The following is a 41219-nucleotide window of genomic DNA, read 5'->3' as shown; positions in this document are numbered from 1 at the left end:
TTCGCCGGCACGGGCGGCTTCCACCGCGGCGTTCAGTGCCAGGATGTTGGTCTGGAACGCGATGCCGTCGATGACGCTGATGATCTCGGCGATTTTCTTCGACGAGGCTTCGATGGCCGACATGGTGGTAACCACCTGGCCGACCACCTCGCCGCCCTGCGAGGCGACGCCATGGGCGCCGATGGCGAGCTGGTTGGCCTGGCGGGCGTGTTCGGCGTTCTGGCGCACGGTGGAGGTCAGTTCCTCCATCGAGGCGGCGGTTTCCTCCAGGTTGGCGGCCTGCTGCTCGGTACGGCGCGACAGGTCGCTGTTGCCCGAGGCGATCTCGCCGGCGGCAAGCGTGATGCTCGAAGCGCTGGCCTGGATCTGGCTCACGATCTGGGTCAGCTGCGTAACCGTGGTATTGGCATCGTCACGCATGCGCGCGAACACGCCGTTGAACTGGCCGTCCATGCGCGCGGTCAGATCGCCGGCTGCGATCGATTGCAGCAGCTGCGAGAGCTGGCCGAGGTTGCCGTCGGCCACCTGCATCATGCTGTTGAGCTGCTCGATCATCACGCGGAAATCGTGATCGAAGCGCTGCGCGTCACCGCGCTGGCTGAAGTCGCCCGCAGCGGCGGCCGAGGCCAGGTGCTGGATCTGCGTATTGATGGCCAGCAGGCTGGCCTTGGCGGCGTCCATCGATTCGTGCAGGATCGCGCGGCTGCCTGGCAGGCGGCGGGCGTCCGGAGCAAGGTTGCCGATGGCGTACTGGTTGAGCACTTCAATGGCATCGACGATCGCATCGAGGTGTTCGAAGATCACCGTGTTGATGCCGCTGGCCAGCTGGCCGTAGACGCCCGGGAAGTCTTCCGGAATACGGTGGCTGATGTCCGGGCCGGCATGCATCTGTGCCATCAGCTGCGTCTGCTCGCTGAAACGGCGCAGCATTGCGGTCATTTCGGCCGTGGCCGTAAGCATCCTGCCGGCTTCGTCCCTGCTGGTGGCCTGGGTGCTGACGCTGAGATCGCCGCGGGCGACCGCCTGGATGGCATGCACGGCCTTGCCCAGCGGGCCGGTGACCGCGCGCGAGATGACGATGGCCAGCGCGGCGGCCACCAGCGACAGCAGGATGATGCAGCCGATGATGGCGATCATGCTGTTGCGATGGGTGGCGTTGGCGTCGGCGATCTTGCCGTCCATCTGCCCGGCGATATGGGCGCCCAGTGCCTTCATCGCAGCGAACAGGTCGCGGCGCGCCGGGCGTGACTGCTCGTCGGAGATCTGCCGCGCCAGGACGCCGTCACCGGCGGTCACGGCGTCGCGCATCGCCTTGTTGGCGGCGAAATAGCGATCCAGTTGCGCGCTGGCTGCGCGATACAGTTCACGCTCCTTGTCCAGCGCCGGCAGCGCCGCGTACGCCGCCAGTTCGTCATGTACGGCCTTGGCGGTGTCGTCCATGCGCTTGTTGTAGTCGGCCACCTTTTCCGGCTGGTCGAGCATGCTCAGCTGGGCCAGTTCGTAGGTGCGGAACTCCCCGAGCTGCGAGCGCGCCTCGCCCAGGTGCTGGACCGAGGGGATATCGTTGCCAGCCATGTCGCGTAGCTGCGCGTTGGCTTCGCTCAGTCGCAGCAGGGCGAACGCGCCGAGGATCAGGGTCATCAACGTGGTGAGGGTGAACCCCACAGCCAGCTTGCGGGCGATGGGCAGATCTTGGAACCACTTCATGCAGGGTGCTCCAGGTGGGCAGAGTGCCGGCGTCTGTGCGCCGGTTTGGGGGTGGTTGCAGAGCGAACGGTGGTTCCCGGTGGGGTTCGGTGACGGCCGTCAATGCGAAATAGCGGCGCAGTCTCGATGGACTTTATGGACGCAGATCACATTCGGATGCGTAGGGAGGGCAGCGCGGAAGCGTTGCAGCGACGCGGTTTTCGATTGGATGAAGTGGTTGCGACAGCAACTATCGTGCCGACGGAGTTCACGATGTGGTTTCGGGGTGCCGTCCCGCAGTCATATTCCGTTCCTGCGGAAGGGAATCTGACCCCCCTGGCAGGGCGAACACAAACGAAAACCGCCGCCCCGAGGGGCGGCGGTCCATGGTTCGCATGCAGCGTGGATCAGGCCGCCTGCGGCATCCGCAGCGAGCGCACCAACCCACCGATGTCGACGATCAGCGCGACCCGGCCGTCGCCGAGGATGGTGGCGCCGGATACTCCGCCGATGCGGCGGTAGTTGTTCTCGATGTTCTTCACCACGACCTGCTGCTGGCCGACCAGTTCGTCCACCTCCAGCGCGATCTTCTGGCCATCACCTTCGACCACCACCACCAGCGATTCGCTGCCGGGTGCGCGGTTGCCGTAGCCGTAGTACTCGCTCAGCGAGAGGATCGGCAGGTACTCGCCACGCACGCGCAGCACGCGGCCCTCGCCGGCCATGCTGCGGATGTCCTCGGCCTGCGGCTGCAGGGCCTCCAGCACGTACGCCAGGGGCAGGATCAGGGTTTCGCCGGCCACTGCTACGGTCATGCCATCGAGGATGGCCAGGGTCAGCGGCAGGCGGATCAGCGTGCGGGTGCCGGTACCGAGGCTGCTTTCGATCTGCACCTCGCCGCCCAGTGCCTGGATGTTGCGGCGGACCACGTCCATGCCGACACCACGCCCGGACAGGTCGGTGACCGCATCGGCCGTGGAGAAGCCTGGCTGGAAGATCAGGTCCCAGACCTGCGAATCGGTCGGGTTGTCCGGCACGGCCAGGCCGCGTTCGTGAGCCTTGGCCAGGATCTTGGCGCGGTCCAGGCCACGGCCATCGTCGCTGACTTCGATGACGATATGGCCGCCTTGATGCGAGGCTGCCAGCGTGATCGTGCCGGTCTCGTCCTTGCCCGCACCGCGGCGGACGTCGGGCATTTCCAAGCCGTGGTCGATCGAGTTGCGTACCAGATGCACCAGCGGATCGGCGATCTTCTCGATCAGGCCCTTGTCCAGTTCGGTGCCTTCGCCGACGGTGCGCAGGCGCACCTGCTTGCCGAGGCGGCTGGACAGGTCCCGGACCAGGCGCGGGAAGCGGCGGAACACCGCATCGACGGGCAGCATGCGCACGCCGATCACCGCTTCCTGCAGGTCGCGTGTGTTGCGTTCAAGCTGGTCCAGGCCGGCGAACAGGCTCTCGGCGTGGACCGGGTCCAGCGCGTGCGAGACCTGCTTGAGCATGGCCTGGGTGATGACCAGTTCGCCGACCAGGTTGATCAGCGCATCGACCTTGTCGACGCTGACGCGGATCGAGGTTTCCGCCTCCTGGCTGGCACCACCGCTGGCGGCAGGCGCGGCAGGTGCCGACGGCGCCGCTGCCACCGGAGCGGGGGCCGCTGCGGCCGGGGCCTGGGTGGCCAGGCTTGGCGGCGCGGCCGGACGGATGTCCAGTTCGCAGTCGTCCAACACCCAGGCGAAGGTGTCTTCGATCTTGCTGCGCGGCACCTTGCCGACCAGGCCCAGATCCCACGCCAGGTGGGCCTCCAGCGGGTCGAGCTGGGCGAAGCCGGGCAGGCGTTCCATGCGCGCGGCGACCTGCAGCGAACCGAGGTGTTCCAGTTCGCGGATGATGCGCAGCGGATCGTTGCCACTCATGAACAGCGACGGCGCTGGAGTGAAACCAATCTGCCAGGCTTCGGGGGTATCGTCCACCTTGGCCGCTGCCACGACCGGAGCGCTCGATGCGGCCTGGCCGGAGAGAACGGCTTCCAGGCGCGCCTTCACTGCGGCGACAGCGGCGGGGTCGGCAGCCTGGCCGTGTTCGGCTTCGCGCAGCAGGGCGCGAAGCACGTCCACCGAAGACAGCATGGCGTCGACGGCATGGCCTTCCAGCGCCCGCTTGCCGGCACGCAGCTCATCGAGCAGCGTTTCCAGCACGTGGGTCAGGCCGGCGATGGCATCGAAGCCGAAGGTGCCGGCGCCGCCCTTGATCGAATGGGCGGCGCGGAACACCGAATTGATGATCTCCGCGTCCTGCTGCCCCGATTCCAGGGCCAGCAGGCCAGCCTCCATCGCGTCGAGGCCTTCGCGGCTCTCCTCGAAGAAGGTGGCGTGGAAGCGTTGCAGGTCCATGCTCATGGCAGTGGCGGTCCGGAAGCGAAGAAGGGGAGCGGTGCGGGGCGATCAGCCCAGCACTTTCTGCACGGTGGCGACCAGCTGTTCCGGATTGAACGGCTTGACTAGCCAGCCGGTGGCACCGGCGGCCTTGCCTTCGGACTTCTTGTCGGCAGCCGATTCGGTGGTCAGCATCAGCAGCGGGGTGAACTTGTAGTCCGGCAGCTGGCGCAGTTCGCGGATCAGCGCGATGCCGTCCATGTTCGGCATGTTGACGTCGGTGACCACCGCATTGAAGCGCTGGCCCTTGGCGCGACCGAGCGCGACCGCGCCGTCTTCGGCTTCTTCGACGGCAAAACCGGCCGAGGTGAGGGCGAAGGAAACCATCTGGCGCATCGACGCCGAATCGTCCACCACCAAGATACGTGCGCTCATGCAGCGTTCTCCACAGATTTCAGGTTGTCATGGGTTGCGTCCAGGCCCAGGGCCTGGGTGACGCCCAGCAGGCGCGCGGCGTCACGGAAGGTTGCGGTGCAACCGTGGAAGCCGGTGCCCAGGCCTGCCTCGCGGCGGGCCTGCACGAATGCACACAGCACCTGCACGGCGGCCGTGTGGATGCGGGCGACCTGGCTTGCATCCAGGGTCAGCTCGCCTGCCTGCGCCACCAGCGGGGCGAGGCGGTTCTTGAGCTCGGTGCTGCTCTCGATGCCGAGATCCCCACCCAGTTCGACAGTGCTCATCGTTGCTCCGGACAAACGGTTCCGTGATCCATAACGGCACCCCGGCAGGGTTCTTTAGGGGAATCGACGCGGTGCGCCGATGCGGTGTTGTTCGGGGACGGGAGATGCCAATGCTGCGCATCGGCACCTGCAGTCCCCGACAGGCACCGCGTCGGCGCAAAGCGCCGACTCAACTCAACAGCCGTGTGGCGTCGAGCAGGATCATCGGACGCTGGCTGACCCGGGCGACGCCACGGAACAGGTCGTTGGAAATCTGGCAGATGCGCGCGGTATCAGGCGGCTCGATCTGCGAGTCGGTAAGGTTGGCGACATCTTCCACCGCCGACACGCGCAGGCCGATGGTTTCGCCGTCTTCCTCCAGCACCACGATGCGGGTCTGCGAATCGTCTTCGGCAGCGGCCGCACCCAGGTGCAGGCCGAGATCCATCACCGGTACCACCTGGCCCCGAAGGTTCATGATGCCGAGCATCGCTGGTGCGGTGCCGCGCAATGGCAGCAGGGGAACTGGCAGCACCACTTCCTGCACCTTCAGCAGTTCCAGCGCATAAGCCTGGGTGCCGCAACGCAGGCGCAGCCAGCGCGAGGTGCGCTCGCCGGCGCGGCGGTTCTGCGGATGCGGGCTGCTGGCGGGCTGGAGAGCCTGTGCCTGCAGTTCCTGCCAGGTGCCGGGACGGTTGGTGGCCGGGGCATCCACGGCAACGCGGGGCGGCGGCGCGACGGCAGCGGGCGCAGCCGGGGCAGGCGCGGGTGCAGGGCGCGGCGCCGGGGGCGCTACCACGGCCGGGGGCGGCGTGGGGACATCCGCGCCGCCGGCAGCGGCCTCGAACGCAGCCTGCAGGCCGGGGCTGTCAGTGTGGGCGAGGTGATGGCTGTCGGCCGCGTCGGTCTCGTAGATCACTTCGTCGGGCAGGTCGTCCCAGGTGGGCTCCGGGCCGGCCTTGGCCGGGGCCGTCTCGTGGATCACCTCGTCAGGCAGATCATCCCAGGTCGGTTCCCGCTCGGGAGCGGCGACCGGCATTGCGGCGGCCTCGAAGGCGGCCTCCAGTGCTGCGTCGTCCTCTGCCGGTGCAACGGCAACAGTCTCCGTTTCGTAGATCACCTCGGCAGGCAGATCGTCCCAGGTGGGTTCGCGCCCGGCCGTTGCGGCGGCCTCGAAGGCGGCTTCGAGCGCGGCGTTGTCCGCGGCAGGCGCCGCGGCGACGGTGTCGGTTTCGTAGATCACCTCGGCCGGCAGGTCATCCCAGGTCGGCTCATGTTCCGGTTGCGATATGCTGGCCGGGGCCGGGGCGACGCTGTCCGGCGTTGGAAGCACGACGGCCGCCGGAGCGATCGCTTCGCCCAGCAGTTCGTCCAGATAGTCGTCCAGTACGCCGGTGCTGTTCATGCGGCCTGCTCCAGGGCGCGGGCATCCTCACCGAGGATCCAGTTCAGTGCGCGGCGATAGGCGGCCAGGCCGCGGCCCGGGTACTCCTCACCAACGCTGGGCAGGGTCAGGCCTGCGGCATTGCTGATGCGGGTGTCGATCGGAATGGCGTCTTCCCACACGCGGGTGCCATGACGATCCTGCATGGTGCGCAGCGACTCGTTGCCGGCGCGGGTGCGGCGGTCGAACAGGGTCGGCAGGATCGAGATCGGCAGCGGGCGGCGGCGAGAGCGCTCGACCATCTCGCCGGTGCGGACCATGCCGTCCAGACCATGCAGGGCCAGCGGCTCGGCCTGGGTGGGGATGATCAGGCGGTCGGCAGCGGCCAGCGCGTTGATCATCAACAGGCCAAGGGTGGGGGCACAGTCCAGCAGGATGTAGTCGTGCTGGCCCTGGTGGCGCGCCAGTGCGTTCTGCAGGGCCAGGCCGAGGCCGGGCTGGTTGGCGCTGCGGCGCTCCAGCGTGGCCAGCGCCGACTGCGCGCAGACATAGTCCAGGCCTTGGATGCTGCTGGCATGGCACAGGCTGGAAAGATCGGCCGGCGGAGCGCCGAACAGTTCCAGCACGCCGGCCGGCGGCGGATCCACCGGTACGCCGAAGGCGCGGCTGAGCGAGGCGTGCGGATCGAGATCGATCAGCAGCACGCGATGGCCCAGCGCGGCCAGGCCGCGGCCGAGGGCGAGGGTGGTGGTGGTCTTGCCGACTCCGCCCTTCTGGTTGGCGATTGCCCAGATGCGCATCGGTTTACTCCTTCATTGCCGGGGGAGCGGCGGCGCCGACGCGGCTGCCAGCCGGCACCGGCGGCAACTTCACCGGTGCGATGGGGGAGGTGGGGGCGCTGGCCGGAGTTGCGGCGGCCTGTTCGGTGGTGCTGTCGTCGACGGCGCCGGTGGCCGCATTGAGGCGCTGGCCGAGCGGATCCACCGAATGCGAGGTGTCGGCCAGGATGATGACCATCACCCGGCGGTTGCGGTTGCGCCCCTGCGCGCTGTCGTTCTCTTCGCGCGGACGGAACTGGCCATAGCCGACCATCGCCAGCCGCGACGGCTGCACGCCCTGGTCGGCGAACAGGTGCACCACGCTGGCGGCGCGTCCGGCCGACAGTTCCCAGTTCGAAGGGAAGGTGGCGGTGGCGATCGGCACGTTGTCGGTATGGCCTTCCACGCGCACGCTGTTGGGCACGTCACGCAGCACCTCGGCCAGGCTGGCCAGCGTCTGCCGTGCATGCACGTCCAGCGCGGCCGAGCCGGTGGGGAACAGGATGTCGCTGTTGATCTCCACTTCAATCCACAACTCGGTGCGGCGCACGCTGATCATGCCGCGGTCGATCAGCGGCGCCAATGCAGCGGTGAGGCGGTCGGCGATGCTGTTGAGCTGGCGCTCGGCACGGGCGATCTGTTCCTGGTTGTGCACGGAGACCGGCATGCGCATCTGCGAGGCCATCGACGGCAGCAGGGTCGGGTCGTGCGACGGCGCCGGCGCGGAGGGGCCGATCTTGGTGCCGGACTTGATCACCGAAGGGCTGTCCCAGCCGCCACCCTGCACCTGCTTGTTCCCCACCTGCACCGGGTTGATGGTGCGCGGTGCGCCACCGAAGGCATCGGTGAGCGCGTCGGCCATGATCCGGTACTTGCCCTCGTTGACCGAGGAGATCGCGTACATGACCACGAAGAAGGCGAGCAGCAGCGTCATCAGGTCGGCATAGGGGATCGCCCATGCTTCATGGTTGGCGTGCTCTTCGTGGTGCTTGCGGCGGGCCATGTCAGTGCAGGAAGCCGGAAAGGTTGGTTTCGATGTTGCGCGGGTTCTCGCCCTGGGCGATCGAAATCAGGCCTTCAATGACCATTTCGCGGTCGCGGGTGTTGTGCGAGATCACACTCTTGAGCTTGGCAGCCACCGGCAGGAACAGCAGATTGGCCGAGGCGATGCCGTAGATGGTGGCGGTGAACGCGGCGGCGATGCCGTGGCCGAGTTTGCTCGGGTCGGCCAGGTTCTTCATCACCGCGATCAGGCCGAGCACGGCACCGATGATGCCGAGTGTCGGTGCGTAGATGCCCATCGCTTCGAAGACCTTGGCGCCGGCCTGGTCCTGGTGTTCCTGGCTGCCCAGTTCGATTTCCAGCATGTGCCGCATCGATTCGGGCTCGACGCCGTCCACCAGCAGCTGCAGGCCCTTGCGCAGGAACGGGTCCTGCTGCGCTTCCACCTGCGATTCCAGGCCCAGCAGGCCCTGGCGGCGGGCGATGTTGCTCCACTCGACGATCTGCTGGATCAGTTCGCGGCGATCACTGTGTGGCGGGCGCACGACCCAGCGCACGATCTTGAACGCATGCTTGAACACCGCCGGTGAGGTATGCAGCAGGATCGCGGCGACGGTGCCGACGATGACGATCACGAACGCCGCAGGCGACCACAACGACGCCAGGCCGGCGCCCTTGAGGATGCTGCCACCGACCAGCGAGGCCAGGGCGAGAAAGAGTCCAATGAGGCTGAGTCTATCCATGGTTCCGGTATCGGCGTGTATGAATGGGACTTGAGACACCGGTAGATCGCGTACAGACGGTAGTCACAGTTTTTCGGGTTGCCGGGCATGGCCCTGGCGGGGTTCAACGCAGCCCGTCCACGTCCAGGATCAGGGCCATGCGACCATCGCCGATCAAGGTTGCACCGGCATAACCGCGCAGGCCTCGCAGGGCCTTCGGCAGTGGCTTGATGACCACTTCCTCACGCCCGCGCACCTGGTCCACGACCAGCCCGAAGCGGGCTTCGCCGGCCTGCAGCACCACGATGGTCAGCAGGGTTGACGCGGCCGGTGTCACATCCAGCCACTGGCGCAGGTCGACCAGCGGCAGGGTGTGCGAGCGGCGATCAAGCACGGCGCGGCCATCGAACCAGCCCAGCGAGGTGCGCGGCGCGTGCAGCACTTCCATCACGCGTGCCAGGGGTAGTGCGTAGACGTCCTCGCCGGCCTGCACCAGCAGGGTCGGCAGGATCGCCAGGGTGAGCGGCACGCGGATCAGGAAGCGGCTGCCACGACCCAGTTCCGACTGGATCTGGATCTGGCCGCTCAGTTCGCGGATGCGCGACTGCACCACGTCCATGCCGACGCCACGGCCGGAGATATCGGTGACCTGCTGCTTGGTCGAGAAGCCCGGCAGGAACACCAGGTGCAGGCACTCCTCGCTGCTCAGGCGGGCAGCGGCTTCTGGATCGATCAGGCCTTTCTCACGCGCCTTCGCGCGCAGCTTCTCCGGGTCGATGCCGGCGCCATCGTCCTGCACCTCGATGCTGACGTAGTCGCCTTCCTGCTGCGCCGACAGGCGTACATGGCCCATCCGCGGCTTGCCTTGTGCTTCGCGCAGGTCGGGCATTTCCACGCCATGGTCGATGGCGTTGCGGACCAGGTGCACCAGCGGGTCGGCCAGGGCCTCGACCAGGTTGCGGTCGAGCTCGGTCTCGGCACCGATCAGCTCCAGGTCCACTTCCTTCTTCAGCGAGCGGGCAACGTCGCGGGCGACCTTGGGGAACCGCGAGAACACCTTGCCCACCGGCTGCATGCGGGTGCGCATCACCGCCGATTGCAGGCGCGCGGTGGCGATATCCAGCGTCGACACGGCGCGGTCCAGCTCTTCATCGCGCAGGCGTGCACGCAGGGTCTTGAGCCGATTGCGCGACAGCACCAGTTCGCCGATCAGGTTGACGATCGCGTCCAGGCGTTTGGTATCAACGCGCACCGTGTGTTCGGCCTCGGCCAGCGGCTTGGCCGCCGGCTTGGCCACGGGTGCCGGTGCAGCGACCGGGCGCGGCGCGGGCGCCGGCGCCGGTGCCAGGACTGCAGCAGGCTTGGCACCCGGTGCGGCGCCACCGTGCAACTGGTCGAGCAGGGCTTCGAACTCGTCCTCGCTGATCAGGCCGTCGTCGGCTTTTTTTGCCGGCGCGATCGCAGTCGGAGCATTGCCACCGTGCAGCTGGTCGAGCAGCGCCTCGAATTCGTCGTCGGTGATCAGGTCGCTGCCCCCCGCGGCGGGTGCTGCTGCGGCGGCGGGCGCAGCCACGGCACCCCCGTGCACGTCGAACTGGGCGATCAGGTCCGGCGGCGCATAGCCCGGCTCGGTGCCGGACGACACGGCGTCCAGCATCGACTGCAGGTAATCCAGTGATTGCTGGGCCGCGTCGAAGTGGTGGGCCTGCAGCACGGCCTGGCCGGCGCGCGCCGCGCCCAGCGCCTCCTCAGCGGCGTGGCACAGCTCGACCATGGCAGTGACGCCGAGGAAGCCGGCGCCGCCCTTGAGCGTGTGGTAGCCGCGGAACACCGCATTGAGCTGGTCGCTGTCCTGCGGTGCCTGCTCCAGCGACACCAGCTGTTCGCCGAGGCGGTCCAGGATCTCCTGCGCCTCGATGATGAAATCGGCAGTGATGTCGTCGGATACCGCGCTCATGCTTACAGCCCCAGATCCGACAACAGGTCGTCGGCGTCGTTCTGCGAGACCGCGTGGCGGTCCAGTCCCTTCAGTGCCGGCCCGGCCAGTGCCGGGTCGGTGCGATGCTGTTCCGGCGGCAGGCCGAGTGCGCCGAAGCCTTCGTGGACGCGGCGGACAATGCCGACCACGCGGCGGATGATCTGCCCGGTCAGGTCCTGGTAGCTCTGGGTCAGGGCCATCTCGGTCAGGTTGTGGCGGATGCGCTCGAGCTGCGCGTCCTGGCCTGGCTGCAGGCCTTCGGCACGCAGCTGTTCGGTCAGGCTGCGGCATTCCTCGGCCAGGTCCAGGGTACGGTGGGTGGCCTGTTCGGTCATCGCCACCACGTGGTCCAGGCGCGCGCAGGCGTCATCCAGCTCACCGGCCTCGCTGGGCACGGTCGGTAGTTCACCCAGCGCCTGTCCCAGCTCGCGGGCCAGCCGCGACAGGCCGCTCATCATCGGCTGCGTGCGCAGCGCGACCAGTCCGTCGATGCGTTGCCGCCAGGCAGCTTCGTCACCGGACTCCAGTGCGTCCAGGGCTTCCTGCAGGCGCAGGGCGAGGGCGTTCTTGTCGACCGTGGTATCCATCAGGCGCTGGCCGCCAGGCGTTCAAAGATCTTGCCGAGCTTTTCTTCCAGCGTCTGCGCGGTGAAGGGCTTGATGATGTAGCCGTTCACGCCGTTCTGGGCGGCTTCGATGATCTGTTCGCGCTTGGCTTCGGCAGTGACCATCAGCACTGGCAGGGTCTTCAGCTTGGCATCGGCGCGGATCGCCTTGAGCAGCTCGATGCCGGTCATCACCGGCATGTTCCAGTCGGTGACGACGAAATCGAACGACTGGCTCTGCAGCAGCGACAGCGCGGCATGCCCGTCCTCGGCTTCGGCGGTATTGGTGAAGCCAAGATCGCCCAGCAGGTTCTTGACGATGCGACGCATGGTCGAGAAGTCGTCGACGATCAGGATGCGCATGTTCTTGTTCAAAGCAGAGTTCCTTTGTTGTTCATTCCGGGTGGCCGGGGGCAGCCGCCTCGGGCATGTTCACTCTTCCAGGCCGGCGTCGGCCGCCTCGAAAATCTTCAATCGTCCACGCAGGCGCAGCACGGCCTGGCCGTGTATCTGGCAGACCCGCGACTCGCTCACGCCGAGCACCGCGCCGATCTCCTTCAGGTTCAGTTCCTGCTCGTAATAGAGCGAGAGCACCAGCTGTTCGCGCTCGGGCAGGTGGCCGATGGCCTTGCCCAGCTCGCGGCCGAACTCGCCGCGCTCCAGCACCTGCTGCGGCGTCGGGCCGCCCTGGGCGACGGTATCCAGCTCGCCCTGGTCCTCGATGCGTGACTCCAGGCTCAGCACCTGGCCACGCGCGGCGTCTTCCATCAGCCGCAGGTATTCGGGCAGCGGCATCTCCATCGCGGCGGCCACTTCGGTGGCGCTGGCGGCACGGCCGGTGCTCTGTTCCAGGCGGCGGATGGTGGCAGCGGCGTCGCGTGCGCGGCGATGCACCGAGCGCGGCACCCAGTCGCCACGGCGGATCTCGTCGATCATCGAACCGCGGATGCGGATCGAGGCGTAGGTCTCGAACGAGGCGCCCTGGTCGGCGTCGTAGCTGCGCGACGCTTCGATCAGCCCCATCATGCCGGCCTGGATCAGGTCGTCCACCTCCACGCTCGCCGGCAGGCGTGCGGCCAGGTGGTGGGCGATGCGCCGCACCAGGTCCGAGTGCTGGGAGATGACCTCGTTGGCCGCCGAGCGCTGGACCTCCCGGTACTGGGCTGCGCCTTTCATGCGGCCACCCCGCGCTGCTTGAGAATGCGCTCGAGGAAGAACTCGACGCCGCCACGCGGTTCGGTCGGCGCCTGCCAGCGTGCGGTGCGGCGCGCGATCTCGGTGATCGCCAGCGCGGCCGGGCTGGACGGGTAGGCCTTCACCACCGGTTGCTGGCGCTGCACCGACAGGCGCAGCCAGTCGTCCTGCGGCACGCAGCCCAGGTAGTTCAGCGAGACATCGGCGAGGAACTTCTCGCACACGCGGGTCAGCTTTTCGTACAGCACGCGGCCCTCGTTGGGGTCGCGCACCATGTTGGCCACCACCTGGATGCGGTCCACGCCGCGCTCGCGCGACAGCACCTTGATCAGTGCGTAGGCGTCGGTGATCGAGGCCGGTTCGTCACAGACCACCACCACGGTGTCCTGCGCGGCCTGGCAGAAGGTCAGCACGCCGTCGGTGATGCCGGCGGCGGTATCGACCACCATGATGTCCAGCTCGCGTTCCAGTTCGGAGAACACGTTGACCAGGCCGACATGCTCGGCCGGGGCCAGCTCGGCCATGTGCCGGCGGCCGGAAGCGGCCGGGACCACCAGCACGCCGTTCGGGCCTTCGACGATGACGTCGTCCAGCGAGCAGCGGCCGGCCACCAGGTCGGCCAGCGTAAAGGTGGGGTTCAAGCCCAGGATCACGTCGATGTTGGCCAGGCCCAGGTCGGCGTCCAGCAGCAGCGTGCGCTTGCCCATGCCCGCCAGCGCCACAGCCAGGTTGGCCGAGACGTTGGTCTTGCCCACGCCGCCCTTGCCGCCGGTCACCGCGATGGTGCGCACAGGGCCGAGCGGCTCGCTGCGGGTGGCCGACAGCGGGAAGGTCTTGGTCAGCTTGGCGTACTCACGCGACGGCATGGTTCAACTCCGGGTTGCAGGGCATATCGGCCGCTCGGCGCAAATCTTCAAGGCGAAGTACGAGATTGGCTGCACTGGCCCGGTGCAGGTCCTCCGGGACGTCCTGGCCATCGGTCACCCAGGTGATCGGCAGGGCATGGTCCACGGCCACAGACAGGGCGTTGCCGAAGCGGCCGGTCTCGTCCAGCTTGCTCAGCACCAGACCCTGCAGGTTGGCGGCGCCGAAGCGGCGGACCACCTCGTCCATGTCGCCGAAGCTGGTATTGGCCGGCAGCACCAGCAGGGTGCGCACCTGGCGGGCGGCACGCAGCCACTGCAGCTGGGCGGCCAGCGCGCGGTCGCGCGGGCCCAGCCCGGCGGTGTCGATCAGCACCAGCTTGTAGTCCTTCAGGCGTTCCAGCAGCTGGTCCAGGTCGGTGCCGCTGTTGGCCTCGTGCACCGCGATGCCGAGCTGGCGGCCGTAGCCGTACAGCTGCTCGCGGGCGCCGATGCGGGCGGTATCGGTGGTGACCAGGGCGACGTCACGCGGCGCGTGCTTCTCGGCGAATCGCGAGGCCAGCTTGGCGATGGTGGTGGTCTTGCCGGCGCCGGTCGGGCCGACCAGGGCGATCACGCCGCCTTCTTCCAGCGGGTCGACCGGGGCGATCGGCAGCTTGCGCGAGATCAGCCCCAGCATCAGGCCGCGGCCACGATGGGCTTCGGTCTCCAGCGGGATCTGCATGGCCACGTCGCGGGCCAGGCCGGCATCGAAGCCATATTCGTCCATCAGGTCCAACGCGGTGGCGCGCACCGGGCAGCCGCGCAGGCGCTCGTCGGTGAAGCGGTTCATCTCGCGCTCGATCACCTGGCGCATGCCGGCCACTTCCTGGCGCAACTGTCGGATCTCGGCGTCGTCCTGGGCGACCACCGTCAGCACCGGAGCCGGAGCCAGGGTGGGGGCCGGCGCGGTTTCGACAATGGCATCGGCCAACGCCGGTTCGCTGGCGGCGCTGGCCGGCTGCGCGTCGGCGACGGCAGCGGTCGGCAGCGGCGGCGGCTGCACGGCCGGCGCCACGCTTTCGTGATGCGCCTCGTGCGGCGGATCGATCGGGAAGCGGGCGCGGTTGGCCGGCACGGCGGCGGCCGGTGCAACGATGGCCTCGGCGAACGGCGCGAAGATCTGTTCCGGCAGCGCCGGTTCGTTGACGGCGGCACGCGCGAGGGTGGCCGCAAAGCCGGTGCTGCCGCGGGTCGGCACGATCTCGTCGGCGCTGTCCAGGGTGCGGCCGGTGGCGCCGACCGCGGCGCGGGCGAGGGCGGCCACCGCCGAGGTGGTGGCGGCGACCGGCTCCGGTGCCGGGGTGGCGCTGCGACGGCGGGTGACGGCGGCGATCACCGCATCGGCGGCGGTGCGCGGTTTGGGCGCCGGCGGCGGCGCCACGTCGCGGCGCGAGGCTTCCAGCGCACGCTGCACGGCGCTTTCATCGTAGTTGGCGGCGGCGACGATCTCGATGCCTTCCTCGATCCGGCGGTTGGACAGGATCACGGCATCAGGACCATGTTCCTTGCGCACCAGGTTCATGGCCGAACGCATGTCGGCGGCGACGAATCGTTTGATTTTCATGCTGTGGTCACGAGGCGAAGACGGCGGAGTGGCGGCCGGGGAACTCGGGTGGTCGGTGGTCTGCACGGTGCGGGTTCCCCTTGGTATCTGTCTGTTGCGTTGGTTCGAAGGTGGTGTCTGTTTTCTGGCGCGTCGGCGGGCGGCGTCAGCTGATCGTTCCGACCAGCTTCAGGCGCTTGTCCTCCGGTACCTCGCTGTAGGCCAGGACCGACAGCGACGGAACGCTGTGGCGGACCAGGCGTGCCAGCGCGGCGCGCACCGGGCCAGGTACCAGCACGACCGCGGGCTCGTTGCGGGCTTCCTGCTTGCTGACACATTCGGCCAGACTCTGGTGCAGTCGCTCAGCGAGTCCGGGTTCCAGCGCGGCGCCGTTGCCCTGCGTGGACTCCTGCAAGACACGTTCCAATTGCGGGTTGAGGGTGAACACCGGCAGCTCCGCCGACATTCCGGCGATCTCCTGCACGATGAAGCGGCCCAGGGCGGTGCGCACGGCGGCGGTCAGCACGGCCGGGTCCTGGCTGCTGGGCGCATGTTCGACCAGTGCCTCGGCGATCTTGCGCAGCTGGCGGATCGGAATGCGCTCGACCAGCAGGTTCTGCAGCACGCGCACCACCGCCGACAGCGGCAGCGCCTTCGGCGTCAGATCTTCGACGAGCTTGGGCGCGCTCTTGGCCAGGTTGGCCAGCAGGTGTTGCACTTCCTCATGGCCGAGCAACTCAGGTGCGTGCTCGCGGATCAGGTGCGAAAGGTGGGTGGCGACCACGGTGGCCGGGTCGACCACCGTGTAGCCCAGCGTTTCGGCCTGGGCACGCTGGTGCGGTTGGATCCAGGTGGCATCGAGGCCGAACGCGGGGTCCTTGCCGGCGATGCCTTCCAGCGTGCCAAGCGCGCTGCCCGGGTCCAGCGCGAGCTCGCGGTCGGGGTGGATCTCGGCGGTGGCCACCGGCACGCCGTGCACCAGCACGCGGTAGCCGTTGGCGGGCAGTTCCAGGTTGTCGCGGATGTGTACCGATGGAATCAGGAAGCCGACATCCTGGGTCAGCTTGCGGCGCACGCCCTTGATGCGCGCCATCAGTTCGCCGCCCTGGTTGCTGTCCACCAGCGGAATCAGCCGGTAGCCGACCTCCAGGCCCAGCGGATCGACCGGGCGCAGTTCGTCCCAGCTCAGTTCGGCGGTGGGCGCCGGCGCGGCCGGGCGGCCGAGGGCGCTGAGCGCCGCCGGGTCCTTGCCCGTTGCGGCGGCATCGGCGGCCGGGGCCTGGGTCTTGCGGTACAGCTTCCAGGCAATGAAGCCGAGGATCGACGCCAGCGTCAGGAAAGCGACGTTGGGCATGCCCGGCACCAGGCCCACCAGGCCGATGATGCCGGCGGTGATCGCCAGCGCCCGGTACTGGCCGAACACCTGGCCGGTCATGGCCTGGGCCATGTCCTGCGAGCGCGAGGCGCGGGTGACCAGCATCGCCACCGCACTGGAGACCAGCAGCGCCGGCAGCTGGGCCACCAGGCCGTCACCGATCGACAACAGGGTGTAGGTGGCAGCGGCTTCACCGAAGGGCATGCCATGCTGCAGCACACCCACGGCCAGGCCGCCGAGCATGTTGATGAACAGGATCAGGATGCCGGCGATGGCGTCGCCGCGGATGAACTTGCTGGCACCGTCCATCGCACCGTAGAAGTCGGCTTCCTCGCGGACTTCTTCGCGGCGCAGCTTGGCTTCTTCACGCGTCAGCAAACCAGCGTTGAGGTCGGCGTCGATCGCCATCTGCTTGCCGGGCATCGCGTCCAGGATGAAGCGCGCGGTCACTTCCGAGACGCGGCCGGCGCCCTTGGTGATCACCACGAAGTTGATGATGGTGAGGATCGCGAACACCACGATGCCGACCGCGTAGTTGCCGCCGATCACGAATTCGCCGAAGGCGGCGATCACCTTGCCGGCCGCATCGTGGCCGTTCTGGCCGTTGAGCAGGATGACGCGGGTGGAGGCTACGTTCAGCGCCAGCCGCAGCATGGTGGTGATCAGCAGCACGATCGGGAAGATGGTGAAGTCCAGCGGGCGCTTCACGTAGACCACCGCCAGCAGCACCATCAGCGAGATGGCGATGTTGAAGGTGAACAGCGCATCAAGCACCGGTGCGGCCAGCGGGACCACAACCATGGCCAGCAGGGCCAGCACGATCAGCGGCGCGCCAAGGCCCTGGCGGATCATTTCCAGAGCGCGGCGGGTGTTGAAACCGGTGGAGGGCTGGGCGCTCACGGGCGGCCTCCCTTGCCGAATTCATCCACCTGGATGTGCGGGGCGTCCGGCATCGGGCCAGTGCGCCAGGCGCGCAGCTGGTAGACGTAGGACAGGACCTGGGCGACGGCCGAATACAGTCTCACGGGGATTTCCTTTCCGAGTTGGCCTTCCCGATACAAGGCGCGTGCCAAAGGCGGGGCAGAGACGATCGCCACCTTGTTGCCGTCGGCCACTTCACGGATGCGCAGGGCGGTCTCGTCCACGCCCAGCGCGACCACGGTCGGGGCGTTCATGGCACCACCTTCGTACTTCAGGGCCACCGCGTAGTGGGTGGGGTTGACCACCACCACGTCGGCGGTGGGTACCGCCTCCATCATCCGGCGGTTGGCCATCTGCTGCTGCAGCTGGCGGATGCGGCCCTTCACCTCGGGGCTGCCCTCGCTTTCCTTCATTTCCCGGCGCAGCTCTTCACGGGTCATCTTCAGCTTGCGCATCCAGTTCCAGCGCTGGTACGGCGCGTCGATGGCGGCCAGCACCAGCATCGCACCGGCGGTGGCCAGCAGCAGGCGCAGGGTGAAGCCGAGGCCGTCGGTGATGGCGGTCTCCAGCGGGTGGTGGATCAGCCCGCGCAGGGTGTCGAAGCCGGTGCAGACCACCATCCCGGCAGCGACACCGACGAAGGCCACGCGCAGCAGCGATTTGGTGAACTCGGCGATGGCCTCCGGGCCATACAGGCGCTTGAGCCCGCTCATCGGGTTCATGCGGTTGATGTCGGGCAGCAACGCCTTCTGCGACCAGCGCAGGCCCCCCATCACCAGAGGTGCGACGAAACTGGCCAGCAGGCAGACCAGCACCAGCGGCGCGATCACTAGCATGAACTGAAGCAGCAGGTCGCCGAAGTGGCCGAACAGTTCCTTCGGGTTCTGCCGCAGGCTCTGTTCCGGGCTGAGCGCCTGCTTCATCCAGGCCGTGGCGCCGCGGCCGATCGAGCCGCTCATCGCCATCACCGCCAGCACGCCGGCGCCGAACACGGCGGCGGTGCCGAGTTCGCGCGAGCGCGGCAGGTTGCCCTGTTCGCGGGCGTCGCGCAGGCGTTTTTCTGTCGGTTGTTCGGTTTTTTCGCCGGCGGATTCGTTCTCGGACATCACAGGCACTGCAGCAGGGGATGCCGGGCTGCGTGCAAGAAGTGTGCCGCTAGCCGTCAGCCGCGAACGGCGACACGGTGTATCTGCTGCAGGGCCTGCTCCTGCTCATTCTGGCGTTCGCAGTGATGTATGCAATGGCGCGCATTCCCATGTAGCGAACGGTGGGAATCGTTCAACTGCTGCTGTACAGGGAGGAGAGCAACTACATGAGGCATGATGGCAAGACACGCAGAAGAGAAGGGCGATGCTGAATGGATTGCAGGATGGGAGGCCGCAGCAATGAGCTTTGACATTGTTGTTTTGAAGCTGGCAGACCTCGGTGAAAAAGACCTGTCCAATGTTGAGGCTGTACTGGATATTGGATGTCCCCAAGCCATAATCGCATCATTGGAACTGGTGTTCCCCGGATGTGTCCAAGGTGCATTCTTGGATGGTGAGCGCTACTCGCTTGAGTCCGCTCTGAATGGAGACCCGGTGAGCTCCATACACCTTACTCTCAGATTCGGGCGAGCATGGTCTGAGGCAGCCAATGCTGAGTTCGTGGCCTTGCTTTCGACACTTTGCCAGCAGCTGCAGTCAGTCGCTTTTGCGGTCTCCGACAACTCGAGGCTCACTCCTCCCTACCCGGTCATGCTGGAGTGATTCGCTCGCGCCGGGCTGACCCGGGCGCGCGGCCGTGTGGGTTCATCAACCCCCACCTTCGGGCGCTTTGAAGCCGCTGGCCAGTTCCACCCGTGGCCGCGGCAGGTCGTGCAGCTGCATGAAGCGGGCGGCGTCCACCGGCCGGCCCAGCAGGTAGCCCTGCAGGTAATCGCAGCCCAGGCGCTCCAGGTAGGCGCGCTGCGCGGCGGTTTCCACGCCTTCGGCCACGATGTCCATGTCCAGCGCGTGGCCCAGCGCTACGATGGCCGAGACGATCACCACGTCTTCGGCGCTGTGTTCCAGGTCGCGCACGAACGCATGGTCGATCTTGATCTCGGTGGCCGGCAGCCGCTTCAGGTACAGCAGGCTGGAATACCCGGTTCCGAAATCATCGATGGAGATGCCCACGCCCAGCGCCGACAAGGCCTGCAGCAGGCGAAGGCTGGTATCGGTATCGCGCATGACCGTGCTTTCGGTGATCTCCAGCACCAGGTGGCGCGGGGCAATGTCATAGCGTTCGATCACTTCACGCACATCCTGCAGCAGGTGCGGCGAACTGAACTGCACCGGCGACAGGTTCACCGACATTGACCAGCCTTCATGCCCGGCGTCGCGCCAGCGCCGCAGTTGCTGGCAGGCCTGGTCCAGTGCCCAGCGACCGATCTCGTTGATCGCGCCGCTGCGTTCGGCCAGGCGGATGAAGCGGTCCGGTGGGATCAGCCCGTGCTCCGGGTGCTTCCAGCGGATCAGTGCTTCGGCACCGGCCACCTTCTGCGTGGCCACGCGGATCTTCGGCTGATAGTGCAGGAACAGCTGCTCGCTGCCGATCGCACGGCGCAGGTCGGCCAGCAGCCGGAACTGCTGCTCGGCACTGTCGTTCATCCAGTCGGCGAACAGCACGAAGGCGTTGCGTCCGGATTCCTTGGCCTGGTACATCGCTGCGTCGGCGAAGGCCATCAGCTGGCGCTCGCTGGCAGCGTGGTCGGGGCAGATTGCCACGCCGATGCTGGCGGTCACCTGCAGTTCGTTGTCGGCCAGCAACGGCCCGCTGCCTACCGCCTGCAGGATGCGGCGGGCCAGGGTCGGAAGGTCCTCGTCGTGCTCGATGCGCACCACCAGAACGAATTCGTCCCCGCCCAGACGGGCCAGCATGTCGTGGGGGCGCAGCAGCTGGCGCGTACGTTCGGCCACCGCCACCAGCAGTGCATCACCGGCCTGATGGCCATAGGCATCGTTGACCTGCTTGAAGCCATCCAGGTCCATGAACATCACCGCGAAACGGCTGCCGCCCTGTTCGGCCTCGGCCAGTGCCTGCACGATCCGACGCTGCAGCAGCAGGCGGTTGGGCAAGCGGGTGAGCGGGTCGTGTAGCGCGGCCTGGGTCAGTTCCTGCTGCGCGTCGGTGAGCGAGGTGCTCAACAGGGAATTGCGCAGGCGCAGCAGCTGCGCCTCCACCCGCTGGTCCAGCCAGGACACCACCAGCACCACGGCCAGGATCGCCACGGTGAGCATCACCACCAGCATGGCCAGCCATTCGCTCTGCAGTCCATCGCCCACCGCCGCACCGCAGATGCTGCCTTCCGGGAACCGCGCGGCGGCCATGCCGGTGTAGTGCATGCCGACAATGGCCAGCCCGAGCAGGCCGGCAGCGGCCAGCCGGTCGCCGACACGGGTGCGCTGCGCACGCAGGCGGAATGCAACGTACAGGGCCGTCCACGAAGCAGCGACCGCCACCATCAGCGAAAACAGCAGCCAGCCCGGGTCGTAGTCGATGCCCGGCTGCATGCGCATTGCGGCCATGCCAACGTAATGCATGCCGGCGATACCGGTACCCATCAAGAGTGCGCCGCCAGCCAGGCGCGGATGCGGCAGGGTGCGCAGCGAGACCAGCCACAGTGCGAACACTGACGAGGCGATGGCCAGGGCCAGGGAGAGCAGGGTGATGGGCAGGTCGTAGCCGAGCGGAATGGGCAGGTCGAAGGCGAGCATGCCGATGAAATGCATCGACCAGATGCCCAGGCCCATGGCGAAGCCACCACCGAGGCGCCACCACCACGCCGCGCCCTTGCCGGGGGCGGTGACCGTGCGCCCGGCCATTGCCAGCGCAGTGTACGAAGCCATCACGGCAACCAGCAGCGAGATCGCCACCAGCCACGGGTTATACGTGCCTACCAGCATTCGTCAGTCTCCCGGACCTGCCTGTCGACGGAAACCACGGTGGGGCATGCATGAGGCAGGCCGACGCAGGGCGGCGGCCACGTGCGGCATCCCCCCGGTTGCCGCGCATTCACTCTAACGCGCGGACCCGGGGGAAGGGCAAGCAGTAAAACGTGAAATTGCGCCCCTGTAGAGCCGAGCCCATGCTCGGCTGCCGCTCCTGCCGAAGACAGCCGAGCATGGGCTCGGCTCTACAGAAACAAAGGCATGGCAAGCAGTAAAACGTGATGATCAGTTCAGTGTGTGACCGCGTCCGCAGCCTGGATGGCGGCGTCGAACAGGCGCTGTACCGGCGGGCCCATTTCCCCGGCCAGCAACGCCAGCAGGAACAGGCCCAGCAGCAGTGAGACCGGCAGGCCCAGCTGGATCGGGTTCAGTGCCGGGGCCGCACGGGCCAGCACGCCGAACGCCAGATTCACTGCCAGCATCGCCACGGTCAGCGGGATCGCCAGGGTCAATGCGCCGCGCAGTACGGTCAGCAGGAAGGTCGGGGCGATGCTGAAGAAGGCGTGCGGGTCGGGCAGCGGCGCGCCGATCGGCAGCGCCCGGTAGCTGTCCACCACCAGTGAGATCAGCGCCAGGTGCCCGTTGGCGGTGAAGAACAGCAGGCCGAACAGCAGATAGAACCACTGGCCGATCACGCCCGAGGTGCCGCCACGCAGTGGGTCACTCATCTGCGCGAAGGCCAGGCCGGTGCCCTGGGCAATCAGTTCGCCGGCCATCGCCCCGGCCTCGAACACCAGCCGTAGCAGGAAGCCGATGGACACGCCGATGGCCAGTTCGCGGGCGATGGTCAGGACCGTGGCGGCATCGAAGCCCGTCCAGTCCGGTACTGGCGGCAGCAGCGGCGCCAGCGCGATGGCCAGGGTCCCGGCCAGCACGACGCGCACCCGCGCGGGAACGGCACGGGTGCCGACCATCGGCATGGCCATGGCCACGGCACCGATGCGCAGCATGGTCCACAGCACGGTGCCGATCATGCCGAAGGCCTGCAGGCCGTCGGCTGCCATCTGGGTGGCGGCGTCCATCGAAGCGTGTGTCCTAGCCGATCAGGTGTGGAATGCGCTGGAACAGCAGCGTGGTGAACTCCACCAGGTAGCCGATCAGCAGGCTGCCCAGCGCGAACAGCACCGCGGTCAGCGCCGCCGCCTTGGCAACGAAGGCGATGGTCGGTTCATTGAGCTGGGTCGCGGCCTGCACCACGCCCACCACCACGCCCACCACCAGCACGGTGAGCAGCAGCGGGCCAGCCACCCACAATACGGTGATCAGGCCGCCACGCAGTTCGGTCAAGGCAAGTTCGGGAGACATTCGGATTCCATCTGCTTATGTAGAGTCGAGCCAGGCTCGACTGCCTTTCGATCACGCCGGATTGAAGCTCGCCGCCAACGTGCCCACGGTCAGCACCCAGCCATCCACCAGCACGAACAGCAGGATCTTGAACGGTGCCGACACCAGCATCGGCGACAGCATCATCATGCCCATCGACATCAGCACGCTGGCCACGACCAGGTCGATGATCACGAACGGGATGAAGATCAGGAATCCGATTTCGAAGGCGGTCTTCAGTTCGCTGGTGACGAACGAGGCGACCAGCACCGGGAACGGAATCGCATCGGGGCTGGCGTAGGTGCCGTGCCCGGCGATGCCGGCGAAGGTCATCAGGTCGGTCTCGCGGATCTGCGCTAGCATGAAGGCGCGCAGCGGCGAGGTGGTCAGCGTCCAGGCGGTCTGGAAGTCGATCTCGCCATTGAGATAGGGCGCCATGCCGGTGCTCCAGGCCTTGTCCCAGGTCGGCAGCATGATCATTGCGGTCAGGAACAGCGCCAGACCCAGCAGCACCTGGTTGGACGGCGACTGGCCGGTGCCCAATGCCTGGCGCAGCAGGCCCAGCACGATGATGATGCGGGTGAACGAGGTCAGCACCAGCAGCATCGACGGGATCAGGGTGATCGCCGTCATCAGCAGCAGGGTCTGCAGCGGCAGGCTGACCGGCGCACCGCCGATTTTGCCCACGTTGATGTCCGGCAGCGGCGTGGTCGGGGCGCCCGGGGCGGCGAAGGCCAGTGCCGGCAACAGGCACAGGGCAAGCATCAGCAGCCACGGCATCAGGGTGGCAAGACGGGTACGGGTGACACGCATGTCAGGGGTCCTTGCGCAGCCGCTGCTGTAGCAGCTGGGCGAAATTCGGCAGGTTCTTGAAGTCCGGCACGCGCACCGGTGCCGGCGGCGGCAGCGGTTCGGGCAGGGTATGCAGGGTGTTGATGCCGCCGGCGGTGACGCCCAGCAGCAGTTGCTGGCCATTGACCTCGACCACCACCACGCGTTCCTTGGCGCCGACACTGAGGCTGGCCACCAGCTTCATGCCTTCGGCCGGGCGGAAGCCGCTGCCGGGCATGCGCTTGAGCAACCAGCCCAGGCCGACGACCAGGGCCAGCACGGCCAGCAGCGCCAGCACCGCACCGAACAGGCTGGGTGCGGCGGCCGCATGCTGGCCGACCTGCGGGCCAACCGGGGCGGCGGTCTTGCCGACCGCCAGCAGGGTGGAGGCCAGCAGGCTCAACGCAGTCTCCGGATCCGCTCGCTCGGGCTGACCACATCGGTCAGGCGCACGCCGAAGCGGTCATTGATCACCACGACTTCGCCATGGGCGATCAGGGTGCCGTTGACGAACACATCCAGCGATTCGCCGGCGCCGCGTTCCAGTTCCACCACCGAACCCTGGTTGAGCTGTAGCAGGTTGCGGATCGGCAGGCGGGCGCGACCGACTTCCAGCGACAGGGTCACCGGCACGTCCAGGATCACGTCCAGGTTCAGGTCAGGACCGTTCGCCTCATCGGCCTGCAGGCTGCTGAACTGGGCCGGGGTCGGTTCGAGGGCGTCGATATCGTTCATTGCGGGTCTTCCTGGATGACGGGTGCGCGCGGGCGGGTGCCCGGCGGATGGGTAGCGGTTATCTTCACGGCGTTCATGCCGTTGGCGATGCCGAACTCGCCGGTGAACACGGGAATGTTCTCCACGCACAGCGGCACCTGCGGGCTGAGTTCGATCGGCAGGATGTCGCCGACCTTCAGCTGGGTCAGGTCGCGCAGGGTCATGCGCTTGCTGGCCAGTACGCTGGACAGGGTCACCTCGGCGATGTTGAGCTGTTCGCGCAGGGTCTGGCCCCAGCTCTCGTCGCGGTCATTGCGGTCGCTCTGGATGCCGGCGTCGAGCAGCTCGCGGATCGGCTCCAGCATCGAGTACGGCAGGGTCACGTGGATGTCGCCGCCACCGCCGTCGAGCTCGACGTGCAGGCGGCACACCACCACGTACTCGCGCGGCGTCACGATGTTGGCGAAGTGCGGGTTGATTTCCGAGTTGATGTACTCGAAGTCGACATCCATCACCGGTGCCCAGGCTTCGCGAAGGTCGGCGAAGGTCTGCTTCAGCAGCAGGTGGATCACCCGCATTTCGGTGGCGGTGAACTCGCGGCCTTCGATGCGGGTGGGGTAGCGCCCGTCGCCGCCGAAGAAGTTGTCGACGATGGCGAACACCAGGGTCGGTTCGAACACGATCAGGCCGGTACCGCGCAGCGGCTTGAAGCGGATCAGGTTCAGGTTGGTCGGCACATACAGCGAGTGCATGTAGTCGTTGAACTTGATCAGCTCGATGCCGCGCACCGACAGTTCGGCCGAACGGCGGATCAGATTGAACAGGCCGATCCGCCACAGCCGCGCGAAGCGCTCGTGGACCATTTCCAGGGTCGGCATGCGACCACGGATGATGCGGTCCTGGCTGGCGAAGTCGTACGAACGCGCCTCGCCTGATGGCGGTTCCGGATCGGTCTCGACCGCACCACTGTCCACGCCGTGGAGCAGGGCATCAATCTCGTCCTGGGACAGCAGGTCATTCATCGGTGGGCCCTTACTGGGTCACGAAGCTGGTGAACAGCAGATCGTCGGCGCCGTTGCTGCCGGTCTCGGCCTTGAGCACTTTCTGCACTTCGGCCAGCGAAGCGGCCTGCAGCTTCTGCTTGCCGGCGACATCGGCGATCTGGTCCGGGCTGACCTGCGAGAACAGCATCAGCAGGCGTGCGCGGATGGCGGGGGCATGGGTCTTGATCGCTTCCAGCGCGGTCGGGTCGCGGGTCATCAGCTGCACTTCCAGCTGCAGGTAGCGCGGGCCGTCGACCGGGCCGTTGAGGTTGACCACGAACGCGGGGTCCAGCGCGAAGTACTGCGCCGGTGCCGGAGTGCTGGCCTTCTTCGGGGCCTGCGCGGTCTTCTCTTCGTGCTTGGACTGGGTGAAGAACCAGACGCCGCCACCGGCGGCAGCGGCGGCCAGTACGGCCACCAGTGCGGTGATCAGGATCGGACTACGCGGCTTGGCGGCCTTGTCCTTCTCGGCGGTCTTCTTGGTTTTGTCAGCGGCTGCGGCCACGGGGTGAAGCTCCTGAGGGTTGCTTCACCGGGATATGCAAGGGGTGTGCCGGAGCCGGGGCAGCGGGGGGCGACGGAATTCCGTCGGGATGCCAGCCGCATCGCTCTGGTGGCTGCCAACCTTGGTTGGCACGCCTGTCAGGCGTAAGCGTCCAGCAATCCGCGCTGGCGGATCAGCTGCGCCGACGACACGCTGCCATCGCCCGGCGTCGGTTCTCCGTCGCCGGGCAGACCGCCGCCACCGGGCCGCCCCGACGCATTGCCGTCACCCCCAGGGGCCTGCTGGCCGACATCGGCGTGGGCCAGCTGGAAGCCCTGTTCGCCGAGAAGTTCGCGCAGGCGTGGCAGGCTGCTTTCCAGTGCCTGGCGCACGTCCACATGCGGGCTGCTGAAGCTGGCGTGCACCTTGTCGCCGTTCAACTGCAGGCGCACGTCGACCGGGCCCATGTCGTCCGGACTCAGGCGGATGTGGGCATGGCCGATCTTCTGGTCGGCCAGCCAGCCCAGGCGCGCGCCAATGGCCTGGTCGAAACCATCGTCGCCGAACACGGGCCTGGGCGTCGGTTCGCCGTTGAAGACCGCAGTGCCGGTGGCGAGCGCAGCCTTGAGGTCCTGCAGGACCGCCGGGGCCGGGGCGTGCAGGAATGGGGTAGCGCTACGGTCGCCGATCGCGGTCACGTCGTTGCTGTCGCGGTCGCCGTGCTTGCTGCCGGGCAGGACCGTCTCCGGTAGTGGCAGGGTCGTGGCATCGCCGGCGCTGGCGGCCGGGGGCGTGCTGTCAGCCATCGATGCGATGGCTGCGCCCGGCGCCGGGGTCGGCGTCGGGGCAGGCAGTCCCGGTCCGGCAGTGGCCGGCAGCGCCGCGCCCGCACCCGTTGCAGCAGGAGCAGTGGCGGCAGGATCGGAGGGGGCCGGCATCGCCAGGACCAGGCCGGCCAGGCCCAGCGGCGGCCACGGCGCGTCCTCGGTGGCCACCGGCGTGTCCTTGTCCGTCGCCCGATCACCCGCAGGCGGAGTTTGCGGCGGCAAGGGCGACGTCTCGTTTCCCGTCGCCGCCGCATCCATGCTGCGTTCCTCCGGCGCCTGGCCATTTCCATCGGCGCTCGTCTGCGGCTTCGGTGCCGAGGTGGGCGGTGACGTAGCGGCGCCGGCGAGCGCGTCCGGCGCGCCGCCCTGCAACAGCTGGCTGAAATCCTTGCTGGCCTCGCTGCGTGGCGTGCGCGCTGCGGCGCCGCCGGCAGTCTGTGCCTGCGCGTTGGCGCTGCTGGCGAGTGGGGCGGGCATCACGGGCGGCCTCCCTGCTCGGTGCCATCCTGGTCTTCGGCCTGCACCAGACGCGCACGGCGCGCACCGATGTCGTCCATCTCGCGCTGGTCGCGGCGGTCGGTGACCACTTTCTCCTGCGCCCGGTAGCTGGCCGCCAGCTGTTCCAGCACGGCCTTGTCACGGCTGGCCAGGATCAGCCGGGCGCGCTCGGCTTCCACCTTCTCGCGGTTGCCATTGACCGTGGCCTGCTGCTGTTCGACCGCACTGTCGAGGCGGTCGAGAAACGCGCGCCGGTTCAGCAGCTGCGCCGGGCTGGTCGCAGCCATCTGCGCATTCGCATACTCCTCGGCGTAGCGGCGCAGTTCGTCCAGTCGCGACAGATGGGTATCGAGCACGCGCTGGCGTTCGGCCAGATCGCGGGCCACTGCGTCCTCGTGTTCCTGGGCCCGCTTCAGCAGGGGATCGATGCGCTTGGACTGGTTCATGGCTTAACTCTCTTGTTCCACCAGGCGCTGCAGCGCCGCCTGGCTGTGCGGGAGATCTGCGGCCTTGGCAACGTCCTGGCCGAGGAACTCCATGATTTCCGGCCAGCGTTCCAGGGCTTCGTCGGTGGCCGCGTCGTTGCCGCGCTGGTAGGCACCGATGGCGATCAGGTCGCGGTTGGCCGAGTAGGCCGAGACCAGTCGCTTCAACTTGCGGATGCGCAGGCGCCACGGCTCGTCGGCGATTTCAGTGACCACACGGCTGACCGACGATTCGACGTCGATGGCCGGGTAGAGGCCGCTGTCGGCCACGCGCCGCGAGAGCAGGATGTGGCCGTCGAGGATCGCGCGCGCTGCATCGGCGATCGGATCCTGCGGATCATCGCCTTCGGTCAGCACCGTATAGAACGCGGTGATCGAGCCACGGCCCTTGGCGCCGTTGCCGGCGCGTTCGACCAGTGCCGGCAGCTTGGCGAACACCGACGGTGGGTAACCGCGGGTGGTCGGCGGCTCGCCGACCGACAGGCCGATCTCGCGCTGCGCCTGGGCGAAGCGGGTCAGTGAGTCCATCAGCAGCAGCACGTTCAGGCCCTGGTCGCGGAACCATTCGGCGATGGCGGTGGCACGGTAGGCGCCGTGCAGGCGCGCCAGTGGCGGTCGGTCGGCGGGGCTGGCCACCACCACGGCGCGGCGCAGTCCTTCTTCGCCCAGCGTGGTCTCGACGAAATCGCGGACTTCGCGGCCACGTTCACCGATCAGGCCGACCACGATCACGTCGGCGGCGGTGTAGCGGGTCATCATGCCCAGCAGCGTCGACTTACCGACGCCAGAACCAGCGAACAGGCCGACACGCTGGCCGCGGCCGATCGGCAGCAGCGCGTTGATCGCACGCACGCCCACGTCCAGCGGCTGGGTGATCGGTTCACGTGCCAGCGGATTGATCGACACGCCGGCCATGCCGACACGGCCCTCGGCGCGGATCGGGCCCTTGCCGTCCAGCGGCACGCCGTCGCTGTCGATGACGCGGCCGAGCAGGCCTTCGCCCACTTCAACGCCGCCACGGCGTGCGGACGGCACCACCCGCGCATTGGGCAGCAGGCCGTGCAGTTCCGCGCTCGGCATCAGGTAAGTGCGCTCGCCGGCGAAGCCGACCACTTCGGCATCGACCCAGCCACCATCGACCACTTCCACCTTGCAGCTGGCACCCAGCGGCGCTTCGCAGCCGACCGCTTCCAGGGTCAGTCCGACCGCGCGGCGCAGCACGCCTTCGCGGATCAGGCCACGGCCATGGGCGGTATCCACGCGCAGGCCGTCGAGCCGACGGGCCAGGCGCAGGTTGCGGGCCATGGCCCAGTCGGCCGGTGGCGGCGTCGGCTGCGGATCGGGATTCATGTATTGGCTCCGGTCTGGCGGATCACCGCGTCCAGCGCGCCGCGCAGGCGCGCTTCCAGGGTGCCGTCGATGCGCACCGCTTCGGCGTGCACGCGAAGATCGCCGCGGCTGAGACTGGTATCCGGCACCAGGCGTTGCTGTGGCGGCAGGCTCAACAGCGGGGCGAGCGCGGCGATGTCGTCCGGGTGCAGCCGCACTTCGACCTCGCGGGTGCTGCCACCCACCGCGTCGATCGCCTCACCGACCAGCTGTGCCAGCAGTGCCGGCTCAGCTTCGTAGGCACGGCCGACCAGCGCACCGGCGATGCGTACGGCCAGCTCGCCGAGCGCGCCGACCACTTCGTTTTCCAGCCGCACCAGCGGTCGGCTGAAGTTGTCGAGGATGCCTTCGATCTGCGCGGCGAGGCGACGCACTTCGGCCTGGCCCTGGCCGTAGCCTTCGGCATGGCCGTGCTGGAAGCCTTCCTTCTCGGCGCTGTCCTGTATCGCCTGGATTTCCTCCAGCGTCGGCAGCTGCAGCGGTGGCTCGGGTTCATGCTCCGGGTCCGGCTCGGTGAGTTCGAATGCATCCTCCTGCTCCAGCGCCGGTTCGGGCTGGGCCAGCAGGTCCGGGGCAAGCCAGCGCACGACGTTGCTCACAGCATGGCCTCCGCGCTGCCGCCGATGGTGACGGTGCCTTCATCGGCCATGCGCTTGACGATGGCCAGGATCTCGCGCTGGGCGCCTTCCACGTCGGACAGGCGCACCGGTCCACGGGCCTCCATGTCTTCCAGCAGAATCTCGGCCGCGCGCTGCGACATGTTGCGGGTGATCTTGTCGCGCACCTTGATGTCGGCGCCGCGCAGGGCCAGGCCCAGGCGCTCGCCGCTCACTTCGCGCAGCACAAGCTGCATCTCGCGGTCATCCAGGTCGACCAGATCGTCGAACACGAACATCAGGTCCTGGATGCGGTTGCTCAGCGGCGCATCGATGCGGGCGATCTCGCCCAGGATGGCCTGATCCTGGCCGCTGTCCATGAAGTTCAGGATGTTGGCCGCGCACTGCACGCCACCGATGTTGGACGATTTCAGGTTCTGGTTGCCGGCGAACTGGCGCTCCATGATCTCGTTGAGTTCATTGAGTGCGTTCGGCGGAATGCCGTCGAGGGTGGCGATGCGCAGCAGCACGTCCACGCGGGTACGGTCCGGCAGCAGCTTCAGCGCGTCGGCGGCCTGGTCGGTTTCCAGGTGCGCCATCACGATGGCGATGATCTGCGGGTGCTCGTTGCGCACCAGGTCGGCCACCGCACGCGGGTCCATCCATTTCAGCGCGTCCAGGCCGGTGGTGTTGCGGCCCAGCAGGATGCGGTCGATCAGGTTGCCAGCCTTCTCGCTGCCCAGCGCCTGCACCAGCATGTTGCGGATGTAGTCGTCCGAACCCACGCCCAGCGAGGTCTTCGAGCCCAGCTCCTGGCCGAACTGGTCCATTACCCGTTCCACCTGCTCGCGGGTGATGTCGGTCATGGTGGCCATGGCGATGCCGATCTTCTGCACTTCCTTGGGTTCCATGTGGCGCAGCACTTCGGCCGCGTCCAGCTCACCCAGGGACAGCAGCAGCACGGCCGCGCGCTGCACGCCGGTCAGTTGTGCCTCAGTCATTGGCCACCCAGCCCTTGACCACCTGGGCCACGCGCTTGGAGTCGGTCTTCACGGCTTCACGCGCCATCCGCAGTCGTTCCTCATATGAATCCACCGGCAGGGCCAGTGCATCCGGCCCGCCCAGGCTGGCCCGGTCGGCGCCCAGCGCCGGCAGCGGCATGCCATCGTCATCGACCAGCTGCACGTCCGCGGTGTGCGGTTCCAGTGCCTGTTCGTCGTTCTTCCTGTTCTGGCCGGTGATCGCACGCAATGCCGGGCGCAGCACGCCGAACAGCAATGCCAGCACCACCACGGCGCCCAGCAGCATGCGGCCGGCATCGTGCACCCACGGCAGCTCCCACCAGGCCGGGCCTTCGACCGGCGTGGTATCACGCACGAACGGGGCGTTCATCACCGACACGGTATCGCCACGCTCGGCATTGAAACCGACGGCCTGCTTGACCAGTGCCTCGACGCGGGTCAATTCGGCGGCCGACAGCGGCTGCGGGCTGACCTTGCCGTTGGCGCCGGCGCGCGGCACGTTGTCCACCAGGACCGCCACCGAGACGCGCTTGATGCGGCCCGCCGGCTGACGGGTGTGCTGCAGGGTGCGGTCCAGCTCGTAGTTGCGGGTGGCGTTCTTGCTGCTTTCGGTCGGCGCCTGCGCGGTGGCCGGCGCGGCCTGCTGGCCCGGCGGGCTGTTGCTGGTCGCGCCCGGCACGCCCTGCGGGCCCGGGGTGCTGGTGGTGTTCTCGCTCATCTGCTCGCTGCGCAGCTTCTGCGGTTCACCGTTGTAGAGCTCACGGGCTTCCTCGGTTACCGAGAAATCCATGTCCACGCTCACTTCCGGGTTGACGCGGCCGGGGCCGGTCATTGGTTCCAGCAGCTCGCGGATGCGCTGGTTGAACGAGGTTTCCTGGCGGCGCACCTGTTCGAACTGGGCAGCGTTGACCGCCGCCTCACTGTTCGGGTCGCTGACGCTGAGCATGCGCCCGCTCTGGTCGACCACGGTCACCCGTTCCGGGGCGAGATCCGGGATGCTGGCCGCGACCATGTGCACGATGGCGTCCACCTGGCTGCGTTCCAGCTGCTGGCCGCCACGCAGTTCCAGGGTCACCGAGGCGCTGGCCACGTCACGCTGGCGGGTGAAGGCGCTGGGCTTGGGAATGGCCAGGTGCACGCGCGAATCGCGCACCGGGCGCAGCGTGTTGATGGTGCGCGACAGCTCGGTTTCCAGCGCATGCTGGTAGCGCGCGCTTTCGACGAACTGGCTGACGCCGAAGCCCGGGTCGCGCTCCATCAGCTCGAAGCCGAGCTTGCCGCTGTCGGTCAGGCCGGAGCCGGCCAGCTTCAGGCGCGCGTCGTGCAGGTTCTTTTCCGGCACGGTGATGCCACCGGTGGCCGGGTCGAGTGCGAACGGAATCTGCGCGGCGCGCAGCAGGTCGGTCGCTTCAGCGGTCGCCTTCTGGTCCAGGCCGGTGTACAGCGGGACCATGCCCGGCTTCTGCGACCAGAAGAACACGGACAGGCCTGCCGCCACCGCCACCGCGATCATCGCCATCAGGCCCAGCCGACGGGTGATCTGCAGACTCTGCAGGCGGTCGAACCATTGCCCGGCCTTTTCGGCGTTCAGGCTGTCCTTGGAGAGCGTCAGTGCCATGCGTCTCTATTCCTTACAGCGGCATGTTCATCACGTCCTGGTAAGCCTGGACGAGACGGTTGCGAACTTCCACGGTGGCGCGGAAGGCGATCTGGGACTGCTGCGAGGCGACCATCACCTTGGCCAGGTCGGCGCTGGGGTCGCCCATTTCGAAGGCCTTGGCGAGGGCGCCGGATTTCTGTTGCGCATCGTTGACGCCGGCAATCGCACCACGCAGGGTTTCGGTGAAGCTGGCCGGCTGGGCCTGCGGTGCATCGAGCACCGTGCCCGGCAGGGCGTTGCTGCGCGGCGTTTCGCCCAGCGGGTTGAGCGCCGGCTGTCCCATCTGGGTCTGATAGGAGCGGATCTGCGAAAGGATCGAAGTGACGGAGTGGGACATCTGCAACGGTTCCAGAAACAGGGATGGGGTTGTCTGCTGGAGCCAGTGCAAGTGCCGTGCCGAAACCGGTTTTCGATTCAGTGACGTGAGGGTGTGGGTGTTTGGTGGCAGGGCTGCGCCCTGCACCCGCCGACGCGACGTCAACATCAACGTCAAAATCGGGCTATCCGTGGGGTGGCGGGGTGGGTCCGGTTGCGGGGGACGCCGTGAATACGTCCCTGTAGGCTCGGTCGCGCCATCCATGGCGCTCACGCCCCCGCAACCGGACCCACCCCGCCTTCGACAGTTGGCCGCGATCTGTTGGAACCTGCTGCTGATGGTGCTTCTGATGGTGGTGGGTGCCGACCGTTGGTCGGCACGGGGTCGGATCCGGTTGCAACGCAACCGGCTCTGACTCCGGTCGTGGCGCCATTTAACCGGCGTCGGTTTTCTGGCCTAGGGCTGCAGGGTCCATCGGCCGGAATTCTGGCGCTGGCGCGGGGCGATGGGGCCGTCGTGCTGGGTGTAGATGAAAGGGCCCTGGCGGTCTGTCTGGCAGGTCAGCAGGAGGGTGTAGTAGGCGGGACCGGCTGGGTGGCTTTCAGTCATCTGGATTGGGCAGGGTGCAGCCGGTGGCGGCGGCAATGCCGGGGCAGAGCAGGGCGGCGAGCAGGGTGAGGCGATGCATGGTGGAGCCTCGTTGGGAGGTCTCACTCCATCCTCCGGAACGCGGCAACGTTGTCTGTAGGAGCTTGTGCAAATGCGCGGCGTTGTCAGCGCGCGGCCACGGTCTCTATCCACACATGGCGTGGATCTACTGACGTCGTGCAGCGGCGCCAAAAACACCAACGCCTGGGCAAGCCCAGGCGTTCGTGCCCCCTTCATGCTGACAGCGCGCTTCAGCCGGCCAGTTCGGCCTGCTCGCGTTCGATGCCGTACTTGCGCAGCTTTTCGACCAGGGTGGTGCGGCGCAGGCCGAGCAGCTGGGCGGCGTGGGCAACCACGCCCTGGGTGCGTTCCAGTGCTTCGTTGATCAGGCCCAGTTCGATGCTGGCCATGTGGTTGCGCAGGTCCATGCCTTCGTCGGGCAGGGCGGCCGGTGCCGCCGGGCGATTGACGGCGATGCCGTGCTCCAGCGCCGGCTGGTTGCCGCTGCCTGGGGTGTGGAACGAGAAGCTGCGCAGGTCCAGGCGTTCTTCGTTGGCAACCGTAGCTGCCGGTGCCGGTGCAGCCACCGCTGCCAGTGCGGCATCGCCACGGTAGCGGGCCGGCAGGTCCTGCACGCGTACTGAACCGCCCGGATGCAGCACCGCCAGGCGCTCGACCAGGTTGGTCAGCTCGCGCACGTTGCCTGGCCATTCGTAGCTGGACAGCGCCTGCAGCGCTTCGGGAGTGAAGCGCACTTCGCCACGGCCGGTGCGGGCCAGCTGCGCGGCGATGGTTTCCACCAGCGCCGGCAGGTCCTCACGGCGCTCGCGCAACGCGGGCACTTCGATCGGGAACACGTTGAGGCGGTAGAACAGATCCTCGCGGAACTTGCCCTCGGCGATGCGGGTCTCCAGGTCGCGGTGGGTCGCGGCCACGACACGCACGTTGCAGCGGATGGTCTGGTTGCCACCGACGCGCTCGAAGCTGCGTTCCTGCAGCACGCGCAGCAGCTTCACCTGCATCGGCAGGCTCATGTCGCCGATCTCGTCGAGCAGCAGGGTGCCGCCTTCGGCCATTTCGAAACGGCCCTTGCGCGCGGTCAGTGCGCCGGTGAACGCACCCTTTTCGTGGCCGAACAGTTCGCTTTCCAGCAGGTCCGGCGGAATGGCGCCGCAGTTGATCGCCACGAACGGGCCATCACGGCGCGGCGAGCGCTGGTGGATCGCACGCGACACGACTTCCTTGCCGGTACCGGATTCGCCCAGCACCAGTACGGTGGTATCGAACGCGGCGACCTGCTCGATCATGGTACGCAACGCAGTCACCGCCGGGCCGTTGCCGGTCGGGCCTTGATCCTGCGCGGCACCGGCCTGGTGCTCGGCGTCCAGGCGCTTGAGGCTGGCGCGGCGCAGCAGGGCTTCCATCTGCGCATGGCGCAGTGGCGTTTCCAGCGGCCAGATGTTGGCTTCGTGCAGGCCGTGCTGCTGCGCGAACGCAGCGGCATCACCGTCGGCCAGCAGTACCGGCGGCGGCAGGCTGCTGCCGCCCAGCCAGTGATATAGCGCGGTGCTGGCGGGGCTGTCGTCCAGGCTGCCGACGATCACGGCCATCCAGTCGTTCTGGCGCTGGCGACCCAGGTCGAAGTCGGCTGCGTCGGACACCCAGCGCGGGTTGAAGTCCATGAATTCCAGCAGGGCAACGGTGCGCTCCGCGCGCACGGCGTCGTTGTCCAGCACCAGGATGCGCGATTCGCTCACGACTGTTCCTCCCTGAGGCCTTCCAGGATCGGCATGACTTCCTGGATGTAGGACAGCTTGCTGACAAAGTTGTCGGCGCCGGCGCGCAGCGCGTGTTCGCGGTGCTCGGCGTCGTCGAAATGGCTGGCGATCACGATGTACGGTGCGTCGTCCTGCGACTTGATCAGGCGGGTGGCCTGCAGCCCCCCCATTTCCGGCATGGCCAGATCCATCAGCACCACCTGCGGGCGCAGCGTTTCCGAGCGCTCGATCGCTTCCAGGCCGTTGCCGGCGCTGCCGACGATCTGCAGCCAGTCGATCTTGCGGAAATGGCGCATCGCCGCGTTGATGAAGCCCTCGTGGTCATCGACCAGCAGGACCGTGAGCTTGTTCATGTCCAACATCCTTTTCAGCCCACCCGGGCCAGCTGGGGTTGCCTGGCGCTGAGCCGGCGCCGTTCGCGGGCCGGGGCGATATCCAGTTGTTCTCGGTATTTTGCGACGGTTCGGCGGGCAATGTTTACCCCCTGGCGCGACAGCAGGCCGGCAATGGCCTCGTCGGCCAGCGGGCGGCCGGCCGGTTCGGCGTCGATCAGGCGGCGGACCATGGCCTTCACGGCCTGGCCGGAGACGCTGGCGCCTTCCAGGCGCACGGCGAAGAAGTGCTTCAGTTCGAAGGTGCCGCGCGGGGTCTGCAGGAACTTGCCGGTGGTGATGCGCGAGACGGTGGACTCGTGCATGCCGATTTCCTCGGCCACTTCCTTCAGGGTCAGCGGCGCCATGGCCTCTTCGCCACGCACCAGGAACGCGGCCTGGCGCTCGACGATCACCCGCGCGGTGCGCAGCAGGGTGTCGTAGCGCATCGACAGGCCGCGGCTGAACCAGCGCGCTTCCTGCAGCATTTCGCGCAGTGCCGGTGCGGCCTCGCTGGTCTCGGCCAAGGCCTGTTCGTACTGGCTGTTGATCGAGACCCGGCGGCTGGTGGCCGGGTTGAGGGCGACTTTCCACTGGCCGTCGGCGTGCCAGGCGACCACGTCCGGTACCACCACGGCATTGCGTTCGGGCAGCAGGTTGTCGCCCGGGCGCGGCTGCAGCGACAGGATCAGGCGCACGGCTTCGCGCACGTCGTCGATCTCGGCGTCGTGCAGGCGGGCGAGGGCGGGGTAGTCGTGTGCGGCCAGTGCTTCGAGTGCGCCGTCGAGAATGCGGGTAGCCAGGTGGCGGGCGGGAACCGCGCCATGCAGGCTGCGCAGCTGCGCCTGCAGGCCTTCGCGCAGGTCCTGTGCAGCCATGCCGGCGGGCTCACCGTGCAGCAGCTGCTGGCGGATGGCCTCGACGCCGTTGGCGGCGATATCGAACTGGGCGCTGGCAAGCAACTGCAGCTGGTCCAGCGGTGCCTGCAGGTAGCCGGCCTCGTCGCAGTGATCGAGCCAGAACGCGGCCACCGCCAGTTCGCGGTCGTCCATGTCCAGCGACAGGCGCTGAAGCACACGCAGCTGCGGGTCGGTCGATTCGCCGGCGGCGATGCGCGCCATGCGGTCGTCGTCGCCGTCTTGCCAGCTGGCGCCGACCACGTCCCACATCGAAGACTCGGGCAACTCGTCGAACGCGGCGGTTTCCAGCGTGGTCGCGCTGGCCTCGGTGGCGTCGGCGGCAGGCGCTTCGGCCTCTTCGATTTCGAGCAGCGGGTTGGAGTCCAGCAGGCGCTGGATTTCCTGCTCCAGGTGCAGGCCGTCGAGTTGCAGCAGCCGGATCGACTGCAGCAACTGCGGGGTGAGGTGAAGTTGTTGGCCCAGCTGGGTCGAGAGTGCAGCCTTCATCGTGGTTCCCCGGCGCCGCTCCCCGGCGCCTTGTGGAACGCATCTTGCTTTTGATCCGGCGGGGGCGGAATCAGGGGGTTCCTGAGGGGCTTGGTGAATGTCCTGACAGGGTGTAGGGGTATTCCCTACATCGACGCGGATTGTTGACGATGATCGCTGCTAAGTTGCTGATTTCCGGTGCAAGGCCAGGGTTGATCGGGCTGCGCCGTGTACGGATTCCTGTCGGGGAGTGTCAGGGCGACGGGAATTCGTCGCTGGGTGCGGGTTGGCTGCGTCGGCTGTCGATAGAGACGATCACCGGTAGAGTCGACTGTCAGTCGACTGCTCTCCGATCAGACCAAGGAAAGTCCCGCGCTTCGCGCGCAAGTCGACTGGCAGTCGACTCTACCAACAGCCCACTCCACCCAGCCATCGCTTCGTCACGCCGAGGCTGGCGCTTACTCCAGCTCGTGCTGGTGGCGCGCGGCCAGCAGCAGCAGATCGTTGGCGCGGCGGCAGCCGAGCGATTCCATCATGCGTGCGCGGTGAGTCTCCACCGTCTTGACGCTGATGCCGAGGTCGGCGGCGATTTCCTTGTTGCTCTCACCCTTGCCGATGCGGCGCAGGATCTCGCGCTGGCGCGGCGACAGCGCGGCGATGCCGGTGGGCTTCTCGCGGCCCAGCATCGGTGCCAGCATCTTGGCGGAGATCTGCGGGCTCAGGAACACCTGGCCGGCGTGCGCGGCGCGCAGCGCCAGTTCCAACTCCTGCGGTGCTGCATCCTTGACCACGAACCCGACCGCGCCCCGATCCAGCGCATCGCGCACGTGAGCGGCATCGTCGTGCATGGTCATCATCACCACCCGGGTACCGGGCGCGCGCAGGCGGATGTCGCTGAGTGCTTCCAGGCCGGTGCGGCCCGGCAGCGAGAGGTCCATCAGCACCACATCCGGTGCGTGCTGCAGGGCCAGCTGCAGTGCCTGCTCGGCGTTGCTGGCCTCGGCAACAAGCTGCACGTCGGCAAACCCCTGCAGCAGCCGCGCCAGGCCGGCGCGGACGAGGGTGTGATCGTCGACGATGAGAACTCGCACAGGCACGCAACAGATCCGTGTAGGGGAGTCCACCTTAACTTAGCTGAACGGGCGCGCCAAGGCTTGCCCGCAAAGCGTGATGGTGGCAGGTTTCAGCGGGCGCGGCGCGCCTCGGCCACCTGGCGGCGGTGCAGGCGGAACAAGTGCCGCTCCATTGCCATCTCAAGGCCATCGCCAAGACGCTGGAAACGCAGCCACAGGTAGTGACCGCCGCCACCGTCCGCCGCTTCGGCGATCACTTCCACCGGCAGGTCGATATGGTCGGGCAGCCAATCGCTGGGCTGCAGGCGCACCACGCCGGCCTGGCCGGGGCTGGCGCCACTGCGTGGGCCCAGCTGCAGGCGGATGCCGCGGCGCGACCAGCGCACGGGGCGCAGGGTCAGTTCCTGGCCCTGCTGGCGTACCAGCCGGCCGAGCAGCACCATCGCCAGATCCAGCTTGGCCTCCAGCCGCTGCAACTGCAGGCTGGCCTCATTGCGGTCGTCATGTTCGTCAACGCGGCTGTCTTCAACCAGCGCCAGGCTGCGCAGCAGGCCTTCGGCGCTGCTGGTGCGACCGGCCGCGCTGCCTGCCTGGAACTCGGCCGGCAGGGCCAGCTCGCAGCTGAGCGTCTCGTCGAACAGCTCGCTTTCAGCCGGGTGGTGCAGCGACGTGGTCGGCAATTGGGTCATGCCAGCGATTCTGCCTGCAGGTAGGCATGCGCTGCGCGAAGGGAACGCTGGCCGTCATTCATCAGTGCTGCCACCGCATCACGGCGCTGGCGCAGCAGGCCGAGCAGATTCTGCTGGCGATCGAACAGCGCAGCCAGCGGTGCGTGGTCGGTGGCGGCCAGCGGCTGGCTGAGCAGCGCATGCAGCGTGCTGTCGTGGCCATCGAGCAGGCTGTCGGCCTGGTCGAGGGACTCTTCGCCCAGGGCCTTCTCGAAGGCATCCAGCTGGGCGTGCAGTTCGTGCAGGCTCATGGCGCCACCGCCGCCGGCCGGCGCTGCTCGTGCGGGATCGCGTTCCAGGCGCTGTCGATCTCGCCCAGCAACTGCAGCGATTCATCCAGCGCGGCACGGTCGTTGTGCAGGTTGGCCTCGGTCAGGCGCTGCAACACGTAGTCGTACAGTGCCGACAGATTGCCGGCGATCTCGCCGCCGGCTTCGTGATCCAGCGAGCCGTTGAGGTGGCCGACAATCGCGCAGACTTCGCCGATCGCCTTGCCCTTTCCGGCCTGGTCGCCACGCTCAAGACTGGCCTGGGCACGGCGTACGCGCTCCAGCGCGCCCGCCAGCAGCATCGCCACCAGCTTGTGCGGATCGGCGTCGGCAACCGCACTGGTCACTCCCACCTGGCGGTACTGCTCGGCATATTGACGGCTGGAACCGTACATTCGTGATTCTCCTTGCGCTGGGTGCCGTCGGGTGGTCGTGGGGACCGTGGCCGGCGGTGCGGCGTTGATTGCTGTTGCGTCCGTTATCGGTGCGAACCACGCCAAACTTGAGCGTTGCACGCCGTCCTTTAGCGGTTCAGCTGTGCCAGCTGCTGCTGCAGTGCGGTGTTGCTCTGCTGCAGCTTGCCCATCAGGCTGTCGAGCGCCAGGAACTGCTTCTTGTAGCGTTCCTCGACGTTCTTCATGCGCGTGTCGAGGTCCTTGCGGCGCTTGTCGATGTTGTCCAGCGTGGTGTTCAGGCCCTTGGTGCGGGCGACGAACGCCCCTTCCTTGCCGACGGTGGTGCTGACATAGCCGTCGACCATGGTGTACAGGGTGCCAGCACCGCCGGTGTCGCCGGTGATGGCCGAGCGGATCTTCTCAGGCTGGCTGGCCAGTGCGGCGGCAAACTTGGTGGTATCGAGAACGAGGCTGCCGTCGGCGTTGGGATAACCGCGGGTCTGCAGGCCCAGCACCTTCGGATCCAGGCCGTCGGCCGAGAGCTCCTTCAACACGCTCGACATCATCGAACGCAGCTGGCTGGAGGCGCCGCGCATCTGCGCGTCACCCGTCAGGGTGGCGGCTTCCTTGGTCTTGGCGTCGTATTTGGTCTCCGAGTTGATCGCCGCGATCGCCGCGTTGTAGGCGGTCACGAATTCCTGCATGACCTTGGTCGCTGCGGCCGTGTCGGTGCTGATCACCACGGTACTCTTGCCGGGAACCTTCAGGTTCAGGGTCAGGCCCGGTACCGCATCGGTCACCGTATTGCTGGCACTGACCACTTTGACGCCGTCGATGGTCAGTTCGGCGTCCGCAGCGGCCGTGTTTTCTTTCAGGCTGCCTACCAGTGCACCCAGCTTCGGGTCGCTGCCTGCATACTCCAGCTTGATCGCGTTGGCGGCACCGGTCTTTTCCTGGGCGATCGACAGATACTGGTTGTCGCCCGAGCTGATAAGCGTGGCCTGCACGCCTTCCTTGCGCCCGGCGGCATCGATCTTGTTGCGGATGGTGGTCAGCGTGTCGCCGTCCTCCACCGTCACGTTCATGGTCTTGGCCTTGTCGCCCACGCCAACGGTCAGCGTCAAGGTTCCGGCACCGAAGGTGTCGGTCTTGGGCACCGAGGTATCGGCGATCAGCTTGTGTGCCGTGGCGAGGGATTTCACCTCCACCTGGTGCGTGCCGTTGGAGGCCGCTGCCTTGGTCGTGCCCACGTCGTACAACGCGACCGACGCCGTCAGCACATCATCTGCATTGTTCGGACCGGCCTTGCCGGTGGCGGTGACGGTGCGGGTATCGAAGGCCGTCGTGGCCTTGAGGGCCGTCAGCGCGGTCTTCAGCTTGTCGAAGGCCGCCGTAACGGTGCCGATCGACGACAGCTGCATCTTGGCCTTGGACTGCTGCAGGTTCAGCGCATTGTCGGCGGGCTTGCGGTCAGCTGCGACCAGCTGGTTGACGATGCTGGAAATGTCCAGCCCCGAGCCAATGCCACCGTATCCAAAGTCTGCCACGTCGTTTCTCCTGGTATCCGGGCCTGGCCGTCGTGCGGCGGCCCGTCGTCAACGAAAATAGCGGCCTGCGCCGCTGGGTCTTGAGGACTTCGTTGATGCATGCGCCGTGCCAATGGTCTGGCGCAGGTTCTGGCACGCAGATTGCAGGAGGGTTGGGGCAGGGTGCGGGGACATTCACCGCAGGCTGCCGGGGGTCTGCAAAAAGCCCTCCCCCAATGCAGGGGAGGGATCAGGCTACTGACAATCGGGGGGAGACGAAGCCGCCCGGTACGTACAGTCAAAGGTACAGCGCTGAAAGAGAGGTCCGCAGGAGCGGGCGATGCCGAGCCGGTTCGGGAGGTTTCCCGGGCCGGGCATGGCCCGCGCCTTCGAGCACCATGGCTTCCAGGTTGCCGCTACCGTCGATTCACTTCGACGGTAGCGGCGCCTTCTTGCCGTGGATCAGCGCAGCAGGCTGAGCACGCCCTGCGGCACCTGGTTGGCCTGGGCCAGCATGGCCGTGCCGGCCTGCTGCAGGATCTGGGTGCGGGTCAGCTCGGCGGTTTCCTTGGCGAAGTCGGTGTCCTTGATGCGGCTGCGCGAGGAGGACAGGTTTTCCGACGAGGTCTGCAGGTTGGCCACGACCGAGGTGAAGCGGTTCTGG

General features: G+C 67.5%; 41 protein-coding genes. 1 reads left to right on the top strand and 40 read right to left on the bottom strand.

Annotated features, from left to right (window positions below):
- From AC5P8C_RS19775 to flhB, 16 genes are all read right to left on the bottom strand, one after another.
- On the bottom strand, nt 1-1707 hold a 1707-nt coding region (locus AC5P8C_RS19775; protein WP_495219282.1), incomplete at its 3' end, for a HAMP domain-containing methyl-accepting chemotaxis protein.
- Between the two features lie 386 nt (nt 1708-2093).
- Nucleotides 2094-4082, bottom strand: a complete 1989-nt coding sequence (locus AC5P8C_RS19770; protein ID WP_019659586.1) for a chemotaxis protein CheA — start codon at nt 4080-4082, stop codon at nt 2094-2096.
- A 45-nt stretch (nt 4083-4127) separates the two neighbouring features.
- On the bottom strand, nt 4128-4493 hold the full coding sequence (locus AC5P8C_RS19765) for a response regulator (RefSeq protein WP_005409521.1): 366 nt from the start codon (nt 4491-4493) through the stop codon (nt 4128-4130).
- On the bottom strand, nt 4490-4798 hold the full coding sequence (locus tag AC5P8C_RS19760) for an STAS domain-containing protein (protein ID WP_019659587.1): 309 nt from the start codon (nt 4796-4798) through the stop codon (nt 4490-4492). The genes AC5P8C_RS19765 and AC5P8C_RS19760 overlap by 4 nt, the downstream gene beginning before the upstream one ends.
- A 169-nt stretch (nt 4799-4967) precedes the next feature.
- The gene (locus AC5P8C_RS19755; RefSeq protein WP_019659588.1) at nt 4968-6182 is read right to left on the bottom strand and encodes a chemotaxis protein CheW; all 1215 of its coding nucleotides are present in this window, start codon (nt 6180-6182) and stop codon (nt 4968-4970) included.
- A complete protein-coding gene (locus AC5P8C_RS19750; RefSeq protein WP_019659589.1) occupies nt 6179-6961 on the bottom strand; it encodes a ParA family protein in 783 nt (260 codons plus the stop codon). Before AC5P8C_RS19750 ends, AC5P8C_RS19755 begins: the two co-directional genes overlap by 4 nt.
- 4 nt (nt 6962-6965) lie before the next feature.
- Complete coding sequence (motD, locus tag AC5P8C_RS19745; protein WP_495219280.1) at nt 6966-7982, bottom strand: flagellar motor protein MotD; 1017 nt, start codon at nt 7980-7982, stop codon at nt 6966-6968.
- Nucleotide 7983: 1 nt separating this feature from the next.
- Nucleotides 7984-8724: a flagellar motor protein gene (locus AC5P8C_RS19740; protein ID WP_010482457.1), complete on the bottom strand. Its 741-nt coding sequence runs from the start codon at nt 8722-8724 to the stop codon at nt 7984-7986.
- A 103-nt stretch (nt 8725-8827) separates the two neighbouring features.
- The gene (locus AC5P8C_RS19735; protein WP_026346971.1) at nt 8828-10660 is read right to left on the bottom strand and encodes a chemotaxis protein CheA; all 1833 of its coding nucleotides are present in this window, start codon (nt 10658-10660) and stop codon (nt 8828-8830) included.
- A gap of 2 nt (nt 10661-10662) precedes the next feature.
- Nucleotides 10663-11268, bottom strand: coding sequence for a protein phosphatase CheZ (locus tag AC5P8C_RS19730; RefSeq protein ID WP_495219278.1), 606 nt, complete (start codon nt 11266-11268; stop codon nt 10663-10665).
- Complete coding sequence (gene cheY / locus AC5P8C_RS19725) at nt 11268-11660, bottom strand: chemotaxis response regulator CheY (protein ID WP_019659592.1); 393 nt, start codon at nt 11658-11660, stop codon at nt 11268-11270. The genes AC5P8C_RS19730 and cheY overlap by 1 nt, the downstream gene beginning before the upstream one ends.
- Nucleotides 11661-11717: 57 nt before the next feature.
- The gene (locus tag AC5P8C_RS19720) at nt 11718-12461 is read right to left on the bottom strand and encodes an RNA polymerase sigma factor FliA (RefSeq protein ID WP_019659593.1); all 744 of its coding nucleotides are present in this window, start codon (nt 12459-12461) and stop codon (nt 11718-11720) included.
- On the bottom strand, nt 12458-13345 hold the full coding sequence (locus AC5P8C_RS19715) for a MinD/ParA family ATP-binding protein (RefSeq protein WP_005409532.1): 888 nt from the start codon (nt 13343-13345) through the stop codon (nt 12458-12460). The genes AC5P8C_RS19720 and AC5P8C_RS19715 overlap by 4 nt, the downstream gene beginning before the upstream one ends.
- Nucleotides 13332-14948 carry a flagellar biosynthesis GTPase FlhF gene (gene flhF, locus AC5P8C_RS19710; RefSeq protein WP_026346972.1) on the bottom strand — a complete coding sequence of 539 codons (1617 nt, stop codon included), beginning with the start codon at nt 14946-14948 and terminating at the stop codon, nt 13332-13334. The genes AC5P8C_RS19715 and flhF overlap by 14 nt, the downstream gene beginning before the upstream one ends.
- A 145-nt stretch (nt 14949-15093) precedes the next feature.
- On the bottom strand, nt 15094-17154 hold the full coding sequence (flhA, locus tag AC5P8C_RS19705; RefSeq protein ID WP_180832666.1) for a flagellar biosynthesis protein FlhA: 2061 nt from the start codon (nt 17152-17154) through the stop codon (nt 15094-15096).
- A gap of 44 nt (nt 17155-17198) precedes the next feature.
- Nucleotides 17199-18329, bottom strand: coding sequence for a flagellar biosynthesis protein FlhB (flhB, locus tag AC5P8C_RS19700; RefSeq protein WP_191851291.1), 1131 nt, complete (start codon nt 18327-18329; stop codon nt 17199-17201).
- Between the two features lie 216 nt (nt 18330-18545).
- On the opposite strand from flhB, the gene AC5P8C_RS19695 reads away from it, so the two are divergent.
- Nucleotides 18546-18971 carry a hypothetical protein gene (locus AC5P8C_RS19695; RefSeq protein ID WP_236565188.1) on the top strand — a complete coding sequence of 142 codons (426 nt, stop codon included), beginning with the start codon at nt 18546-18548 and terminating at the stop codon, nt 18969-18971.
- Nucleotides 18972-19016: 45 nt separating this feature from the next.
- Here AC5P8C_RS19695 and AC5P8C_RS19690 read toward each other — a convergent pair whose 3' ends face one another.
- From AC5P8C_RS19690 to AC5P8C_RS19575, 24 genes are all read right to left on the bottom strand, one after another.
- Nucleotides 19017-21149: a putative bifunctional diguanylate cyclase/phosphodiesterase gene (locus AC5P8C_RS19690; RefSeq protein WP_159360105.1), complete on the bottom strand. Its 2133-nt coding sequence runs from the start codon at nt 21147-21149 to the stop codon at nt 19017-19019.
- 275 nt (nt 21150-21424) lie between these two features.
- Complete coding sequence (gene fliR / locus AC5P8C_RS19685) at nt 21425-22216, bottom strand: flagellar biosynthetic protein FliR (RefSeq protein WP_057504317.1); 792 nt, start codon at nt 22214-22216, stop codon at nt 21425-21427.
- 13 nt (nt 22217-22229) lie between these two features.
- Nucleotides 22230-22499 (bottom strand): flagellar biosynthetic protein FliQ, encoded by a 270-nt coding sequence (locus tag AC5P8C_RS19680; protein ID WP_495219277.1) that lies wholly within the window; start codon nt 22497-22499, stop codon nt 22230-22232.
- A gap of 51 nt (nt 22500-22550) precedes the next feature.
- On the bottom strand, nt 22551-23330 hold the full coding sequence (gene fliP, locus AC5P8C_RS19675; protein WP_495219275.1) for a flagellar type III secretion system pore protein FliP: 780 nt from the start codon (nt 23328-23330) through the stop codon (nt 22551-22553).
- Between the two features lies 1 nt (nt 23331).
- Nucleotides 23332-23751: a flagellar biosynthetic protein FliO gene (gene fliO, locus AC5P8C_RS19670; RefSeq protein ID WP_010482437.1), complete on the bottom strand. Its 420-nt coding sequence runs from the start codon at nt 23749-23751 to the stop codon at nt 23332-23334.
- Nucleotides 23748-24083 (bottom strand): flagellar motor switch protein FliN, encoded by a 336-nt coding sequence (fliN, locus tag AC5P8C_RS19665; protein ID WP_005409543.1) that lies wholly within the window; start codon nt 24081-24083, stop codon nt 23748-23750. The genes fliO and fliN overlap by 4 nt, the downstream gene beginning before the upstream one ends.
- Nucleotides 24080-25084 carry a flagellar motor switch protein FliM gene (gene fliM, locus AC5P8C_RS19660; protein ID WP_010482429.1) on the bottom strand — a complete coding sequence of 335 codons (1005 nt, stop codon included), beginning with the start codon at nt 25082-25084 and terminating at the stop codon, nt 24080-24082. The genes fliN and fliM overlap by 4 nt, the downstream gene beginning before the upstream one ends.
- 10 nt (nt 25085-25094) lie before the next feature.
- The gene (locus tag AC5P8C_RS19655) at nt 25095-25610 is read right to left on the bottom strand and encodes a flagellar basal body-associated FliL family protein (protein WP_043395554.1); all 516 of its coding nucleotides are present in this window, start codon (nt 25608-25610) and stop codon (nt 25095-25097) included.
- A 137-nt stretch (nt 25611-25747) separates the two neighbouring features.
- Nucleotides 25748-26893 (bottom strand): flagellar hook-length control protein FliK, encoded by a 1146-nt coding sequence (locus AC5P8C_RS19650; RefSeq protein ID WP_495219273.1) that lies wholly within the window; start codon nt 26891-26893, stop codon nt 25748-25750.
- Nucleotides 26893-27360: a flagellar export protein FliJ gene (gene fliJ, locus AC5P8C_RS19645; RefSeq protein ID WP_021203862.1), complete on the bottom strand. Its 468-nt coding sequence runs from the start codon at nt 27358-27360 to the stop codon at nt 26893-26895. The genes AC5P8C_RS19650 and fliJ overlap by 1 nt, the downstream gene beginning before the upstream one ends.
- Before the next feature lie 3 nt (nt 27361-27363).
- Complete coding sequence (locus tag AC5P8C_RS19640; RefSeq protein WP_495219272.1) at nt 27364-28749, bottom strand: FliI/YscN family ATPase; 1386 nt, start codon at nt 28747-28749, stop codon at nt 27364-27366.
- Nucleotides 28746-29387: a FliH/SctL family protein gene (locus tag AC5P8C_RS19635; protein ID WP_021203864.1), complete on the bottom strand. Its 642-nt coding sequence runs from the start codon at nt 29385-29387 to the stop codon at nt 28746-28748. The genes AC5P8C_RS19640 and AC5P8C_RS19635 overlap by 4 nt, the downstream gene beginning before the upstream one ends.
- Nucleotides 29384-30370, bottom strand: a complete 987-nt coding sequence (gene fliG / locus AC5P8C_RS19630; protein ID WP_024958226.1) for a flagellar motor switch protein FliG — start codon at nt 30368-30370, stop codon at nt 29384-29386. The genes AC5P8C_RS19635 and fliG overlap by 4 nt, the downstream gene beginning before the upstream one ends.
- 7 nt (nt 30371-30377) lie before the next feature.
- Nucleotides 30378-32024 carry a flagellar basal-body MS-ring/collar protein FliF gene (gene fliF / locus AC5P8C_RS19625; RefSeq protein ID WP_010485928.1) on the bottom strand — a complete coding sequence of 549 codons (1647 nt, stop codon included), beginning with the start codon at nt 32022-32024 and terminating at the stop codon, nt 30378-30380.
- A 13-nt stretch (nt 32025-32037) separates the two neighbouring features.
- The gene (gene fliE, locus AC5P8C_RS19620) at nt 32038-32403 is read right to left on the bottom strand and encodes a flagellar hook-basal body complex protein FliE (RefSeq protein ID WP_005409552.1); all 366 of its coding nucleotides are present in this window, start codon (nt 32401-32403) and stop codon (nt 32038-32040) included.
- Nucleotides 32404-33281: 878 nt separating this feature from the next.
- Nucleotides 33282-34787, bottom strand: coding sequence for a sigma-54 dependent transcriptional regulator (locus tag AC5P8C_RS19615; RefSeq protein ID WP_495219271.1), 1506 nt, complete (start codon nt 34785-34787; stop codon nt 33282-33284).
- Nucleotides 34784-35161, bottom strand: a complete 378-nt coding sequence (locus AC5P8C_RS19610) for a response regulator (protein ID WP_005409556.1) — start codon at nt 35159-35161, stop codon at nt 34784-34786. The genes AC5P8C_RS19615 and AC5P8C_RS19610 overlap by 4 nt, the downstream gene beginning before the upstream one ends.
- Before the next feature lie 14 nt (nt 35162-35175).
- Nucleotides 35176-36585: an RNA polymerase factor sigma-54 gene (gene rpoN, locus AC5P8C_RS19605; protein WP_495219270.1), complete on the bottom strand. Its 1410-nt coding sequence runs from the start codon at nt 36583-36585 to the stop codon at nt 35176-35178.
- Between the two features lie 437 nt (nt 36586-37022).
- Entirely contained in the window at nt 37023-37655 is a 633-nt protein-coding gene (locus AC5P8C_RS19600; RefSeq protein WP_005413261.1) for a response regulator, read from the bottom strand.
- A 92-nt stretch (nt 37656-37747) separates the two neighbouring features.
- Nucleotides 37748-38326, bottom strand: coding sequence for a PilZ domain-containing protein (locus AC5P8C_RS19595; RefSeq protein ID WP_019659609.1), 579 nt, complete (start codon nt 38324-38326; stop codon nt 37748-37750).
- Entirely contained in the window at nt 38323-38616 is a 294-nt protein-coding gene (locus AC5P8C_RS19590) for a hypothetical protein (RefSeq protein ID WP_021201752.1), read from the bottom strand. The genes AC5P8C_RS19595 and AC5P8C_RS19590 overlap by 4 nt, the downstream gene beginning before the upstream one ends.
- Entirely contained in the window at nt 38613-39029 is a 417-nt protein-coding gene (fliS, locus tag AC5P8C_RS19585; protein ID WP_019336597.1) for a flagellar export chaperone FliS, read from the bottom strand. The genes AC5P8C_RS19590 and fliS overlap by 4 nt, the downstream gene beginning before the upstream one ends.
- Nucleotides 39030-39157: 128 nt before the next feature.
- Nucleotides 39158-40576 carry a flagellar filament capping protein FliD gene (gene fliD / locus AC5P8C_RS19580; protein WP_019659611.1) on the bottom strand — a complete coding sequence of 473 codons (1419 nt, stop codon included), beginning with the start codon at nt 40574-40576 and terminating at the stop codon, nt 39158-39160.
- A gap of 441 nt (nt 40577-41017) precedes the next feature.
- On the bottom strand, nt 41018-41219 hold a 202-nt coding region (locus AC5P8C_RS19575), incomplete at its 5' end, for a flagellin (protein ID WP_495219269.1).

The sequence above is a fragment of the Stenotrophomonas sp. YJH_SMC_46 genome (assembly GCF_059370315.1).
Note: the sequence above shows the minus strand (reverse complement) of the source record. Positions and strands in the feature narration are given on the sequence as shown.

Coding starts and splice junctions, on each gene's coding strand:
- AC5P8C_RS19770 (WP_019659586.1), bottom strand. CDS start 4,082: ATGAGCATGGACCTGCAACGCTTCCACGCCACCTTCTTCGAGGAGAGC.
- AC5P8C_RS19765 (WP_005409521.1), bottom strand. CDS start 4,493: ATGAGCGCACGTATCTTGGTGGTGGACGATTCGGCGTCGATGCGCCAG.
- AC5P8C_RS19760 (WP_019659587.1), bottom strand. CDS start 4,798: ATGAGCACTGTCGAACTGGGTGGGGATCTCGGCATCGAGAGCAGCACC.
- AC5P8C_RS19755 (WP_019659588.1), bottom strand. CDS start 6,182: ATGAACAGCACCGGCGTACTGGACGACTATCTGGACGAACTGCTGGGC.
- AC5P8C_RS19750 (WP_019659589.1), bottom strand. CDS start 6,961: ATGCGCATCTGGGCAATCGCCAACCAGAAGGGCGGAGTCGGCAAGACC.
- motD (WP_495219280.1), bottom strand. CDS start 7,982: ATGGCCCGCCGCAAGCACCACGAAGAGCACGCCAACCATGAAGCATGG.
- AC5P8C_RS19740 (WP_010482457.1), bottom strand. CDS start 8,724: ATGGATAGACTCAGCCTCATTGGACTCTTTCTCGCCCTGGCCTCGCTG.
- AC5P8C_RS19735 (WP_026346971.1), bottom strand. CDS start 10,660: ATGAGCGCGGTATCCGACGACATCACTGCCGATTTCATCATCGAGGCG.
- AC5P8C_RS19730 (WP_495219278.1), bottom strand. CDS start 11,268: ATGGATACCACGGTCGACAAGAACGCCCTCGCCCTGCGCCTGCAGGAA.
- AC5P8C_RS19720 (WP_019659593.1), bottom strand. CDS start 12,461: ATGAAAGGCGCAGCCCAGTACCGGGAGGTCCAGCGCTCGGCGGCCAAC.
- AC5P8C_RS19715 (WP_005409532.1), bottom strand. CDS start 13,345: ATGCCGTCGCGTGAGTACGCCAAGCTGACCAAGACCTTCCCGCTGTCG.
- flhF (WP_026346972.1), bottom strand. CDS start 14,948: ATGAAAATCAAACGATTCGTCGCCGCCGACATGCGTTCGGCCATGAAC.
- flhA (WP_180832666.1), bottom strand. CDS start 17,154: ATGATCCGCCAGGGCCTTGGCGCGCCGCTGATCGTGCTGGCCCTGCTG.
- flhB (WP_191851291.1), bottom strand. CDS start 18,329: ATGTCCGAGAACGAATCCGCCGGCGAAAAAACCGAACAACCGACAGAA.
- AC5P8C_RS19695 (WP_236565188.1), top strand. CDS start 18,546: ATGGCAAGACACGCAGAAGAGAAGGGCGATGCTGAATGGATTGCAGGA.
- AC5P8C_RS19690 (WP_159360105.1), bottom strand. CDS start 21,149: ATGCTGGTAGGCACGTATAACCCGTGGCTGGTGGCGATCTCGCTGCTG.
- fliR (WP_057504317.1), bottom strand. CDS start 22,216: ATGGACGCCGCCACCCAGATGGCAGCCGACGGCCTGCAGGCCTTCGGC.
- AC5P8C_RS19680 (WP_495219277.1), bottom strand. CDS start 22,499: ATGTCTCCCGAACTTGCCTTGACCGAACTGCGTGGCGGCCTGATCACC.
- fliP (WP_495219275.1), bottom strand. CDS start 23,330: ATGCGTGTCACCCGTACCCGTCTTGCCACCCTGATGCCGTGGCTGCTG.
- fliN (WP_005409543.1), bottom strand. CDS start 24,083: ATGAACGATATCGACGCCCTCGAACCGACCCCGGCCCAGTTCAGCAGC.
- fliM (WP_010482429.1), bottom strand. CDS start 25,084: ATGAATGACCTGCTGTCCCAGGACGAGATTGATGCCCTGCTCCACGGC.
- AC5P8C_RS19650 (WP_495219273.1), bottom strand. CDS start 26,893: ATGCCCGCCCCACTCGCCAGCAGCGCCAACGCGCAGGCACAGACTGCC.
- fliJ (WP_021203862.1), bottom strand. CDS start 27,360: ATGAACCAGTCCAAGCGCATCGATCCCCTGCTGAAGCGGGCCCAGGAA.
- AC5P8C_RS19640 (WP_495219272.1), bottom strand. CDS start 28,749: ATGAATCCCGATCCGCAGCCGACGCCGCCACCGGCCGACTGGGCCATG.
- fliF (WP_010485928.1), bottom strand. CDS start 32,024: ATGGCACTGACGCTCTCCAAGGACAGCCTGAACGCCGAAAAGGCCGGG.
- fliE (WP_005409552.1), bottom strand. CDS start 32,403: ATGTCCCACTCCGTCACTTCGATCCTTTCGCAGATCCGCTCCTATCAG.
- AC5P8C_RS19610 (WP_005409556.1), bottom strand. CDS start 35,161: ATGAACAAGCTCACGGTCCTGCTGGTCGATGACCACGAGGGCTTCATC.
- rpoN (WP_495219270.1), bottom strand. CDS start 36,585: ATGAAGGCTGCACTCTCGACCCAGCTGGGCCAACAACTTCACCTCACC.
- AC5P8C_RS19595 (WP_019659609.1), bottom strand. CDS start 38,326: ATGACCCAATTGCCGACCACGTCGCTGCACCACCCGGCTGAAAGCGAG.
- AC5P8C_RS19590 (WP_021201752.1), bottom strand. CDS start 38,616: ATGAGCCTGCACGAACTGCACGCCCAGCTGGATGCCTTCGAGAAGGCC.
- fliS (WP_019336597.1), bottom strand. CDS start 39,029: ATGTACGGTTCCAGCCGTCAATATGCCGAGCAGTACCGCCAGGTGGGA.